This window comes from Acidovorax sp. sif0632, from assembly GCF_019218805.1.
GTDB lineage: Bacteria > Pseudomonadota > Gammaproteobacteria > Burkholderiales > Burkholderiaceae_C > Acidovorax > Acidovorax facilis.
The window spans coordinates 452233-507080 of sequence record NZ_JAHUWW010000002.1; the positions used below are offsets into that span (position 1 = coordinate 452233).

The 54848-nt window shown below is 62.6% G+C and carries 58 protein-coding genes and 1 pseudogene (2 of these 59 only partly in view); 39 read left to right on the forward strand and 20 right to left on the reverse strand.

The genetic code is table 11. The features are described 5' to 3' along the window. From KW832_RS07210 to KW832_RS07235, 6 genes are all read left to right on the forward strand, one after another. Window positions 1-467, forward strand: the final stretch of a protein-coding gene (locus KW832_RS07210) for a DUF4684 domain-containing protein (protein WP_218299383.1). Its footprint begins 1408 nt before the window's first position; the window shows 467 of its 1875 coding nt (coding positions 1409-1875); its start codon lies off the left edge, out of view; the stop codon is at window positions 465-467. Between the two features lie 5 nt (window positions 468-472). Continuing rightward, window positions 473-694 carry a hypothetical protein gene (locus KW832_RS07215; RefSeq protein ID WP_218299384.1) on the forward strand — a complete coding sequence of 74 codons (222 nt, stop codon included), beginning with the start codon at window positions 473-475 and terminating at the stop codon, window positions 692-694. Window positions 695-782: 88 nt separating this feature from the next. Next, window positions 783-1340: a glycoside hydrolase family 19 protein gene (locus KW832_RS07220; protein WP_218299385.1), complete on the forward strand. Its 558-nt coding sequence runs from the start codon at window positions 783-785 to the stop codon at window positions 1338-1340. Next, a complete protein-coding gene (locus KW832_RS07225; protein ID WP_218299386.1) occupies window positions 1337-1747 on the forward strand; it encodes a DUF1353 domain-containing protein in 411 nt (136 codons plus the stop codon). The genes KW832_RS07220 and KW832_RS07225 overlap by 4 nt, the downstream gene beginning before the upstream one ends. After that, a complete protein-coding gene (locus KW832_RS07230) occupies window positions 1744-1908 on the forward strand; it encodes a hypothetical protein (RefSeq protein WP_218299387.1) in 165 nt (54 codons plus the stop codon). The genes KW832_RS07225 and KW832_RS07230 overlap by 4 nt, the downstream gene beginning before the upstream one ends. Window positions 1909-2267: 359 nt before the next feature. Continuing rightward, on the forward strand, window positions 2268-2657 hold the full coding sequence (locus KW832_RS07235; RefSeq protein ID WP_218299388.1) for a hypothetical protein: 390 nt from the start codon (window positions 2268-2270) through the stop codon (window positions 2655-2657). Here the strand turns inward: KW832_RS07235 and KW832_RS25875 are convergent. The 3 genes and pseudogenes from KW832_RS25875 to KW832_RS07250 form a co-directional block, all read right to left on the reverse strand. Then, window positions 2575-2886, reverse strand: a pseudogene (locus KW832_RS25875) (Bro-N domain-containing protein); the annotation flags it as partial. The gene KW832_RS07235 and the pseudogene KW832_RS25875 sit on opposite strands and share 83 nt — an antisense overlap. 81 nt (window positions 2887-2967) lie before the next feature. Continuing rightward, entirely contained in the window at window positions 2968-4452 is a 1485-nt protein-coding gene (locus KW832_RS07245; protein ID WP_218299389.1) for a hypothetical protein, read from the reverse strand. Between the two features lie 196 nt (window positions 4453-4648). Beyond that, entirely contained in the window at window positions 4649-5050 is a 402-nt protein-coding gene (locus KW832_RS07250) for a hypothetical protein (RefSeq protein ID WP_218299390.1), read from the reverse strand. Between the two features lie 61 nt (window positions 5051-5111). On the opposite strand from KW832_RS07250, the gene KW832_RS07255 reads away from it, so the two are divergent. The 3 genes from KW832_RS07255 (at window position 5112) to KW832_RS07265 (ending at window position 7285) form a co-directional block, all read left to right on the forward strand. Beyond that, window positions 5112-5771: an SOS response-associated peptidase gene (locus KW832_RS07255; protein WP_218299391.1), complete on the forward strand. Its 660-nt coding sequence runs from the start codon at window positions 5112-5114 to the stop codon at window positions 5769-5771. Between the two features lie 175 nt (window positions 5772-5946). Then, window positions 5947-6585 (forward strand): DUF6806 family protein, encoded by a 639-nt coding sequence (locus KW832_RS07260; protein ID WP_055399525.1) that lies wholly within the window; start codon window positions 5947-5949, stop codon window positions 6583-6585. A gap of 163 nt (window positions 6586-6748) precedes the next feature. Then, entirely contained in the window at window positions 6749-7285 is a 537-nt protein-coding gene (locus KW832_RS07265) for a M48 family metallopeptidase (RefSeq protein ID WP_218299392.1), read from the forward strand. An 84-nt stretch (window positions 7286-7369) separates the two neighbouring features. Here the strand turns inward: KW832_RS07265 and murI are convergent, their stop codons facing one another. The 3 genes from murI to KW832_RS07280 form a co-directional block, all read right to left on the reverse strand. Continuing rightward, window positions 7370-8239 carry a glutamate racemase gene (murI, locus tag KW832_RS07270; protein ID WP_218299751.1) on the reverse strand — a complete coding sequence of 290 codons (870 nt, stop codon included), beginning with the start codon at window positions 8237-8239 and terminating at the stop codon, window positions 7370-7372. Between the two features lie 168 nt (window positions 8240-8407). Next, complete coding sequence (locus KW832_RS07275) at window positions 8408-9994, reverse strand: fumarate hydratase (RefSeq protein ID WP_218299393.1); 1587 nt, start codon at window positions 9992-9994, stop codon at window positions 8408-8410. 194 nt (window positions 9995-10188) lie between these two features. After that, window positions 10189-10548: a hypothetical protein gene (locus tag KW832_RS07280; RefSeq protein ID WP_255577561.1), complete on the reverse strand. Its 360-nt coding sequence runs from the start codon at window positions 10546-10548 to the stop codon at window positions 10189-10191. 337 nt (window positions 10549-10885) lie between these two features. On the opposite strand from KW832_RS07280, the gene fumC reads away from it, so the two are divergent. Continuing rightward, entirely contained in the window at window positions 10886-12271 is a 1386-nt protein-coding gene (gene fumC, locus KW832_RS07285) for a class II fumarate hydratase (protein ID WP_218299394.1), read from the forward strand. A 111-nt stretch (window positions 12272-12382) separates the two neighbouring features. Here the strand turns inward: fumC and KW832_RS07290 are convergent, their stop codons facing one another. The 7 genes from KW832_RS07290 to KW832_RS07320 form a co-directional block, all read right to left on the reverse strand. Further along, window positions 12383-13156 carry a Crp/Fnr family transcriptional regulator gene (locus KW832_RS07290; protein ID WP_121508750.1) on the reverse strand — a complete coding sequence of 258 codons (774 nt, stop codon included), beginning with the start codon at window positions 13154-13156 and terminating at the stop codon, window positions 12383-12385. Window positions 13157-13300: 144 nt separating this feature from the next. After that, window positions 13301-14473, reverse strand: a complete 1173-nt coding sequence (locus KW832_RS07295; protein WP_218299395.1) for a DNA topoisomerase IB — start codon at window positions 14471-14473, stop codon at window positions 13301-13303. Between the two features lie 213 nt (window positions 14474-14686). Further along, window positions 14687-15385: a response regulator gene (locus KW832_RS07300; RefSeq protein ID WP_121419604.1), complete on the reverse strand. Its 699-nt coding sequence runs from the start codon at window positions 15383-15385 to the stop codon at window positions 14687-14689. Beyond that, window positions 15382-16965 (reverse strand): ATP-binding protein, encoded by a 1584-nt coding sequence (locus tag KW832_RS07305; protein ID WP_218299396.1) that lies wholly within the window; start codon window positions 16963-16965, stop codon window positions 15382-15384. Before KW832_RS07305 ends, KW832_RS07300 begins: the two co-directional genes overlap by 4 nt. A 20-nt stretch (window positions 16966-16985) precedes the next feature. Further along, window positions 16986-17288, reverse strand: coding sequence for a hypothetical protein (locus KW832_RS07310; RefSeq protein ID WP_255577562.1), 303 nt, complete (start codon window positions 17286-17288; stop codon window positions 16986-16988). Between the two features lie 164 nt (window positions 17289-17452). Beyond that, window positions 17453-18313, reverse strand: a complete 861-nt coding sequence (locus KW832_RS07315) for an intradiol ring-cleavage dioxygenase (protein ID WP_218299397.1) — start codon at window positions 18311-18313, stop codon at window positions 17453-17455. Between the two features lie 201 nt (window positions 18314-18514). Beyond that, window positions 18515-19123: a TIGR00645 family protein gene (locus KW832_RS07320; protein WP_055400484.1), complete on the reverse strand. Its 609-nt coding sequence runs from the start codon at window positions 19121-19123 to the stop codon at window positions 18515-18517. A gap of 187 nt (window positions 19124-19310) precedes the next feature. Here KW832_RS07320 and acs point away from each other — a divergent pair, with 187 nt between their 5' ends. Beyond that, complete coding sequence (acs, locus tag KW832_RS07325; protein ID WP_218299398.1) at window positions 19311-21305, forward strand: acetate--CoA ligase; 1995 nt, start codon at window positions 19311-19313, stop codon at window positions 21303-21305. A 433-nt stretch (window positions 21306-21738) separates the two neighbouring features. After that, on the forward strand, window positions 21739-22221 hold the full coding sequence (locus KW832_RS07330) for a hypothetical protein (protein ID WP_055400488.1): 483 nt from the start codon (window positions 21739-21741) through the stop codon (window positions 22219-22221). A 156-nt stretch (window positions 22222-22377) separates the two neighbouring features. Here KW832_RS07330 and KW832_RS07335 read toward each other — a convergent pair whose 3' ends face one another. After that, window positions 22378-22683: a c-type cytochrome gene (locus KW832_RS07335; RefSeq protein WP_055400490.1), complete on the reverse strand. Its 306-nt coding sequence runs from the start codon at window positions 22681-22683 to the stop codon at window positions 22378-22380. 113 nt (window positions 22684-22796) lie between these two features. On the opposite strand from KW832_RS07335, the gene KW832_RS07340 reads away from it, so the two are divergent. From KW832_RS07340 to KW832_RS07365, 6 genes are read left to right on the forward strand one after another with little or no spacing between them, the layout of a single operon-like run. Next, window positions 22797-23039, forward strand: a complete 243-nt coding sequence (locus tag KW832_RS07340) for a TIGR04438 family Trp-rich protein (protein WP_055400492.1) — start codon at window positions 22797-22799, stop codon at window positions 23037-23039. A 48-nt stretch (window positions 23040-23087) separates the two neighbouring features. Then, window positions 23088-24164 (forward strand): GDP-mannose 4,6-dehydratase, encoded by a 1077-nt coding sequence (gene gmd / locus KW832_RS07345; RefSeq protein ID WP_218299399.1) that lies wholly within the window; start codon window positions 23088-23090, stop codon window positions 24162-24164. A gap of 49 nt (window positions 24165-24213) precedes the next feature. After that, the gene (locus tag KW832_RS07350) at window positions 24214-25335 is read left to right on the forward strand and encodes a glycosyltransferase family 1 protein (RefSeq protein WP_218299400.1); all 1122 of its coding nucleotides are present in this window, start codon (window positions 24214-24216) and stop codon (window positions 25333-25335) included. Window positions 25336-25372: 37 nt separating this feature from the next. Further along, window positions 25373-26176 carry an ABC transporter permease gene (locus KW832_RS07355; RefSeq protein ID WP_218299401.1) on the forward strand — a complete coding sequence of 268 codons (804 nt, stop codon included), beginning with the start codon at window positions 25373-25375 and terminating at the stop codon, window positions 26174-26176. A 26-nt stretch (window positions 26177-26202) separates the two neighbouring features. Continuing rightward, window positions 26203-26967: an ABC transporter ATP-binding protein gene (locus tag KW832_RS07360; protein ID WP_218299402.1), complete on the forward strand. Its 765-nt coding sequence runs from the start codon at window positions 26203-26205 to the stop codon at window positions 26965-26967. After that, window positions 26964-28175, forward strand: a complete 1212-nt coding sequence (locus tag KW832_RS07365) for a hypothetical protein (protein ID WP_218299403.1) — start codon at window positions 26964-26966, stop codon at window positions 28173-28175. The genes KW832_RS07360 and KW832_RS07365 overlap by 4 nt, the downstream gene beginning before the upstream one ends. 103 nt (window positions 28176-28278) lie before the next feature. Here KW832_RS07365 and ilvD read toward each other — a convergent pair whose 3' ends face one another. After that, window positions 28279-29985, reverse strand: coding sequence for a dihydroxy-acid dehydratase (gene ilvD, locus KW832_RS07370; protein WP_121419613.1), 1707 nt, complete (start codon window positions 29983-29985; stop codon window positions 28279-28281). Between the two features lie 121 nt (window positions 29986-30106). On the opposite strand from ilvD, the gene KW832_RS07375 reads away from it, so the two are divergent. Both KW832_RS07375 and lgt read left to right on the forward strand, forming a co-directional pair. Further along, window positions 30107-31033, forward strand: a complete 927-nt coding sequence (locus tag KW832_RS07375; RefSeq protein ID WP_218299404.1) for a LysR family transcriptional regulator — start codon at window positions 30107-30109, stop codon at window positions 31031-31033. Window positions 31034-31057: 24 nt separating this feature from the next. Beyond that, window positions 31058-31885 carry a prolipoprotein diacylglyceryl transferase gene (gene lgt / locus KW832_RS07380; protein WP_218299405.1) on the forward strand — a complete coding sequence of 276 codons (828 nt, stop codon included), beginning with the start codon at window positions 31058-31060 and terminating at the stop codon, window positions 31883-31885. A 106-nt stretch (window positions 31886-31991) separates the two neighbouring features. On the opposite strand, the gene KW832_RS07385 is transcribed toward lgt, so the two are convergent. Continuing rightward, window positions 31992-32831, reverse strand: coding sequence for an alpha/beta hydrolase (locus tag KW832_RS07385; protein WP_218299406.1), 840 nt, complete (start codon window positions 32829-32831; stop codon window positions 31992-31994). Between the two features lie 518 nt (window positions 32832-33349). On the opposite strand from KW832_RS07385, the gene KW832_RS07390 reads away from it, so the two are divergent. The 6 genes from KW832_RS07390 (at window position 33350) to KW832_RS07415 (ending at window position 40103) form a co-directional block, all read left to right on the forward strand. Beyond that, the gene (locus tag KW832_RS07390) at window positions 33350-34018 is read left to right on the forward strand and encodes a GntR family transcriptional regulator (protein WP_121508748.1); all 669 of its coding nucleotides are present in this window, start codon (window positions 33350-33352) and stop codon (window positions 34016-34018) included. Continuing rightward, window positions 34015-35538: a malonyl-CoA decarboxylase gene (locus KW832_RS07395; RefSeq protein WP_255577563.1), complete on the forward strand. Its 1524-nt coding sequence runs from the start codon at window positions 34015-34017 to the stop codon at window positions 35536-35538. Before KW832_RS07390 ends, KW832_RS07395 begins: the two co-directional genes overlap by 4 nt. A 173-nt stretch (window positions 35539-35711) precedes the next feature. Next, window positions 35712-36713, forward strand: a complete 1002-nt coding sequence (locus tag KW832_RS07400) for a tripartite tricarboxylate transporter substrate binding protein (protein WP_055401430.1) — start codon at window positions 35712-35714, stop codon at window positions 36711-36713. Window positions 36714-36855: 142 nt separating this feature from the next. Further along, a complete protein-coding gene (locus tag KW832_RS07405; RefSeq protein WP_218299407.1) occupies window positions 36856-37659 on the forward strand; it encodes an enoyl-CoA hydratase/isomerase family protein in 804 nt (267 codons plus the stop codon). Window positions 37660-37709: 50 nt separating this feature from the next. Continuing rightward, window positions 37710-39263 carry a malonyl-CoA synthase gene (locus tag KW832_RS07410; protein ID WP_218299408.1) on the forward strand — a complete coding sequence of 518 codons (1554 nt, stop codon included), beginning with the start codon at window positions 37710-37712 and terminating at the stop codon, window positions 39261-39263. A 411-nt stretch (window positions 39264-39674) separates the two neighbouring features. Beyond that, a complete protein-coding gene (locus KW832_RS07415) occupies window positions 39675-40103 on the forward strand; it encodes a hypothetical protein (RefSeq protein ID WP_218299409.1) in 429 nt (142 codons plus the stop codon). 227 nt (window positions 40104-40330) lie between these two features. Here the strand turns inward: KW832_RS07415 and KW832_RS07420 are convergent, their stop codons facing one another. Then, on the reverse strand, window positions 40331-41029 hold the full coding sequence (locus KW832_RS07420; RefSeq protein WP_370628645.1) for a LysR substrate-binding domain-containing protein: 699 nt from the start codon (window positions 41027-41029) through the stop codon (window positions 40331-40333). A 137-nt stretch (window positions 41030-41166) separates the two neighbouring features. Further along, window positions 41167-41610: a universal stress protein gene (locus KW832_RS07425; protein WP_055395188.1), complete on the reverse strand. Its 444-nt coding sequence runs from the start codon at window positions 41608-41610 to the stop codon at window positions 41167-41169. Between the two features lie 107 nt (window positions 41611-41717). On the opposite strand from KW832_RS07425, the gene KW832_RS07430 reads away from it, so the two are divergent. The 9 genes from KW832_RS07430 (at window position 41718) to KW832_RS07470 (ending at window position 49775) form a co-directional block, all read left to right on the forward strand. Further along, window positions 41718-44159: a cation-translocating P-type ATPase gene (locus KW832_RS07430; protein WP_255577627.1), complete on the forward strand. Its 2442-nt coding sequence runs from the start codon at window positions 41718-41720 to the stop codon at window positions 44157-44159. Beyond that, window positions 44159-44296, forward strand: a complete 138-nt coding sequence (ccoS, locus tag KW832_RS07435; protein ID WP_008906189.1) for a cbb3-type cytochrome oxidase assembly protein CcoS — start codon at window positions 44159-44161, stop codon at window positions 44294-44296. The genes KW832_RS07430 and ccoS overlap by 1 nt, the downstream gene beginning before the upstream one ends. Window positions 44297-44360: 64 nt before the next feature. Beyond that, a complete protein-coding gene (ccoN, locus tag KW832_RS07440) occupies window positions 44361-45800 on the forward strand; it encodes a cytochrome-c oxidase, cbb3-type subunit I (protein WP_055395190.1) in 1440 nt (479 codons plus the stop codon). A gap of 17 nt (window positions 45801-45817) precedes the next feature. Beyond that, window positions 45818-46450, forward strand: a complete 633-nt coding sequence (gene ccoO / locus KW832_RS07445; protein WP_055395192.1) for a cytochrome-c oxidase, cbb3-type subunit II — start codon at window positions 45818-45820, stop codon at window positions 46448-46450. A gap of 13 nt (window positions 46451-46463) precedes the next feature. Continuing rightward, on the forward strand, window positions 46464-46601 hold the full coding sequence (locus KW832_RS07450; protein ID WP_055395194.1) for a cbb3-type cytochrome c oxidase subunit 3: 138 nt from the start codon (window positions 46464-46466) through the stop codon (window positions 46599-46601). A 24-nt stretch (window positions 46602-46625) separates the two neighbouring features. Continuing rightward, a complete protein-coding gene (ccoP, locus tag KW832_RS07455; protein ID WP_055395196.1) occupies window positions 46626-47543 on the forward strand; it encodes a cytochrome-c oxidase, cbb3-type subunit III in 918 nt (305 codons plus the stop codon). Window positions 47544-47629: 86 nt separating this feature from the next. Then, window positions 47630-49075: a cytochrome c oxidase accessory protein CcoG gene (gene ccoG, locus KW832_RS07460; protein ID WP_055395199.1), complete on the forward strand. Its 1446-nt coding sequence runs from the start codon at window positions 47630-47632 to the stop codon at window positions 49073-49075. A 73-nt stretch (window positions 49076-49148) separates the two neighbouring features. Then, a complete protein-coding gene (locus KW832_RS07465) occupies window positions 49149-49430 on the forward strand; it encodes a FixH family protein (RefSeq protein WP_055395201.1) in 282 nt (93 codons plus the stop codon). A gap of 51 nt (window positions 49431-49481) precedes the next feature. Then, window positions 49482-49775, forward strand: a complete 294-nt coding sequence (locus KW832_RS07470; protein WP_055395203.1) for a hypothetical protein — start codon at window positions 49482-49484, stop codon at window positions 49773-49775. 68 nt (window positions 49776-49843) lie between these two features. On the opposite strand, the gene fnr is transcribed toward KW832_RS07470, so the two are convergent. After that, complete coding sequence (gene fnr / locus KW832_RS07475; protein WP_218299410.1) at window positions 49844-50566, reverse strand: fumarate/nitrate reduction transcriptional regulator Fnr; 723 nt, start codon at window positions 50564-50566, stop codon at window positions 49844-49846. A 187-nt stretch (window positions 50567-50753) separates the two neighbouring features. Between fnr and hemN the strand changes: the two genes are divergently transcribed. Both hemN and KW832_RS07485 read left to right on the forward strand, forming a co-directional pair. Beyond that, window positions 50754-52136 carry an oxygen-independent coproporphyrinogen III oxidase gene (gene hemN / locus KW832_RS07480; RefSeq protein ID WP_055395207.1) on the forward strand — a complete coding sequence of 461 codons (1383 nt, stop codon included), beginning with the start codon at window positions 50754-50756 and terminating at the stop codon, window positions 52134-52136. A gap of 5 nt (window positions 52137-52141) precedes the next feature. Beyond that, entirely contained in the window at window positions 52142-52900 is a 759-nt protein-coding gene (locus KW832_RS07485) for a sulfite exporter TauE/SafE family protein (protein ID WP_218299411.1), read from the forward strand. Between the two features lie 78 nt (window positions 52901-52978). Here the strand turns inward: KW832_RS07485 and KW832_RS25615 are convergent, their stop codons facing one another. After that, a complete protein-coding gene (locus KW832_RS25615) occupies window positions 52979-53110 on the reverse strand; it encodes a hypothetical protein (protein ID WP_255577649.1) in 132 nt (43 codons plus the stop codon). A 10-nt stretch (window positions 53111-53120) separates the two neighbouring features. On the opposite strand from KW832_RS25615, the gene KW832_RS07490 reads away from it, so the two are divergent. Next, window positions 53121-54419, forward strand: a complete 1299-nt coding sequence (locus tag KW832_RS07490; RefSeq protein ID WP_121506922.1) for an HD-GYP domain-containing protein — start codon at window positions 53121-53123, stop codon at window positions 54417-54419. Then, window positions 54416-54848 carry the beginning of a bifunctional diguanylate cyclase/phosphodiesterase gene (locus tag KW832_RS07495; RefSeq protein ID WP_218299412.1) on the forward strand. It continues 2012 nt past the right edge of the window, so 433 of the gene's 2445 nt are visible here — the first part of the coding sequence; the start codon lies at window positions 54416-54418; its stop codon lies off the right edge, out of view. The genes KW832_RS07490 and KW832_RS07495 overlap by 4 nt, the downstream gene beginning before the upstream one ends.

A 54848-nucleotide genomic window follows, 5' to 3' on the forward strand; every position in this document is an offset into this window, starting at 1 on the left:
CGGTGGTTGCGTTGCCGCGCTACCCCGCAGCGCCGTGGGACTGGAGCGGCCTGACACCCGCCTTTGAACTGCCCAGCTCAGCGGTGAGCGTTGAGGGCATCGAGTGGTTGCGCCGCCCGGTATATGACCGGGTTTTTGTGACGGGCGTGTCTGATGGCATCGAGGGCCGTGTGAAGCGCGCTGGCACAGCCGGGACGCTTGTTGCGCCTGGTGTCACGCACCCGCTGATCACAGACATGGAAGCGGCCCGGCAGCGCGGCATTGCAGAGCTGGGCAACACCGGTGTGCAGGCCCACATCAGCCTGCGCCTGCCGGTGCTGGAGACCACCGGCATCATCAAGCCGGGCGCTTTGGTGCGCTACGTGGACGGTTCCACTACGCACCTGGGCTTTGTGCGGGCCACCTCCCTGGAGTGGTCTTCACCCACGCTGCGCCAGGTGCTTTCTGTGGAGACCCACCCGGAGTAGAGACCATGAAGAACCCCATTGCGCTTTTTAAAGAGATCTTTCCCGATGCCCCGCTGCTGGTCGGCGATGTGATCGCCACCGAGGGCGGCATAGCGACCGTCGAACTGCAAGGCGGCGGCATCGCGCAGGTGCGCGGCGATGCCACCCCAGGCCAGCGCGTGTTTGTGCGCGACGGCGTGATCGAGAGCACCGCTCCCGTGCTCCCCGTCGTGGAGATCGAGATCTAGCAACACCTCAGCCCAGATCCACCCGAGCCCGCCCGTGGCAACACAGGCGGGCTTTTTGTTGTCCGTTGATTCCTGAAAGGAGTTCCCCATGCACCTCATCACCGTCGAGGCGCTGCGCGCTATCGGCGCATCACCCGCCCGCGCGCAGCGATGGCTGGAGCCCTTGCGGGCCACGTGCCAAGCGTACGACATCAGCACGCCCAAACGCATCTGCGTGTTCCTGGCCCAGATCGGCCATGAGTCGGAGGGCCTGCTGTACACCACCGAGATCTGGGGACCAACGGACGCGCAGCGGCGGTACGAAGGCCGCGCCGACTTGGGCAACGTGAACCCGGGCGACGGCCTTCGGTACCGGGGGCATGGCCTGATCCAGATCACCGGCCGCAGCAATCATGCGCAGATGCGCGACCGCTTGCGCGAGCGCCTGGGTACTCATGTGCCGGACTTCGAGGACTCCCCCGAGCTGCTCGCCCACGAGCCATGGGCAGCGCTGTGCGCGGGGGACTACTGGGATTCCCGCAGCATCAACCCGCTGGCCGATGCCGACGACTTCAAGGCCGTCACGCGCAAGGTCAATGGCGGCCTGAATGGGTACGAAGACCGCTTGCGGCGGTGGCGCGCTGTGCGCAAGGAGATGGGCCTGTGATTACCGTCACCTTCCTGATCGACCCCTTGCTCAAGCCCCTGGGCAACAGCAACGAATGGGAGCTGGTGGACAACTTCACGGTGCGCATCGAGGAAGACGGCAAGCCCGCCGAAATCGTCACGGTGCCCCGTGGGTTCACCACCGACCTGGCCAGCGTTCCCCGCTTGCCCGGCGCGTACCTGTTGTTTGCCAACCGTGCCCGGCGCAGCGCCATCTTGCACGACTACCTGTATTCACAGCACCGGCCGCGCAAGTGGGCCGATGCCGTGTTTAACGCCGCAATGAAAAACGAGGTGTCCTTTCTGCCGCGCTTCTTTATGTGGCTCGGCGTACGCATCGGCGGCGGTGCGTACTACGAAGACGTCACTTCACAACCTCTCGTCAACCCTGAAGGAAACGCACCATGAAGCACTCCACCACCCTCGCCTTGGCCTTGGCCGCTGCAGTCATGCTGTCCGGCTGTTCCAGCTTCAAGCTGGGGGCCTTCTGCTACGCGCCGGCCGTCGGTGGGCAGTGCACCGCGGCTGCTGTGCCAGTTGTCGATGCGCAGACGGCGAAGACGGAATAACGCGCCTATGATCACCGCCACCTGCCCGTGTTTTCTATTTCACTCTTGGCCTAATCGGGGCGGGTGGCGGAACAGTTAATGTAGATGTGATGGCATTTCACGATCCACAAAAGTGGCGTAGGCGTGCAATCATGCTGAAAGCAGTGGGACCACGGCGATTCTTCTATACGCTGGCACCGCTGGTGCTGGCATTTGCAGTTGTTTGGGGGTGCGGTGCTAGCGATGCATCCATCCGATGGAGTGAGATGGCCATGTAAATTCTCGGAGTGCTTACGGTGGTGCGCGGCCTGAACGATACGCGCCGAGAGTTCGGGTTGCCTGCGGTCCACTCTGATATAGCAAGCTGGTTAACCCGGTTTATGAAAGCCGAACCGCACGTGATCAACGTTGTCGGCATCACGGCGAGCGCTTTTTTGATGCGTGGGCGAATGTCCTCTGTGATGCCGCCGTTACCGGAGCACGCGACGTTGGAACTACGAATCGTCCGACTAGAGCGCGGTCTAGAGGTGGTATTGAGCGAAGCAGAGCGGATGAATCAAGCTCGCGACAAAGAGATTAGCCAATTGGAAGCTCAAGTAAAGGAAGAGCGTAACTTTCGTGCCAGTGCCATCGAAAGAGTTGAGAGGCAACTTCAGCAGGTGAGCACAGGGGGCGTATGGATATCGCTTATTGGCACCGTATGGTTACCGGTAGGAGTCGTTCTTGGCTCGATCGCACCGGAAGTGAACGGCTGGTTTGGCAAGGGCTAGGGCCGCTCAAACTAAGCCCGCGCGAGGCCGCCGCGATGCAGTCGGCAGGCTGGGGCAGGCGCACCGCCGCGCCCAGGTCGGGGCAGCGGCACCTCGTAGTGCCCCGTTCTATGGATGCTGGCAGCACTTTCTCGAACACCCAGCGGTTGAAGCGCTCGGCGGCGGGCAACTTGCTGCCGACGATCAGTCGCAGCATGTCAGGCTCGCTGATGATTCGGGTGTCCTGGGTGCCGTCTAGGGTTTGAAGGGGGGATTTTTTTAGTTACCCCCTTGCAGTAGCCATAAATCTACAGAACATTTCGAAGTCTTTTCAACGATCTGCATTCCAATAATCAAAACTAATGAGAAGACTCTTCGGAGCCGCATCAAAAGGAGAGGAAAACTTCTGGACGCGATCATTTCGGACGACTACAGGAACGCCATTTATTAGCTGCCATTGATTTGCTGCAATTTGCTCTTTCAATTTTTTTAGTATTGCAGATGATATTTTTTGCTCAAGAATGCCATTCATCACTCTTTCGCCAATAAATTTCACTATCCAATCAATCCCAAAACTCACAGCATTATATACGGTGACGCCTATTAGCCAAAAATCCAGATCGTCAATAGCAACAAGTGTACCGCGCAAGGTCACGCCTCCTGCGTTGTCAGTTTTTGGATAGAAGCCGAGCCGCATGTTTGGAGGCTCGCCTGGTCCCAATACGGCAAAACCCCCGCCAATAGGAATCCTGGCAAAGCAGAGGTCCTGATTAATTACGACCCTGGCCACCATACTGATAGTCTGATCCACAAACAAACCGCCGCCTGCAGTATCGATGCTGGTTTGAGCCTCGCCAAAAGAGACCTCGACATCAGCGGTAAAGCCAATATGCCCATTGTCGGATACGCTGATATTAATGTTTTGTGCGGCCCGATCTATTCGGGTTATTGCCGAGGCGGTATTCTGCGATAAATAAACGCCAACAACCCCAGATCCGCCACGCCGCCGATTGCCAAAATCCAGATTAGGGTCTTTATTATCAGGAGTTGGTGTGCTTAAACCGCCTTTGCCAACGCCATCTGAACGCCCATCACGATGGGACGGATCAAAATCAGGCGCTGGCTTCAACCCTAAATCAGGTGTGTTACACAAGCAAGGTTTGTTTGCCTCATTCATCTTTGCATCGGAAATAATGCCTAGCGATCGGCCTTTATTAATCGCGTGCAAATTGACTTTGGATCCAAAGCTAAATGCTGGGAAAATTTCTTCGAGGTTGTATTCATATCTTTTTCCCAGAATTTCCGATATTGATTTCGGAACTATCGAATACGCAATAACGCCCTCTAGTCGCGCGAGTTCAATATCTGTTTCATTTTTATCTGTGCGTTCAATTGTTGTTAAATTGAGCTGGTAAATCGGGTCTGTGAGGATGATTTTTTCGCCAATGCATTCTATCGAAATGGCGATATTGGAAAGGTTGTAATTGATTCGAGAAAGTGCAATTTTTTTGTCTGTCGCGCGGAATATCTCAATCTCAATGGTGGCGGTTGCATTAAAGAAGACGCATACCTCGCTGCCCTTGAAAGGATGGGCTCCAATTGAAGTCTGTGCTCTGTCTTCGGTGAGGTTGTTCCATGTGAAATTAATGAGAGATATTGCAAATTTCCCTGTGGGTTCGATTATAAATTCCCCAATCAATTGGTTCGCACGCTCATAGATGACATTTGAAACTACCCAGCCAAGAGCCTCATTGTCGATGTAAGCAGCAAAGCGATCTTCGGCAAGGGCTTGCAATTCACGATGAATTGTTTGCATTAGTAATTCCTCGGTTGGGTTGATGGCAGGTCCTGCTGTCCGAATACCATGCGAGCACGGCCCTGACGCGAGCAGAAATTCATCGTCATGCCAACTCTCTTTCTAGTCAAGCTCCGTCTTAAGTACCAGTGTCCAACTGAGCATTCTTGAATCGCACGAGACCCGGGGCAGCATCGGGCCCCATCGCCCGTCGTGCTCACGCAGGCTCCACCGACACAGGGCCGCGCCCTTGATACACCACCCGGTGCGGGCTGCTGGCCGTGGATGTCACGGTCCACACCTCCCCCTGGGCGCTTACGTGGTACAGCACAGCGGCGAGGGGCAGCGGCACATAGTCGGCCTCTTGCGGCAAGGTCTTGGGGCGATGCAGTCGGGATAGGCGCACCGGGTTGCTGGCGAGACTCCGGGCCATCAGATTGAGGTTGGCCTGGTCGATCTCGCATGGCTGGTCCATCACGGCCACCTCCTCCCGCGTGCCGTCCAGGCGCACAGCCTCGGGGTTCTCCCTGCGGGCTTGCTCTTCAGTCATCTTCACCCTGGACACCGCCGTGCGCCCGCCCCACTTGTACCGCCACGAGTAGCGAACCTCGATTTTCATGATGGACTCCAGACACTGGGAAAGCATACAGTGTTTCTAAAAATCGGTGTACAGTGCTGCCATGTGCAACCGCTACATACCGCCAGCAATGGCTGAGATGGAACGCGAGTGGGCCATCGGCAGCCGCAACCCTGTTCGTTGGTGGGACACAACGCTGGTTCCACGCGAGCAAGGCCCTTTCATTCGCCGGGCTAAGGACGATGCTGGCTACAGCCGCGAGCTGGTGGTGGGGCAGTGGGGTCTGATTCCCTGGTTTGCCAAAGAACCCAAGCTCAAATACCCGACCAACAATGCGCGCTCCGAGGAACAGGCAGACAAGGCCAGCTACAAGCACCCTTGGGCGCGCGGCCAGCGTTGCATCATTCCTGCTGCAGACTTTGACGAACCTAATTGGGAGAGCGGCAAAAACGTGTGGTGGCGCTTCCGCCGCGCCGATGGCCGTCCCTGGGGACTTGCGGGCTTGTGGAACACGTGGACGGACAAGGCCACGGGCGAGGTGCACGAGAGCTATACGATGTTGACCATCAACGCTGATTCACACCCGTTGATGTCGCGCATGCACAAGCCTGACCCTAAGCTGGCCGCTGACAAGCAGGACAAGCGCAGCGTGATCCCGTTGGAACCGAGTGATTACGACCAGTGGTTAGAGGGCACTCAAGTGGATGCAGCTGCACTGCTGCGTGTGCCAGCGGCAGACTTGTTTGATGCAGGGCCTGCCTAGCGGGTCTCCGATCTCGGTATGGACCGTTTGGAGCCGTGAGAAAATCCGGGTATCGTGGCGCTGCAAGGTAGCGCTTTAAGAAAAAGGTCCCCCCAATTTCCCCCCGGAATCGGTGCCAAAGCCAATAGGCATGCGGCAATCCGACCCCGGCTCGGGGCACCACTACGATTCAATCATGTCAAGTTACAACGCTCCCTTCGAAATCCACGTCCACGGACAAGTCCAGCTGCGCGCTGATGTGAGCTTTGACCAACTCCAAGAGGCGCTCAAACCCCTGTGGAAGTACGCCGGAGCCCGCTCGCTGGCTGATGGCGCAGCCAGCGCCTACGAAGAAGAGCCCGGCATCAAATACGACGCGCAGGAACACTTGCTGCAGATGTGCTGGACGGTGCGGGGGGATGAAGACTTTCGCCAAGTTCTGGACGAAATGTGCATGAGCCTCAATGAGCTTGCCGAGCAAGGTGCTGCCATCGAAGTCACGTTCTACGACGCAGATTTCGACGAGGACGAGGAAGAGCAGGGTGCGGAGTCGCGCGACGATTTCGTCATGCTATTCGTCGGCCCCACGCCCGCCGCCATCATGCAGGTGCAGCGTGATTTGCTGGTGCAGGACGTTGTCAACATGATGGAGCGCCACTTTGATGGTGCCGAACTGGGTGGCGTGGTGGCCGAGATCGACAAGCTGTTCAGCCAGCGCTTTGATGCACTGGTGAACTCGCTGGAGATTGGAAAACCGCCGCGTGGCCCTGGTGGGGGCGGCTCCGGCAGTGGTCATGGTGGCGGTGGCGGTCGCCGTCCGCGCCACCTGCACTGATTCTTTCATGCAACCCCACACTGGTGTCCCCGTGTGGGGTTGCCTTGCATGTGCTGGTGGCGAAAGTTGATCGACAGGCTGTGGCAATGACTTGTGCCCGTGTGCGCTGGATTCAAGGCGGTCCTGCGCAGTTCTGTGATCTCTTCGAGCTGTCGTGCTTTACATGACCTCCGATCTACAGTATCTGCGTTCCTATCCGGTGTCTTTGCAGGACCAGGCGCGTGATCTGCTTGCTCAGGGGCGGCTGGGGGTCATGTTGCAGCGCAAGTATCCCCAGGCCCATGCGGTGCGCAGCGACAAGGCGCTGTATGACTACGCGCAGGAACTCAAGGCGCGGTACCTGCGCAATGCGGGCACGGTCAACAAGGTCCTTTTCGACAACAAGATCCACGTGGTGCGCCATGCCTTGGGGTTGCACACGGCGGTCTCGCGTGTGCAGGGCAACCGGCTGGCGGCCAAGCATGAGATCCGCATTGCGTCGATGTTCAAACAGGCACCCGACGAGTTTCTGCGCATGATTGTGGTCCACGAGCTGGCCCACCTGCGTGAGAAGGACCACGGCAAGGCTTTTTACCAACTGTGTACCCACATGGAGCCGCAGTACCACCAATACGAGTTCGACCTGCGCCTGTACCTCACCCATGTGGAGCATGCGGGTGAACGGCTGTGGAGCGCTGCTGCTGAAACTAGTTCTGGGTAGAAGAAAAGTTGAACGCCACTTTGTTGATGGCACTTTGCAATTTGCGCTTGCTGGCAAAGCGCCAGGCCCTAACACAGCGGTTGGTCAAGGCACAGACACCGTTTCACAGCAGTCTGCTGGCAAACCCAGCCAGCGCTCTGCAGCCGCCTGAAGCATGGCCACCGGCCCGGTGGTCAACAGGCGGGTGCGTGGTGCATCCGTGGCCACGGCACCATCGGGCGCGGCCTTTAGCCCCGCAGTCTCCAGCAAGCGCCGCGTCTGGCGGGCGACGGGCTCACCCGTCTCGATGAACTGCACGCCCGGCCCGATCAGTGCGCGCAGCTCGTGCGCCACAAAGATGTAGTGCGTGCAGCCCAGAACCAGCGTGTCCATCTGCCCCGGGGCGGTGCCAAAACTGCCCATGGCTTGGACATAACGCGCGCACAGCGCCCCGGTCTCCGTGGCATGGACGGGGCTGCCTTGGTCGGCCACTGGCAGCGCCACGCTGCGCTCGATGGCATGGGCCAGGCCGTCACAGGGTTGCACCACAAAATGCGCCTGATCAGCCAGCGAGGCCAAGAGCTTGCCGAACTTCGCACTGGTCAGCGTGCCCCGGGTGCCGATCACGCCCACGTGGCCTGTCTTTGTCACCGCGAGGGCGGGCTTGATGGCGGGCTCCAGGCCCACGAGGGGTAATTCTGGGTGGCTGCTGCGCACTTCGTGGATGGCCGCTGCTGTGGCGGTATTGCAGGCTACCACCAGCGCCTTGATGTGGTGCTGCTCGCGCAGGTACTCGGTGATGGCGTGGGTGCGGGCGGCCACAAAGGCATCGCCGCGCTCGCCATAGGGGGCGTTGGCGCTGTCTGCCAGGTACACGAAACGTTCGTGGGGCATGGCGGCCAGCAGGGCGCGCAGTACGCTCAGCCCACCGACGCCACTGTCAAAAACACCGATGGGAGAAGAGGCCTGCGGCATCGAGGAACCAAGCTCTGGCATTTGGAGGAAAGCGTGGATTGTAGGAAAGACGCAGCCTTCGTGCCGGATTGGGCGAGCCCCAAGAAAAAACCGCCCGAAGGCGGTTGGGAGAGCGATTGCCCTGGTACCAGCGTCGAGTCTGCCGCCAGGGCGACGCCGAGCGGGGCCTCAGGCCGCAGCGACCCCGATGCCCTTGAATTCGCCCGAGGCAATGCGCTTTTGCCATTCGGCCGGGCCGGTGATGTGGGCGCTGGTGCCGCCGGCATCCACGGCCACGGTCACGGGCATGTCCACCACGTCAAATTCGTAGATGGCTTCCATGCCCAGGTCTTCAAAACCCACAACCTTGGCGGCCTTGATGGCCTTGGAGACCAAGTAGGCGGCGCCGCCCACGGCCATCAGGTAGGCGCTTTGGTGCTTCTTGATGGCCTCGATGGCGACCGGGCCGCGCTCGGCCTTGCCCACCATGGCGATCAGGCCGGTCTGGGCCAGCATCATCTCAGTGAAGCCGTCCATGCGCGTGGCGGTGGTGGGGCCGGCAGGGCCCACGGCCTCGCCCTTCACGGGGTCCACCGGGCCCACGTAGTAGATGACGCGGTTGGTGAAGTCCACAGGCAGCTTCTCGCCCTTGGCCAGCATGTCCTGGATACGCTTGTGTGCGGCATCGCGGCCCGTCAGCATCTTGCCGTTGAGCAGCAGCGTGTCGCCGGGCTTCCAGCTGGCCACTTCTTCCTTGGTCAGCGTGTCGAGGTTGACCTTCTTGCTCTTGTTGTAGTCGGGCGCCCAGTTCACGTTGGGCCACAGGTCCAGGCTCGGGGGCGTGAGGTACACCGGGCCCGAGCCGTCCATCACGAAGTGCGCGTGGCGCGTGGCTGCGCAGTTGGGGATCATCGCAATCGGCTTGCTGGCCGCGTGCGTGGGGTACATCTTGATCTTGACGTCCAGCACCGTGGTCAGGCCGCCCAGGCCTTGTGCGCCAATGCCCAGGGCGTTGACCTTTTCAAACAGCTCCAGGCGCAGCTCCTCGACCTTGTCGAGCGCGGGGCCGCCGGTCTTGGCGGCTTCGGCCTTTGCCTGCAGTTCATACATGTCCAGGTCGTCCATCAGGCTTTCCTTGGCCATGAGCACGGCCTTTTCGGCCGTACCGCCAATGCCGATGCCCAGCATGCCAGGCGGGCACCAGCCAGCGCCCATGGTGGGTACGGTCTTGAGCACCCAGTCCACCACGTTGTCGCCGGGGTTGAGCATGTACATCTTGGACTTGTTCTCCGAGCCGCCGCCCTTGGCTGCCACGGTGATGTCCACGGTGTTGCCGGGCACGATCTCGGTGAAGATCACCGCGGGCGTGTTGTCCTTGGTGTTCTTGCGGGCGAACTGCGGGTCGGCCACGACCGAGGCGCGCAGTGTGTTGTCGGGGTGGTTGTAGCCCCGGCGCACGCCTTCGTTGATGGCGTCGTCCAGGCTGCGGGCCTTGCCATCGATGCCAGCATCGAAGCCATCCCAGCGCACGTCCATGCCCACTTTCAGGAACACGTTGACGATGCCGGTGTCCTGGCAGATGGGGCGCTGGCCGGTGGCACTCATCTTGCTGTTGGTCAGGATCTGGGCTATCGCGTCCTTGGCTGCCGGGCTCTGCTCGCGCTCGTAGGCACGGGCCAAGTGGGCGATGTAGTCGGTGGGGTGGTAGTAGCTGATGTACTGCAGCGCGGCAGCAATGGACTCGACGAGGTCGTCGTATTGGATTGTGGTGGTCATCGTGGTTCTGTCGTGAGGCGGGAACGAACGCATGCCGGGGCACGCAGCCCGCAATTATCCCACCCCCCTGCTGACACGGCGCTGGCGCGGCCTTGGCGCAGACTACCTGTGGACAACGCGGCTATCGCAGTCTGGCCCGCCTCTCAAAGCTCAGCAGCCCCAACGGCAGACTGGCTGGAGGCCACGGCTTGCTTTTACGCTTCGGCACCGTCGCCGGAGTCCGGATCCAGCTCCGGGTCGTCCGCCGGGTCATCGGCCGGATACTGGTCGGCTCCCGCCCGCACATCGCCGTTTTCATCGGCGTCGTCGGTGTCCATCGATTCCAGATGGTCGGGCAGGATGTCGCGCGACTCCAACTGCAGTTCGGGCTCCACGCTCGCGCGTTCGCCGGTTCCGTAGCGGTCGGTGTCGTTGTCGGGGTCGGTGCCATACAGCCCGGTGCTGTCGCTGCCCGAGTCGGACGCGTCGCTGGGGCCCAGGCTGTCGTTGCCCTTGGCGCTGTGAAGGGGAGAAAGGTTGTCGGCATCGATGCCAAGCAGGCTGCTTTTGGCCATGGTGGTCTCCGTGGATTCGCGGCGAGGAAAGTTGCTGCACCGCCATGGTGTGCCCGCTGGCGCCCGTGCGGTGTAAGAACAAGCCGACGATTGAGCGCGAGAAGGTGTGGGGCCTTGTCAAGACCTCACAGCGGGCCGGAGCGAAGCCCCCACCGGCAGTGATGACGGCACCGCTTTTCTGCGCTCTGCAGCGGGGCTTGCCACACACTGACGAGCGCATGCTTGCGCACCAGCAGTGCAGTGTATTAAATGAGAATGGTTATTTTTTGCATTATTCTGCCGGGCGCGGCCCCGTTGCCAGGTCGCACCTGTTGTTTCACTTGGAGAACCGCTGTCCATGACCACCCGCACCGAACGCGACACCTTTGGCCCCATCGAAGTCCCGGCCGACAAACTCTGGGGCGCGCAGACGCAGCGCTCGCTGCAGAACTTCGACATCTCTGGCGAGCAGCAGCCGCGCGAGATCATCAAGGCGCTGGCCCAGGTCAAGCGCGCCTCGGCCGTGGTCAACCAGGCGCTGGGCCTGCAGGACGCGCAGAAGACCGAGGCCATCGTGGCCGCTGCTGACGAGGTGATTGCTGGCAAACATCCCGGTGAGTTTCCGCTGGTGGTCTGGCAGACGGGCTCGGGCACGCAGACCAACATGAACGTCAATGAAGTGCTGGCCAACCGCGCGAGCGAACTCCTGGGCGGCGAGCGCGGCGAAGGCCGCTTGGTGCACCCCAACGACGACGTGAACCGCAGCCAGTCGAGCAACGACGTGTTCCCCACCGCCATGCACGTGGCCGCCGTGGAAGCCCTCACGCACCGCCTGCTGCCCGCTATTGCCAAGCTGCGCGCCACGCTGGCGAAGAAGGCGCAGGACTTCGACGGCATCGTCAAGATCGGCCGCACCCATCTGCAGGACGCCACCCCGCTCACGCTGGGCCAGGAGTTCTCGGGCTACGTGGCCCAGCTCGACCATGGCGAGCGCCATGTGCGCGCGGCGCTGCCCCACCTGTACGAGCTGGCGCTGGGCGGCACCGCCGTAGGTACGGGGCTGAACGCGCCCAAGGGCTATGCCGAGCAGGCTGCCGCCGAGCTGGCGCGCCTCACGGGTCTGCCCTTCGTCACCGCGCCGAACAAGTTCGAAGCCCTGGCGTCTGTGGATGCGCTGGTGCATGCCCACGGCGCGCTCAAGACCCTCGCCGCCAGCATGATGAAGATCGCCAACGACGTGCGCTGGCTCGCCAGCGGCCCGCGCAGCGGCATTGGCGAACTCAGCATCCCCGAGAACGAACCTGGCTCCTCGATCATGCCCGGCAAGGTCAATCCCACCCAGAGCGAGGCGGTGACGATGCTGGCCGCCCAGGTGTTCGGCAACGACGTGGCCATCAACTTCGGCGGCGCCTCGGGCAACTTCGAGCTCAACGTGTTCCGCCCCATGGTGGCCCACAACTTTCTGCAGAGCGTGCGCCTGCTGGCCGACGGCATGGTGAGCTTCAACGACCAGTGCGCCGTGGGTATCGAGCCCAACCGCGAGCGCATCACCGAACTGGTGGATCGCTCGCTGATGCTGGTGACCGCGCTCAACACCCACATCGGCTACGACAAGGCCGCTTTCATCGCCAAGAAGGCGCACAAGGAAGGCACCAGCCTGCGCGAAGCGGCCGTGGCCTCGGGCCATGTGACGGGCGAGCAGTTCGACCAGTGGGTGGTGCCGGGCAATATGGTGGGGCGCTGAGGGTCAGCGCGGTGTGGCGTGGTTAAAAGTTCAAGAAAAAATGACCGCCAGCGCTTGTCCAATAAGCGCAAGGTGCTATTGTTTTTGATTGGCTGGTCGCAAGGCGGCGCGCTATTCCTGCTGCGCCAGCGCTTCGAGTTGGTCTTGCTGGTAGACGACGATGCTGCGCTGGTGGATGCCGATGATGCCTTCGCGCTCCATCCACTTGAGCTCCACATTGATGCGCTGGCGTGAGCCGCCCAGCAGTTGTGCCAGCTCGTCCTGCACCAGTGCCAGCCCGATGGCCCCGCGCTGGCCGGGCACGGCCGCACGCTCGCCAAAACGGCGCAGCACGTGCAGCAGCTGCTTGGCCAGCCGCGCGCGCAGGGGCAGGGTGGCCATGTCTTCCATCATCCAGTACAGGTAGCGCATGCGGCGTGCCTGCAGCGTGAGCAGGGCCTCGCCGAACTCGGGGTGTTCGCGCAGCAACTGGCGGAACACGCCCTCGGCCACGCTCAGCACCGTGGTGGGGCCGTGGGCGTGCGCGTCGTAGGTGTTGGGCCCCCGGTGCAGCACCTCGGCCTCGCCCACCCAGATGCCGGGCTCCACATAGGCCAGCGTCACCTGCTTGCCCGACGGCGTGGTGCGCCGAAACCGGATGGCACCACTGGCACAGGCAAACCAGTCCTGCGCCAGATCACCCTGCTCCACGATCATCTGGCCGTGTGTGTAGCGCGTGATGCGGCCCAGCCGGAAGATGTCATGCCGCAGCGACGGCGTAAGTGCCGCGAACCAGCGGCCTCGGTTGATGGCTTCACGCTCCGTCTGGCTGAGGAACGGGCGTTGCAGGTGGTGGTCGGCCAGGGAATGGGCGGACTCTGGCAAGGCAATGGTGGCGGTGGGCATGGCGGCAGGCTGGAGTTGGGGGCCGGCCTGTGCGCGGGGCCGGGCTGAAAGACGGTGACAAGGCGCAGCATGCCAGTTTAGCGAGACAGCGCTCACTGCGATGGCCCTGCACGGCACTTGTGCGACACCCCAGCGGCACCATGCTTACGCTTTGGTGGTGGGGCGCGCCTTGTGCAGCTTTTGCGGCTTGCGCAGAAACGCCAGCAGTCGGCGCTCCGCCGCGCTCAAGCCCCGTGGCGATGTGGTGCCGCCAATGTGATTCCACACCGCCTGCAGGCCGGGCCCCGCGTCAGATGCCAATCGTGTGCCCAGCTCCAACACAGCCGGGTGCACGTACGACTTCTTGCACACGGCGGGCGTGTTGCCCAGCTGGCGCGCCACCTCGGCCAGGATGGCCTTGGCGTTGTAGCGCACGTTTTTATCGGCGGCGGTGGCTACTGGTTGCGTACAGGCCAGGCGCGTCAGCTCCAGCGCCTGCGTGGTGCCGTGCCAGGTGCGAAAGTCCTTGGCAGTGAAATGATCACCTTCTGAGTTTGCCGCGCCGTCCGTGATCTCGCGCAGATAGTCGTTCACGTCGCCCGAGCCTACGGTGCGCAAGCTACCGTCTTCGTCCTCGTATTGAAAGAGTTCCTGCCCCGGCAGTTGTTGGCAGCGTCGCACCACGCGGGCCACGCGCGGGTCGTCCAGCTCGACCTCTTGCAACACGCCGCTCTTGCCGCGAAATCGCAGCTTGAGCTGACTGCCTTTGAGTTGCACATGCCGCGTGCGCAGCGTGGTCAGGCCATACGAGCGGTTGGTGGCGGCGTATTCCTCATTGCCCACGCGCAGGTAGGTGGTGTCCAGCAGGCGCACCAGCGTGGCCAGCACCAGCGTGCGAGTCAGAGGCTGGCCGTTGCGGTGCGCTGCAAGGTCGCGCGCCACGCGGCTGCGCAGGCGCGGGAGCACGCGGCCAAACGCCTGCATGTGTTCGAACTTGCCCTCGTCGCGCTGCACGCGCCACTGCGGGTGGTAACGGTATTGGCGCCGTCCGCGCGCGTCCAGCCCCGTGGCCTGCAGGTGCCCGTGGGGCAGGGGACAAATCCACACATCGGTATATGCCGGTGGGATAGCCAGGCGTTTGATGCGGGCGACCTCGTCCGGGTCTTGCAGCCACTGGCCATCGGGCAAACGGTAGCGGAAAGCCTTGGCACCGCTGCGCACGCGGGTAAGGCCGGGCATGGCGGGTGTGACGTACACCAGGCCTCCAGGGAGCTTCTGGGGGCGGCTGGTGGGCCGGGGTGGCGCAGGTGCGCGGGGCGATGGGGGCGGGGCGGGCATCGGGGCGAACAGGTGAAAGTGGCCAGGGTGTGGCCCCGATCACACCCGTGCCCGGGCGGAGGTGGTGTAGGTGCGCTGCGTGCGTTGGGGTGAGACAGGGGCGGAATAGGCGGCCCGCCACACCACTATCTCGTGGTTAAAAATGGCCCCTGCGCATATTGGATAAGCGTCAATAGCTATTAAAAATGTAGCAATCTGCCCATCGGGCCAGGCTCACTCGGCCGCCGTCGGGTCCAGCGCAAAACCCACGCCGTACACCGAACGAATCCAGTCGCTGCCGTCTGCGCTGGCGGCCTTGAGTTTTTTGCGCAGATTCTTGATATGGCTGTCGATCGCGCGCTCGTTCACATCGAGGGTGTCTTCATAGGCCTGGTCCAGAAGCTGCGCGCGCGAGAAGATGCGCCCCTGCTGGCGTGCCAGCACTTGCAGCAGGCGGAACTCGCGCCGCGTCAGGCCCAGCGGCGTGCCGTGCAACGTGGCTTGCCAGTGCGATTCGTCCAGCATCAGCGCTGCCACCGTAGTGGTGGCTGCCGGTAGCTCCTGCGCGGCGGCGGTGCGGCGCAGCACGGCCTTGACGCGGGCCACCACCTCGCGCGGCGAAAACGGCTTGCAGATGTAGTCGTCCGCGCCCAGCTCCAGGCCGATGAGGCGGTCTACCTCTTCCACGCGGGCGGTCAGCATGATGATGGGGTGCTGGGTGTGGCGGCGCGCCTGGCGCAGGATTTCAAGCCCATCCAGGCCGGGCAGCATGATGTCCAGCAGCGTGAGGTCCGGCGGCGCGGCCAGCATGCTGGCGAGCGCCGCGCGGCCCTCGGCCTGGTGTTCCACGGTGTAGCCCGCGTGGCGCAGGTAGTCCACCACGATGGCGGCGATGTCGGGTTCGTCTTCGATGACGAGGATGCGGTGGCTCATGAGGGGTTGTCCAGCAGTGGCAGTTGCAGCGTGATGCGCAGGCCGCCCAGGGGTGAGGTGTCGGCCGTCAGCGTGCCGCCGTGCGCGAGCACGATGGCGTGGCAAATCGCCAGGCCCAGGCCGGAGCCGCCATGGTCGCGGTTGCGCGAGGTTTCTGCGCGGTACAGGCGGTCAAAGATGCGTGGCAGCTCGTGCGCGGGCACGCCGGGCGCGCTGTCGTCCAGCTGCACCTGCAGTTGGGCGGCTCCATCGGCCGGTGGCAACAGGCGTGCCGAGAGGCGCAGCAGGCCGCCCGCGTCGGTGTAACGCAGGCTGTTTTCCAGCAAGTTCAAGAACACCTGGTGCAGTTGCTGCGCATCGCCCCGCACCAGGGGTGCAGGCTGCGCCGGAACCTGCGTGGTCAGGGCGTCCAGGCCGGTGGTGTCCACGTCGATGCCCGCCTGCGCCAAGCGCGGGCGCATGGATGCGAGCGCCTCGTTCAGCAGCGACAGCGGGTGCACGGGCACCTGGGCCGATGGCGCGCTGGTGCCCGCCGCGTCCAGGCTGGCGCGCAGGTCGCCCACCAGCTGGATCAGGCGCATCACCTGCCGGTGCAGGCGCAGCGCGGTCTTGTCGTCAAACGGGCGGATGCCGTCCTGCACGGCCTCGATTTCGGCGCGCATGGCGGCCAGGGGGGTGCGCAGCTCGTGGGCTACGTCGCCCAGCCACTGGCGGCGGCTGGCCTCGATGCTGCTCAGTTGTTCGGCCATGGTGTTGAAGGTGCGTGCCAGCTGGGCCAGTTCGTCGTTGCCGTGCACGGGCACGCGGGTGTGCAGGTGGCCCTGCGCAATGCCGCGCGCGCCGGTGGCCAGGGCCTCGACGGGGGCCAGCCAGCGCCGTGCAAGCCAGCCCGACAGCAGCAGTGCCAGTGCCAGCCCGGCCAGGCCTGTCCATGCCACAAAGCCCAGGTGTTGCGCCAGAAAGGCCTGGTCGGCTTCGCTGCGCACACCCTGTGGAGGTGCCAGCACCAGCTGGCCGATGGTCTTGCCGTCGGCTCCGGTCAGTGCCAGGCGCGCGCCACCCGGCTGGGGCGCCGTGCCAGCCACCAGGTGTTGCTGTGCGTCCACCAGACCCAGGCGGGGGAACAGGTCGTCGGGGTGACGTTGTGGGCCACCCGCGCCGCGCTCGCCCTGGGGCGGGGCGCCATCGGGGGGTGGTGGTGGGGGCTGCTGCATGCTGCGGTCCGCTGCCGGGTTGCCGTTCGCCAGTTCGGGGGGCATGCCGGGCGAACCGCTTCGGTCGGTGGGCGGGGTGCCTTCTGCGCCTTGGGTGTTTGATCGGCGCAGGCCGCTGCCAGGGTGGCTGAGCTGGCCCCAGAGGCGGGGCTGGTTGCGCAGGGTCTCCCAACCGCCCGTCTGCGTGTGGTGGGCCTGCAGGCGCTCGGCCAGCCAGTCCATGCGGGCCAGTTCGATCTCTGCCACGTACGGCCCCAGGCCTCGCTGCAAGCCCAGTCGCGAAAAGCCTGCAAAGATCAGCAACAAGGCCACCAGAAGGGCGGCCAGGGCGATGAAGGCTTTGCGGTGCAGGGTCAGGTGGGGCATCGATGGGGCAGCAGGAGTCGTCAGCGGGCAGGGGGCGGGCCGCCTGCACCGCCGGGGCCGCCAGGCCCGCCAGCGGGCATGGCCACCAGGGTGCCACCCATTGTGCGGCATGTGCCTGCGAGCGATTTGCCGTCGGGCATGGTCAGCGTCACGCTGGCGCCTTCGGTCTTGCCCTTGCAGGCGGCATAGGCTTCGGGCGGCGGAGCGGGCGGCTCTTGCCGGGCCTGCGATTGCGCCAGCACAGGGGCGGCCGATGTTGCTGCCAGTACGGTCGCGAGGGTCATGCGGGCCAGCAAGTGGAGGCGAAGAGAGTGCAAAGTCATGGTTTTTTCCGTAGGTGTAGTGAAGAAATGCGTTCAATGAGTGGATTCGCCGCCAGAAACCGGCGCGGCCCAGGCCAGTGCACCCGTAGAGCCGGCTTTGGCGGGCCACCGGGTGCGTCCCCCTCCGGGGGATGGCGCCGAAGGCGACTCAAGGGGGCTTTCAGTCAAGCCGCAATCGAGATCGTGATGCTGGCCGAGTACCCGCCGCCGCTGTTGGCCTGCATCGTGGTCATCTCCAGCGTGGTGCCATCGCTGAAGACGTTGTCGGTGGCAAAGGTGATGGAAGCCAGGTTGCGCACGCTGGCGCTGTAGCCGGAATTGGCGCTGTAGATGCTGCTGAGCAGCTCGGTGGGGAAGGCCAGCTGCGTGGTCTTGACCTTGTTGCGCGCATTGTTGGCCGATGCGAGTGTGGGGTAGATCTCCAGGTGCATGTGCGGCATGCGGCCCGCATAACAGCCGGGCACGACGGTGGTGAAGGTCACGGTGCCGCTGGCATCCGTGGCCTGCACGCCGCGCAGGTAGTTGTCGGCAATGTTGTTCGAGCTGTAGACCGAGTAGTTGCCGTCCTGCGTGCAGTGCCACAGGTAGATCGCGTAGCCTGATAGCGCTGCGCAGCTGGCGCTGGTATTCGTCAGCGTGATGGTGATCGTCAGCGGCACCCCACTGACCTGCGTGGACGAGCCGATGGAGCTGCGGATGTCCGAGCGCACGATGCCGCTGAGCGCCAGCACGTTGTAGGTGTTGTTGCTGGCCGTGGAGCCATCGGCGGGGTAGGGGCCTGCGGTTTCTTCGGGGACAACCGAGCAGGTGGTTGTGGTGCCTGTACCCGTGCCTGTCCCCGTTCCGGTGCCTGTACCTGTGGTGTCGGTCGTGTCCGTGGTTTCGGTGTCTCCGCCCCCGCAGCCGAACAGGGTGGCCATGCCCAGGGAACCCAGGGCGTTCAGGGCAAAACGGCGGTTGGTGGGTGCCTGCGTGGCGGTGGCGAGGGGTGCGACGATGGCTTGGGCGGCGGTGCTGCGGTCCATGGATTTCTCCTGCAAGTGGGTATGGCCTGCACTGTGCCGCCCGATTGGGGAGAAATTTGGGAGTAGATGTCGATCTAATTTGCTACATTTTTTGTAGCTATAAATTAATGCCAGTTAAGCGATGGAACTATTTTCACTCAAGAAAAAGCAAAGAGGCCGCAATGGGCAGCCTCTTTCGGGTGCAGAGGGGGGAGGGCGCCGTCAGTGGCGCGCGGGCGGTGTGGAATGCGCCATCAGGCGGTCTGTCAGGGCAATGGCCAACGCGCTGAGGAGGAACACCACATGGATGATGGTCTGCCACATCAGCACCTTGATGTCGTAGTTGGCGGCGTTGATGAAGGTCTTGAGCAGGTGAATCGAGCTGATGCCGATGATGGCGGTGGCCAGCTTGACCTTGAGTACCGAGGCGTTCACATGGCTCAGCCACTCGGGCTGGTCGGGGTGGTCTTCCAGGTGCAGGCGCGAGACGAAGGTTTCATAGCCCCCCACGATCACCATGATCAGCAGGTTCGAGATCATCACCACGTCGATCAGCGCCAGCACCACCAGCATGATGATGGTTTCGTTGAGCGAGGTCACCTCGAAGTCGCTCTTGTAGCCAATGCTGGAGACTAGGCTCTTGAGCGCGGTGGTGTTGCCAAAAGCGGCCTCGATCAGATGCACCAGCTCCACCCAGAAGTGGAAAACGTACACCGCCTGGGCCAGGATCAGGCCCAGGTACAGGGGCAGCTGCAGCCACCGGCTGGCAAAAATCAGCGAGGGCAGGGGACGCATGGGCGCCGGGGGGACGGGTTTTTTGGGGAGGGACATGAAATGAAGGGTGGATCTTGGGTCGCGCGATTTTAGGGGTGCCGCGTGACACCCCTCATCCGCAAGCGCTCTTCCGCCTGGTTGCAGGTGGCCTATTCTGTAAGCTTCGTGCCAGTCAGTGGCTTGTAAGTGCCACGGCCGACAGTACCGCCCAATTCCAATTCCATCAGACCCAGGAGACAACACCATGAGTGCGCCCACATCCGCCATCGAGTCCGTATTGGTTGAGAACCGCGTGTTCCCTCCCTCCGATGCGATCGTCAAAGCCGCCCGCGTGTCAGGCATGGCGGGCTACGATGCGCTGTGTGCCGAAGCCGACAAGGACTTCGAAGGCTTCTGGGCGCGCCTGGCGCGCGAGAACGTGCAGTGGTCCAAGCCGTTCACGCGCACGCTGGATGAATCCAACGCACCGTTTTACCAGTGGTTTGCCGACGGCGAACTCAATGCCTCGGCCAACTGCCTGGACCGCCACATCGGCACGCCCACCGAGAACAAGACCGCCATCCTCTTTGAGGCCGACGATGGCGCGGTCACCAAGATCACCTACAAAGAGTTGCTGGCCCGTGTGAGCCAGTTTGCCAACGCCCTGAAGGCCCATGGCGTGAGCAAGGGCGACCGGGTGCTGATCTATATGCCGATGACCATCGAAGGTGTGGTGGCGATGCAGGCCTGTGCCCGCATTGGCGCCACGCACAGCGTGGTGTTTGGCGGCTTCAGCGCCAAGGCGGTGCACGAGCGCATCATTGACGCGGGTGCCGTGGCCGTGATCACCGCCAATTACCAGATGCGGGGCGGCAAAGAGCTGCCGCTCAAGGCCATCATCGACGAAGCCCTGGCCATGGGCGGCTGCGACACCCTCCGCAATGTGTTTGTCTACCAGCGTACGGCCACGGCCTGCAACATGGTGGCCGGGCGCGACAAGACCTTTGCCGAAGCACTGGCAGGGCAAAGCACCGAATGCGCGCCGGTGGCTGTGGGTGCCGAGCATCCGCTGTTCATCCTCTACACCAGCGGCTCTACCGGCAAGCCCAAAGGCGTGCAGCACAGCACCGGCGGCTACCTGCTGTGGGCCAAGATGACCATGGACTGGACGTTCGATCTGCGCGCCGACGATGTGTTCTGGTGCACGGCCGACATCGGCTGGATCACGGGCCACACCTACGTCGCCTATGGCCCGCTGGCTGCAGGCGCCACGCAGATCATCTTTGAAGGCATTCCCACCTTCCCGAATGCCGGCCGCTTCTGGCAGATGATCGAGCGCCACAAGTGCACCATCTTCTACACAGCACCTACGGCCATCCGTTCGCTCATCAAGGCTGCGGAAGCTGACGAGGCGGTACACCCTGCACGCTCGGACCTGTCGAGCCTGCGTATCCTGGGCAGCGTGGGCGAGCCCATCAACCCCGAAGCCTGGATGTGGTACCACAAGAACGTGGGCGGCGAGCGTTGCCCCATCGTGGACACTTTCTGGCAGACCGAAACGGGCGGCCATGTCATCACGCCGCTGCCTGGCGCCACGCCGCTGGTGCCCGGCAGCTGCACGCTGCCCCTGCCCGGCATTACCGCTGCCATCGTGGACGAAATGGGCAACGATGTGCCCAACGGCTCGGGTGGCATCCTCGTCATCAAGCGCCCCTGGCCCAGCATGATCCGCACCATCTGGAACGACCCCGAGCGTTTCAAGAAGAGCTACTTCCCCGAAGAACTCAAGGGCTACTATCTGGCGGGGGATGGGGCGGTGCGCAGCGCCGATCGGGGCTACTTCCGCATCACTGGCCGCATCGATGACGTGCTGAACGTCTCGGGCCACCGCATGGGCACGATGGAGATCGAATCGGCCCTGGTGTCCAAGACCGACCTCGTCGCCGAGGCCGCTGTGGTGGGCCGCCCCGACGATGTGACCGGTGAAGCCATCTGCGCCTTCGTGGTGCTCAAGCGTTCCCGCCCCACGGGCGAAGAAGCCAAGCAGATTGCCAACGAACTGCGCAACTGGGTCGCCAAGGAAATCGGCCCTATCGCCAAGCCCAAGGACATCCGCTTTGGCGATAACCTGCCCAAGACCCGCAGCGGCAAGATCATGCGCCGGTTGCTGCGCAGCATCGCGAAGGGCGAGGCCATCACGCAGGACACCAGCACGTTGGAAAACCCCGCAATCCTGGATCAGCTGGCTCAGACCAACTGATCCAGAAGGCGCCGTGTAACGGCGCCAGCGCGCAGCGCTTGCGGGGTTTGGGGACACTCACGTCGCGTAGCGATGTGATGGGGCCACACAATCCCGTCGCTGGTCCTCCGCACTTGTGAGGCGCTCTCGGGCTCCTCTGCACGAATCGGCGCGCCGTGTGCATCTGCGGTCTCGGGCGGTCTGCGGCGTTGCAAAACCTCGCAATAGCTGCGGCTATTGCTGCGTTTTGCGCCTTGCAGTCCATCCCGATCCGCAGCGCACGCTTTCCGCTCGATTCGTGCAGAGAATCCCTAGGGCTCCGCGCCTCCCTAGTTCTCTTTGTAGGACACCGCCTGAAATCTCCCGCCTGCGGTCGGTGACGGCCCGTGCATGCGTTACAACGGCGCATGGCGCTTGCGGATCTTCGCCTGGGCGCTGCCTACAGGAGGTTTTCATGCATCTGCGTTCCATCGTTCTTTGGGTGACGGTTTTGGCCATTGCTGCACTCGCCGCCCTCAATTGGCCCGCTCTGGCCGCACCGTCCCTGGTATCGCTCGGCATTGTGGTCTTTGAGGCTCCGCTGGGGCTCATCATGCTGGGCCTTACGGGCTTGCTGGGCATCTTTTTTATCGTCTATGTCTTGTCGCTCCAGGGTTCGGTATTGATGGAGACGCGACGTCATACCAAGGAAATGCAGGTCCAGCGCGAACTGGCGGACAAGGCGGAAGCCTCGCGTTTTACGGAGTTGCGGGCTTTTCTGGATGCTCAGCACCAGCAGGCGCACGCCACTGTGTTGGCGCGGCTGGATGAACTGGAAGCGCACCTGGCAGCGCGTGCCACTGAGTCCGACAATTCCACCGCAGCGTATGTGGGGCAGCTTGAGCACCAGCTGCGAACGCGCGGGCTGGAGGCGGTGCCGGTCGTTTCTCGGGTGTGATCAGAGGGGCTCGCAGTTTTTCGTTGCTGTGTCCTGCAATTTGCCCGCGCCCTGAAAAGCAAAACAGGTTCTAGAAACTATAAAGGCCGCGTCACAGTGCGTGGCGCGGCCTTTCACCAAGGGGCTATGCCGCCCCCGGGGTGAGTTTGAGGCGATTTACTTCTGCGTCAGCACCCACGCAGCCAGCTTCTTGGCTTCTGCATCGTTGACCTGTGCGTTGGCAGGCATCGGAACTGGACCCCACACTCCCGCGCCGCCCTTGACGATCTTGGCGGCCAGCTTGTCCACAGCATCTTTCTGACCGGAGTATTTAGCAGCCACATCCTTGTACGAAGGGCCCACCAGCTTTTTGTCCACAGCGTGGCAAGCCATGCAGTTCTTCGAGGTTGCCAAGGCCAGATCGGCCATGGCGGGTGCCGCAACCGACAGCGTCATGGCAAGGGTGATCAGGGTACGCTTCATGGTGGGAATTCCTGTGGTTGAGTTACAGTTCTTTAATGGAATTGTAGTGGCTTGGGTTGACAGGGATTTGTCCGGGGTCAACCGGGCGGTTTCGGCCTTTTCTGGAGATCGCGATGTACCTGCTGGGTCTTTCACTGTTGCTTCTGGCATTGAAGTATTTCGAGGTTGGACCCGTGGCCGCCTGGTCCTGGTGGTGGGTGCTGGCGCCTTTTGGTGCCACGGCCTTATGGTGGGCCTGGGCTGATTCCACGGGATATACGAAACGTAAAGCCATGGAAAAGATGGAGCAACGCAAGCAGGATCGGATCAACAAGAACAAGGAAGCCCTGGGCATGCGCCCGCGCAAGCCTCGTTGACTCCAAGACTCTGCAGCCGCCGGTCTTCGCTCCGATCCTCGGGCGGGTATGGCAAGGTTGTGTTACAGAAAAGAGCCCATCATCGCTGCACGTGGCAAGACGGCCATCATTACGGGTGTCACCGGGCAGGATGGCGCCTATCTGGCAGCGTTTCTGCTGAACAAGGGTTACCAGGTCATAGGCACCCATCGACGCACCAGCAGTGTGAATACCTGGCGCCTTCACGAACTGGGCGTGGTGGGCCATCCCCATTTGCTGCTGGTTGATTTTGATCTGACGGACCCCGGCTCTGCCATTGCACTTCTGCAAAAATTCCGTCCGGACGAGTTGTACAACCTGGCGGCACAGAGCTTTGTGGGAGCGAGTTTTGACGCTCCGACCACTACGGCGCTGGTCAATGGCCAAGGTGCATTGAATCTGCTGGAAGCTGTCCGGCTGGTGGACCCCCACATACGCTACTACCAGGCCAGTTCCTCAGAGATGTTCGGTGGGGTGGGTCAAACGCCGCAGTGCGAGTCCACCCCCTTTTGTCCGCGCAGCCCTTATGCGGTGTCCAAGCTGTTTGCCCACTGGATGACCATCAACTACCGGGAAGCTTATGGCATGTATGCCGTCAGCGGCATTCTGTTCAACCATGAAAGCCCCCTTCGGGGAAGTGAATTTGTGACACGCAAGATATCGAATGCGGTGGCCCGCATGGCCCATGGCGAAAGGGGGGTGCTCGAATTGGGCAACCTGGATGCGCGTCGCGACTGGGGTTTTGCGGCCGAGTACGTCGAAGGCATGTGGCAGATGATGCAGGCAGACAGGCCTGGTACCTACGTGCTGGCAACCGGCCGCCAGCAGACCGTGCGCGACTTTGTGCGTATGGCGTTCTCGGTTACTGGCATATCCCTGGAGTTTGCGGGTGCCGCTGCTTCGGAAGTGGCCGTGGATGTGGGGACGGGGCGCGTTGTGGCGAGCGTGGATCCCAGTTTCTTTCGCCCTGCAGAGGTGGATATCCTGGTGGGCGACGCCTCCCGGGCCCGGGCCGAACTGGGTTGGGAGGCGCGCACCTCCGTAGAGCAGATCTGTCGAATGATGGTGGAAGCAGACTTGCGGCGCACTTATCCCGGGGCCCGATGATGGTGAACCACTACTGTGCGCCCTGCTGGCTGCTGTGTGAGGTGGCCCGATGAGGGTAGCTTTTGGCGTCAGCGTGCTGGCACGTACTGTCCAGCAGGGTGGTGTGGATGGCATTGGTACCTACACCCGGGAGCTGATGGCTGCCATGCCGCCGTCAGCGCAACTGCAGCCGTATCTGTTCGATGCTCCGGCGAGCCTCTGGCAGGGCGCGACACCTGCGATGTCCTTTGGACCTTTTGCGCGGCAGGCCCTGGCCGCCACGCTGCCGGGGGTGGACTTTGGCAGGGTGCGCCGCGCGCTCTGCTCGGGGATTGATGTCATCCATGCCACCGACCATCTGGTCCCGCGCTTGCGTGGAACGCCGGTGGTGGCGACGATTTTTGATGCGATCCCGCTCTCTCACCCCGAGTGGGTCCGATACCGGTTCAAGGGCCTGAAAAACGAATTGTGGCGGCGTACTGCGTTCTGGGCGCAGCAGGTCATCACGATTTCCAATTACTCCCGCCAGGAGATCGCTACGCACTTCCGCCTGCCCGAAGAGCGGATCACTGCCATTCCTCTGGGTGTAGGTCCGCAGTGGTTTGCTCCGGTCGATGAGTCCGTGGAAAAAGCCGTGCGGGATCGGCATGCATTGCCAGACCGCTATTTTGTGAGCGTCGGTACCCTGCAGCCGCGCAAGAACATCAGCCGCCTGCTTTTGGCACACGCCAGCCTGCCCGAGCCTCTGCAGCGGGAGTTTCCGTTGGTGGTGGTCGGCAAACCGGGCTGGGGGTGCGAAGACGTTGTCGCCCAATTCACCGGGGGCGCGCTCAAACATGTCCGCTGGCTGCAGCACTTGCCGGATGCTGATCTTCAGGTGGTTATCAAGCGTGCGACGGCCTTGGTGTTCCCGTCGCTCCACGAGGGATTCGGACTGCCGGTTCTGGAAGCCTTTGCGGCGGGGGTGCCGGTGGTGGCGTCCAACACGACCTCCATCCCGGAGGTTGCGGGGGATGCGGCCTTGCTGATTGATCCTCTGCGCATCGACGAACTTGCGGATGCGATGCGCCGAGTTGCCGAGAACTCAGAACTGGCGGGCCAACTGGTTGCGCGCGGGCGTGATCGCGTGCGCGCTTTCACCTGGCAAGCGTGCGCAGAAAAAACCCTGCGCGTCTACGAGTCGATGGCTTGATATTGCTGTGATGGCTCATTCAACCGCCAATCCCCCCGTGTCTGCGCGTCAGAGGCAAGTTCAATTGTTGGGGTTTGACATCTGGAGCGCCATGGTGGCGTGGCGCTTCTGGTGTTTTATGGGCTGGAACGATGTCGCCAAGCAGTATCGGCGGACCTTTCTGGGGCCTGTCTGGATCACGCTGCACACGGCCATTTTCATCGTTGCTTTTGGCTTGATCGGCGCCCAACTGTTCAAGTACCCGGCCGAGTGGTACCTGCCGTATTTTTGTGCTGGGCATGTGCTGTTCGGGTATTTCAGCGCGCTGATCAACGAGGGCTGCTTGACCTATATCGGCTCGGACGCGTTTTTGAAGCAGACGCCTTACCCCAAGATGGCGTTTGTGTTCCGCACCGTGTTTCGATGCTCCATCCTGATGCTGCACAGCGCTGTTATTGTGTTGGCCGTCTTGTGGTGGGCGGGGCGGCTGGGGGCTGTGCAGTGGGGGGCGCTGCTTGGCGCCACCGCCCTGACTTTGCTGGCTGCCAGTTTTGTGGTTGCCATTCTGGGGGGGCTTGCGGCCCGATTTCGTGACGTGACGGTGGCCCTGGGCAGCCTGATGCAGGTCAGTTTTTTTGTGACCCCCGTGCTTTGGGTGCCTGACCAGCTGACCGAACGTGCACAGTGGGTGGTGCGCCTGAATCCATTGGCGCTTTTCCTGGACCTGACGCGCAGCCCCTTGATGGGAGAGGTCCCCGCCCTGCAGACCTGGGGTGCCGCAGTGGGGGTGGTCTTGCTGTTGGGTTTGATTTTCTTTTGGCAGTACGTCGCGATTCGGCGGCGGATTGTGTACTGGCTGTAGGCGCCGCCACCCTTCGGTATCCCAAGATGGCCCATATCCAGTTGTCCAACGTATCCATCGACTTTCCCGTGTTCACTACGCGGTCACGGGGCCTGCTCAATACGGTGCTGGGGCTTCCTATGCGTGACAAGGCCCGTGTGGAGGCCAGCGGTTTGCGGCAGGTCAGCGTGCATGCGTTGCGTGATGTGAGCCTGTTGCTGCGTCAGGGGGATCGGGTTGGCCTGATTGGTTCGAACGGCGCTGGCAAAACCACGCTGCTGCGAGTGCTCTCGGGCGTCTATGAGCCCATGCAAGGCGAGCTGTCCTTCAGTGGCCGGATTGCAGCGCTCACAGACATCATGCTGGGCATGGATGTCGATGCCACTGGGTACGACAACATCATCATGCGGGGCATCGTGATGGGTCTGACGCGCAAGCAGGCGATGGGCCTCATACCCTCGGTAGAGGCATTCACACAGCTGGGCGAGCATCTTCAGTTGCCGGTCAGGACGTACTCACAGGGCATGCTGCTGCGCCTGGCGTTTGCCGTTTCCACGAGCGTGGTTCCCGATATTCTGCTCATGGACGAGATGATTGGTGCTGGTGATGCGAAGTTTTTCAGCCAGGCCAAGGAGCGCATCAACGGGCTGATCGAGCAGGTCTCCATTCTGGTGCTGGCATCCCATAACGAGGTCATTCTCAAGAGCTTTTGCAACCGAGCGTTGGTCCTTAAAGATGGATGCGTGGTGATGGATGGCAGTGTGGACGATGCCTTGGCGTTTCACAACATCCAGCAAGGAGTTTCGCCATGAGACTGGCATGCATTGGCCCCGCAGAGGTGTTGGACGCCATTTCGTCCATGGGGCGAACCGAAGATGTGAGCTGGTCGCCCGACGGACGTCGTGTGGCGCTTGCTGCCATCACCCTCGACAGGGTGCTGGTCGTGGGGATGGACTGCCAGTTTGAAAACGGGCAGAAGGTGCTCTACCTGACGGATGCCGTGGAGGTCGCGTCCACCAGCCTCCAGCGCCCTCATGGCCTGTGCTGGATCAGCAACAGCATCATCGCGGTCGCGAGCCGGGAGGGCAATGTATCGCTGTTCGACATTCCCCCGGCGGATGGTCTGACCGCGTTGCACACGTTGGAGCCCCTGTCCGTGATCGGCAAGCAGGAGACGGAGCTCCTGAGCACCCCAGGAAGCCTGTGCGCACGGGATCTGGGCGCAGGCTTGCACGAGCTGTGGGTGTGCAACGGCTTTTCCCATTACGTGACCCATCACCTGCTGAACGCTGCTGCCGGTTTTTCCCATCTGGATGCGCAGCTTCTCATGCAGCACGGGCTGGAGGTTCCGGATGGTGTGGCGCTGGACCTCAATGCTGAATGGGTGGCGGTCAGCAACCACGACCGCCACATTGTCGCGCTCTACCGCAACGATGAGTTTCTTGCGCCTGGCAACGCGCCTGCTGCACAACTGCGTGGCGTCAGCTACCCCCATGGGCTGTGTTTCCTGGCGGGCGGGCGCATTCTTCTGGTGGCGGATGCTGGCGCCCCCCATGTGGCCGTGTTTCACCGAGATCCTTCCGGGTGGTGCAGCCTGGCCGAACCGAATGCCGTGTTCCGCGTGCTGGATGACGCTGTGTTTGAGCGGGGGCACCACAACCCGCGCGAGGGTGGCCCCAAGGGCATCGATGTGCATGAGCCCTGGGGCCTGATGGTGACCACCTGTGCAGAGCAGCCTCTGGCCTTTTTCGACATCCTCGACATCGCGGCTGGTGTGGAAGCCTCGGCGCCAGAAGATGCGGTGAACCCAGGCTCGCCCAGTGCCTCACCTGCAGACCGTACACGGGTGACCTTACTTCGGCTGGTGCGGGATGTAGCGGCCCGTGAGGCCGCCGTGACGGCGGCCGTGCGAAAGGACGTGGGATTGATGCGCGCAAGCTGGTCCTGGCGTTTGACCGCACCATTGAGAGCTTTGGCGGGCGGCTGGATCCGGTGGCGGTCGAGGCGGCGCGGGTTTTAAGACGCAAGTCACGCGGGGGCACACAACGCGGATGCCATGGTCTTTGCAGCAAAAAAAAGCCCGCCGGGAGCGGCGGGCTTTTGCTTTTTGAAAGCGCTGGACTTCAATACGCGTCGAGCACCGCACCCTTGCTGGCGCTCGATGCATTGAACGCGAACTTGGCCTGCACCCCGCGCGTGTAACGCGGTGCGGGGGCCGTCCAGGCTGCGCGGCGCTTGGCGATCTCTTCTTCGCTCACGTTCAGCTCCAGCAGCAGTTGGCGTGCGTCGATGGTGATGCTGTCGCCTTCGTTCACGAAGGCGATGGTGCCACCGGCTGCCGCTTCGGGCGCCACGTGGCCGACCACCATGCCCCAGGTGCCGCCCGAGAAGCGGCCGTCGGTGATCAGGCCCACGCTTTCACCCAGGCCAGCACCAATCAGCGCGCCAGTGGGGGCCAGCATTTCGGGCATGCCGGGGCCGCCCTTGGGGCCCAAATAGCGCAGCACCATCACGTCCCCCGCCTTGATCTTGCCGGCCAGGATGGCTTCCAGTGCCGATTGTTCGTCGTCAAACACGCGGGCCGGTCCGGTGATCACGGGGTTCTTCAGGCCCGTGATCTTGGCCACAGCGCCCTCGGGGCTGAGGTTGCCTTTGAGGATGGCCAGGTGGCCTTGGGCGTACATCGGGTTGCTGATGGGGCGGATCACGTCCTGGTCGGCGCGCGGCTCGTCCGGCACATCCTTGAGCACTTCGGCAATCGTCTTGCCTTCGATGGTGATGCAGTCGCCATGCAGCAGGCCTGCGTTCAGCAAGATCTTCATGACCTGCGGGATGCCGCCTGCGCGGTGCAGGTCCACAGCCAGGTATTTGCCGCTGGGCTTGAGGTCGCACAGCACGGGGGTCTTCACGCGCACGCGTTCGAAGTCGTCAATGGTCCATTCCACGCCCGCTGCGTGGGCAATGGCCAGGAAGTGCAGCACCGCGTTGGTGGAGCCACCCGTGGCCATGATGACGGCCACGGCGTTCTCGATGGACTTCTTGGTCACGATGTCGCGCGGCTTCAGGTCCATCTTGATGGCCTCGATCAGCACCTTGGCCGATTCCTTGGCCGAGTTCATCTTTTCGTCGTGCGGGTTGGCCATGGTGGACGAGTAGGGCAGGCTGATGCCCAGGGCCTCGAAGGCGCTGGACATGGTGTTGGCGGTGTACATGCCGCCGCACGAGCCCGTGCCGGGGATGGCGCGCTTTTCGATCTCCTTCAGGTCAAAGTCGCTCATCTTGCCGGCGGCGTTCTCGCCCACGGCCTCGAACACGCTGACGATGTTCAGGTCCTTGCCCTGGTAGTGGCCAGGCAGGATGGTGCCGCCATACACGTAGATGGCGGGCACATTGGCGCGCAGCATGCCCATCAGGCCGCCTGGCATGTTCTTGTCGCAGCCGCCTACGACCAGCACGCCGTCCATCCATTGGCCGCCCACGCAGGTCTCGATGCAGTCGCTGATGACTTCGCGGCTGACCAGGCTGTACTTCATGCCTTCGGTGCCCATGGCCATGCCGTCGCTGATGGTGGGTGTGCCGAACACCTGGGCGTTGCCGCCCGCTTCCTCAATGCCAGCGATGGCCGCATCGGCCAGCTTTTGCAGGCCGCTGTTGCAGGGCGTGATGGTGCTGTGGCCGTTGGCCACGCCCACCATGGGTTTCACGAAGTCGCCTTCCTCGTAGCCCATGGCGTAGTACATGGAGCGGTTGGGTGCGCGCGACTTGCCCTGGGTGATGTTGGCGCTGCGGCGGTTGATGGGCTGGATCGGGATGACTTTGTTGTCTGCCATGGTGTGTTTTCCTTCGTGGAGCGAATCTTGTGGGTGGAGAAACTTTTCGCAGCCGCGAGTATGCGGCGATTGGTGGGCGCCATCCAATCCATTTGTACAGGGCGATTAATATGTACAGCATATGAAAGAGCCATTCATTGATATGCGTTTGTGGCGGCAGTTTGCCGCAGTGGCTGAGGAGCTGCACTTTGGCCGCGCGGCGCAGCGCCTGCACATGACACAACCGCCGCTCACGCAGGCCATCGCCGGGCTGGAGCGCACGCTGGGCCTTCAACTGTTCGACCGCACCAAACGCAGCGTGCAGCTCACTCCGGCCGGGGCTGCCCTGTTGCCGCAGGTGCTGGATTTGCTCGACCGCGCCCAGGCACTCCCTGCACAGGCGCGCGCGGCGGCAGCGGGCGAGGTGGGGCGGCTGCGTCTGGCGTTTGTCTCGACCGTGGGTTTTGGGATGCTGCCGCAGTGGGTGCGAGCCTTCCGGGCCCAGTGGCCCGGGGTGCGGCTTGAATTGATCGAGGCGACGGGCGACGTGCAACTTCAGGCGCTGGAGCGGGGGGAGATTGATGCCGGGCTGCTTTTGCACACGCCCGGCCAGGCGCCACCTGCCCTGCAAAGCCTGTGTGTGGCGCAAGAGCCGCTGGTGCTTGCGCTGCCTGAGCTTCACCCGCTGGCGCGCACGCCCACCGTCCGGTTCTCTGACCTGCTGCGGGAGCCTCTGGTGATTTTCCCCCGCCCGATCCTGCCATCGCTGTACGACGCGATCGTGGCGCTGTACCACGCAGCGGGGCAGGTGCCGCAGGTGGCCCAGGAGGCCATCCAGATGCAGACCATCGTCAACCTGGTGTCGGCCGACCTGGGGTTGGCCTGGGTGCCTGCCAGCGTGCAGCAGTTTCAGCGGCCGGGCGTTGTCTACCGGCAGCTGGGCGGCAAGTCTCCCCTGGCGCCTGTATGCGAAACCAGCCTGGTCTGGGGCGCCACTGTGCCGCCCGCACTGGCCCGGTGGATCGACTTTGTGGCCCATGAGGTGCAGGCCAGCGCCCTGAAAGGGTAGTGCTGCGCGTGCACAATCGCCCCCATGCTGACTTATCCCCACATCGACCCTGTCGCCCTGCAGATCGGCCCGCTGGCCATCCACTGGTACGGCCTGACCTATCTTGCGGCTTTTGGCCTGTTCATGCTGCTGGGCATCCGGCGCCTGCGGCACGAACCGTTTGCCTCCATCACCGGCCCTGGCGCATGGTCGCGCAAGGACGTGGAAGACATCCTGTTCCTGGGGGTGGCGGGTGTGGTGGTGGGGGGGCGCCTGGGGTATTGCCTGTTCTACAAACCTGCGTATTACCTGAGTCACCCCCTGGAAATTTTTGCCGTGTGGCAAGGGGGCATGGCCTTTCACGGTGGCTTGTTGGGCGTGATCGTGGCCATGTTGTGGTTCGCACATTCGCGCAAGCGCCCCTGGCTGCAGGTGGCCGACTTTGTGGCGCCCTGCGTGCCCACGGGTTTGGCCGCAGGGCGGGTGGGAAATTTCATCAACGGCGAACTGTGGGGCCGTTTTGCCAGCCCGGACCTGCCGTGGGGCATGGTGTTTGCACACAGCGGTTCCCTGCAGCCACGCCATCCGTCGCAGGTTTACCAGTTCCTCTTGGAGGGCTTGCTGCTGTTCATCCTGCTGTGGCTGTATGCGCGCAAAGAACGTCGCCAGGGCCAGGTGGCCGCCGCATTCCTGGTGGGTTATGGCACCTTCCGCTTTATTGCCGAATACTTTCGCGAGCCCGATGCGTTCCTCGGCATCCTGTCCTTGGGTATGAGCATGGGCCAGTGGCTGTGCGTGCCGATGATTGCAGCGGGCGTCCTGCTGTGGGTCTGGGCGCAGCGCCAGCCCGTGGTAAGGCAAAAAATCAAGTAAAAATGGCCTCTAGCGCTTGATGGATAAGCGTACGTAGCTATAAAAAATGTAGCATATTGGCCTTTGCGCCCGGTGCCTTGCCAGGGGGGGGGGGGGGCCGCTTGATCTACGGGAAAAACCGCGTCAGCGCCTCTTCGAACGCCGGCACATCGGCGCCCACGTGGGTGGTTTCGTACTCGGCCTTCAGCAAGGTCAGTCCTGGGTTGGTCTGTGCGGCCATCTGTGTGTACAAGGGCGTGACAACAACGGACCCATTGCTGCTGCGGGCGCCAGCGAGGAACAGCGTGGCAGGCAGGGCCTTGCCATCGAGCTGCTTTTCAAACGCTCGGTAGGCGGCGGGGTCCGCGTGTGCCCCGAAGCTGGACTCGGTAGAGAGGTAGTGCGAGAAGCTCAGCGCCCCCGCAGTGCCCTCCAGCACCAGGGCCGCAACAACGAAGTAGCCGCCATGGGAGAGGCCCGAGAGCGCCCTGCGCTTGGGATCGGCGCGGTACTGGCGTTCAATCGCAGGCGCGAGTTCCTTGGTGATGAAGTTCAGGTAGCGCGTGGCGCCGGGCAGCAGAAAGTCCGTGCCGCGCTGGGATGTGCCGCCGATGCCTACCAGGATGGCTTGGGTGCCTCGCCGCTGCATCACCTGCTTGAAGGATTCAAATCGCGAGACTGCCGTACCCCCGGGTCCACCTGCGCCGTAGGGTGCGTCGCCTTCAGTGGCGTAGATGACGGGCAGCATGGTAGTGCCCGTGGCGTACGACTGGGGCAGGAAAACCTGGATGGCGTAGGTAAAGCCGTTTGATTCGGACCGCAGCGTGGAGTTGATGACCTGCCCGCTGGGTTCGACAGGCGGGTCGCTGCTGGACGAACCCCCGCCGCATGCAGACAGCGCCGCAACCAATACCAGCAGCGCTGTGCGCCGCACCATGCTGTCGTTCGAGTGCATTGTTCCTGGCATTCTGGCGCCTCCTTTCGGGCCATTGTAGGGAGAGGTGCGCGAACGGATGTGTCACCGCCAATCGACAGGTCTGAGCGCGGTGAACGTGTCTGGCACGGCGGTTGGCCGAGCCATGTTTTTGGCTGGGATGGGGTGTTTTCAGCGGGTGTGCTGCCATAACGAATAGGCCGGAATGGGCCGTAGGAGGAGTCGCAGAACGGCACGCCGCGTGTGCGCCTGATCCCTTGCCTTTGTCCGCTTGGCCCTGGGGCCGTACCCAAGGCGCGCCAGCGGGCCAAGCGCGCATGCCCTTGCCTTCGCCTACTGGATGTTGCGCAACCGCCGCAAGACACTGTTTTTTGCCCAACGGCACCCGGATTCGGGTATTTGCCTCTTGTCATTTTGCGTAATTATGAGAAATTACAGTCTTCCGCAAGAAAATCATCTATTTACAGGCACTTGGAAGCACGTTGGCGGCAAAAGCTGCAAGTCTGCTGCCCGCCCGCCGTTGAAGATCACTCTGGAGTTTCACCCGCACCATGCGCCCGGTTCCCAACTCACTGCACGACGAAGCCGCGTCGCGCCTGCGCGAGCAAATCTTTGCGGGCGCCTTGCCCCCCGGGAGTTTTCTGGACGAAGCGGCCTTGTGTGAGCGGCTCGCTATTTCGCGCACGCCGCTGCGCGAGGCGCTCAAAGTGCTGGTGGCTGAGGGCTTGCTGCGCCACGAGCCACGCCGGGGATGTTTTGTGGCCGAGATCACCGAACGCGACCTGGATGACCTTTTCCCGGTGATCGCACTGCTTGAAGGCCGCGCAGCGCATGAGGCCACACGCAAGGCGGTGGCGGCAGACATTGCCGCGCTCGACGTGTTGCACCAGCGGCTGCAGCAATTTGCGTCCGAAGGCCTGATCGCCGACTACTACGAAGCCAACTACGCCATCCACGAGGCCTTCATCACACTGGCGGACAACCGCTGGCTGGCCCAGGTGATTGGCGACCTGCGAAAGATCCTGCGCCTGGCCCGGGCGCAAACGCTGCATGTGCCCGGCCGCCTGCAGCAAAGCCTGGCCGAGCACCTGGCAGTGTTCGCCGCGCTCAAGGCGCGCGACTGCGATGCCGCTGAAGAGGCCATGCGCAACCATCTGTTGCGCCAGCGCGATGCGCTGCGCGACGTAGCCCGCAACCAGCAATCGAGGCTCACCCCATGATTAACAGCACCCCCGAATGGATCACCCGCAGTGTGTCGCGCCTGCGCACGGCAGCGCCCGCCGCAGACAAGCCCGCTGACAAAACCGGCGACAAGGCAAGCGAGAAGGCGGCCGACAAACCGGCCCGCGCCGGGCTCGACAAATCGGTGACCGATGTGGTGGCCAAGGTCGCCGTGCCACGTTCCACCAACGAGCGGCTGCAGGCCACGCTGCGGCGCGGGCAGGAGGCTCTGTCGCCCCGCGCGCTGCGCCGCCTGCTGGCCGACCTGCAGGAGGTGGTGGCCCCGCAGGTGAGCGAGATCGAAGGTGGCCGCCGCGCCCAGGCCGTGGCCGAGTGGTATGCCAAGGCCGAGCCCGAAGAGCGCCGCGATATGTGGCTGCTGATGTGCGAGCAGTTCGCCCCCGACGCCACGCGCTTCAAATCGGCCCGCCAACGCTACGAAGCGGCGGCTGGCACGGCCGAAGAAGGCCAGGCCGAGATCAGCCTGCGCCGCGCACTGGTGTCGCCGCGCACGCGGCTGCTGCAGCGTTTTTCTGCGTTCCCTGAAGGCATGCGGTTCTTGCTGGACATGCGTGCCGAGCTGCTGCCCCTGCTCAAGTCCGACAAGCGCCTGTTGGCGCTGGATGCCGAGCTGGAGCACCTGTTCTCGACCTGGTTTGACGTGGCCTTTCTGGAGCTACGCCGCCTGTCGTGGGACTCGCCCGCTTCGCTGATCGAAAAGCTCATCAAGTACGAGGCCGTGCATGACATCCGCAGCTGGGCCGATCTGAAAAACCGGCTCGACAGCGACCGCCGCTGCTACGGCTTCTTTCATCCGCGTTTGCCCAACGAGCCGCTGATCTTTGTGGAGGTGGCGCTGGTGGACAAAATCTCGTCCAGCATCACGCCTTTGCTCGACGAAGCGGCGGCACCCGCTGACATCGGGCGGGCCACCACGGCGATTTTCTATTCGATCAGCAACACCCAGACCGGGCTGCGTGGTGTGAGCTTTGGCGATTCACTCATCAAGCATGTGGTGGAGACCCTCACGGCCGAATTTCCCCGGTTGCGCACCTTTGCCACGTTGTCGCCGATTCCGGGTTTCCGCGCTTGGCTGGGCAAGCATGCCGGTGCGATGCTGGAGCGCCTGGATGACAAGCGCCGCACCGAGCTGGGCCGGGCCGTGGGCTTCGAACCCCCGCAGGCCACCCATCTGCTGGCTGCGCTCGACAAGGCCACCGACCTCGATGCCCGATCGCCCGTGCGCCAGATGCTGATGGAGTGCGCCGCACGCTACCTGGCCCGTGAGCTGCAGGACGGAAAGCCAGTGGACCCGGTGGCCCGCTTCCACCTGGGCAACGGAGCGCGGGTGGAACGCCTGAACTGGGCGGGAGACCCGTCCAGCAAAGGACTGAAACAATCGTACGGGCTGATGGTGAATTACCTGTACGACCTCAAGCGCATCGACAAGCACCGCAGCTTGCTCGCGCAAGGCAAGGTGCCGGTGTCGGGGGACATCGACAGCCTGTGCCGTGACTAACCGCAGGCCCCGGTGCCGCGCAATGCCATCATCGTCACCATCGGCGCAGACAATGGCCGATGGACCCCCTCAGAGGGGAGCCAGCCGATGGTGGCAAGTGCCTGGCACGGTTTTGAACGGTGGGGCACCGTAGGCCTGCTTTCCTTTTTTACAACGACGACAGGAGACAAGGAATGAAAGACATGCGAATTCAGCGCCGCGAGGTGCTGCTGGGGGCTGCTGCCACAGGTTTGGGGCTGGCCACGGGCACGGTGCCTGCATGGGCCCAGGCATCGGCCTGGCCCACCAAACCGGTGAACCTGGTGGTGCCGTTCCCTGCGGGCGGCGGCACCGATGCCTTTGCGCGCCCCTTGGCAGCGCAGTTCTCCAAGGCCACCGGCAAGACGCTGGTGATCGACAACCGAGGGGGCGCGGGCGGCACCGTGGGGGCCAGCTTTGCCTCCAAGGCCGCACCAGACGGCTACACGCTCTTCATGGGGGCCGTGCACCACGCGATCGCCCCGTCGATGTACCCCAAGCTCGACTACGACCTGGAGAAGGACTTCATTCCGCTGTTCTTGCTGGCCAACGTGCCCCAGGTGGTGGTGGTCAACCCCAAGAACGTGCCGGTCAACAACTTCCAGCAGTTCATGGACTATGTGAAGCGCAACCCCGCCAAGCTCAATTACGGGTCTGCGGGCGCTGGCACGTCGCACCACCTGGCGGGCGAGCTGTTCAAGCAGCAGACGGGCACCTTCATCACCCACATCCCCTACCGGGGTGCCGGCCCCGCGCTGCAGGACCTGATTGGTGGGCAGGTGGACATGATGTTTGACGGGCTGGGTTCCTCGGCGTCCCACATCAAAGGTGGGCGTATCAAGGCGCTCATGGTGTCGGGCCCCAAGCGCAATGCCGCGTTTCCAGACGTACCCTGCGCCGCCGAAGTTGGCCTGCCCGACTACACCGTCACCACTTGGTACGGCCTGTGGGCACCCAAGGGCACCCCCGCCGATGTGCAGGCGCGCATCGTGGACGAGGTGCGCAAGCTGGGCAGCGCCGACGAACTCAAAACGATCTGGGCCAACAACGGCGCCGAATACGGCGGCATGACCCAGCAGCAGTTTGCGGGCATGGTCAGCAGCGAGGTCAAGCGCTGGGCGGCGGTGGTGAAGGCCTCTGGCGCAAAGCTAGATTAACCCCCCTGAGGCGCTTCGCGCCTTCCCCCTGAAGGGGGACGCCACCCGTGGCCTGGCAAAGCCAGTTCCACGGTGGCACTGGCGATGGCGCGGCGCCAGTTGTTGCGGGCAGTGGACTTTGCAAACGTGATGGGCAACGAATATGTCGGGTGAAGTGTTGATGGAATCGGGTGAGCGTGGTGTGGTGCATGTCATGCTGCGCCACACCGGGCGGCTGAACGCCATGTCGCGTGGCATGTGGCGGCAGCTGCGTGTGGTGTTTGAAGACATCCAGCAGCGCAGCGATGTGCGCTGCGTGCTCATTGCGGGGGAGGGCGATGCCTTCTGTGCGGGCGGTGACATTTCGGAGTACCCCGGCTTTCGGTTTGACGCCGCTGCCTTGCGGGACTTTCATGAGAACGACGTCTGGGGTGGGCTCAACGCCATGCTCCAGTGCGACGTGCCCATCGTGGCGCAGATCCGTGGCGCCTGCATGGGTGCCGGGGTGGAGATTGCCAGCTGCTGCGACATCCGCGTGGCGGGCAGTGGTGCGCGTTTTGGCGCGCCGATTGCCAAGCTCGGTTTCCCGATGGCCCCGCGCGAGGCGCAGCTGGTGGCGGGTGCTGTGGGTGACGTGACCGCACGCCAGATGCTGCTGGAGGCCGCCACCTTCAGCGCCCCTGACATGCTGGCACGCGGCTTTCTGAGCCGTGTGGTGGCCGACGACATGGTGGCCACCGAGGCCCTGGGCAGCGCACAGCGCATCGCCGCACTGGCGCCGCAGGCCGCCCGCATGAACAAGCAGACATTTCGGGCATTAAAAATGCCTCTGGCGCTTGATGGTAAAGCGCAAATAGCTATGAAAAATATAGTAAACGGGGCGCCTGACCCCTATGTCTACGCGGACAGCGCCGAGCACCGCGAAGGCATCACCGCGTTCCTAGAAAAACGCGCGCCGTTGTTTTGACGGGCCCCGCCCGCCTTGTTGATCCAAACCTTTAAAACCGTCCAACTGCCATGAGCCAAAACAACCTCTTCAGCGCCCTGCGCGCAGCCTTCCCGTCTGACCTGGACAGCACCGCCGTCGAGACCATGGCGGCAGACGGCACCCCGCTGTTCTACACCTGGCGCGACCTGGACCGCGCCAGCGCCCGCATCGCCAACCTGCTCGCATCGCTCAAGCTGCCCCAAGGCAGCCGCGTGGCCGTGCAGGTGGAAAAGTCCGTCGAAGCCATGGCCCTGTACCTGGCAACGCTGCGCGCGGGCTACGTGTTCCTGCCACTCAACACCGCCTACCAAAGCGCCGAGATCGAATACTTCATCGGCAACGCCGAGCCCGCGGTGGTGGTGTGCTCGCCCGGCAACTTCGGCTGGGTCAGCAAGATTGCCTTCACGCTGGGCACGCAGCATGTGTTCACCCTGGGCGACGACCGCGCCGGCAGCCTGCTCGAGCGCGCCACCCACCACAGCGATGAGCACCAGGCCGTGGCCCGCAGTGCAGATGACCTCGCCGCCATCCTCTACACCAGCGGCACCACCGGCCGCAGCAAGGGCGCCATGCTCACGCACGGCAACATGCTCAGCAACGCGGTCATGCTCAAAGACTACTGGGGCTGGAAGAAGGGCGATGTATTGATTCACGCCTTGCCCATCTTCCACGTGCACGGCCTGTTCGTCGCCATCCACGGTGCGCTCATCAACGGCAGCAAGATGATCTGGATGGCCAAGTTCGACCCCAAGGCCGTCATCGGCGCCATGCCCCGCGCCACAGTGTTCATGGGCGTGCCCACGCTGTACGTGCGCATGCTGGCCGAGCCCGGCTTGACCAAAGAGGCCGTGAAGAACATGCGCCTGTTCATTGCAGGCTCTGCACCGCTGCTCATCGAAACCTTCAAGGAATGGCAGCAACGCACCGGCCACACCATTCTGGAGCGTTACGGCATGAGCGAAACCATCATGCTCACCAGCAACCCCTACAGCGCCGACAAGCGATACAAAGGCGAGGATGAGCGCCGTGGTGGCACCGTCGGCTTCCCCCTGCCGGGCGTGAGCCTGCGCGTGCAGGGCGACGACGGCAAAGACCTGCCCGTGGGCGAGATCGGCGGCATCCAGGTCAAGGGCCCCAACGTGTTCAAGGGCTACTGGCGCATGCCCGAGAAGACGGCCGAAGAGTTCACGAAGGACGGCTACTTCAAAACCGGCGACGTGGGCAAGGTCGATGAACGCGGCTACGTCCACATCGTGGGCCGCAGCAAAGACCTCATCATCAGCGGCGGCTACAACGTCTACCCCGCAGAGATAGAGGGCTACATCAACGACATGCCCGGCGTGGCCGAGAGCGCCCTGGTCGGCGTGCCGCACCCCGACTTTGGCGAAGTGGGCGTGGCCGTGGTGATTGCCAAGCCCGGCGCCAGCCTGAACGCTGACGCCATCGTGGCCCAGCTCAAGTCCCAGCTCGCGAACTTCAAGATCCCCAAGAAGTGCTTTGTGGTGGCTGAATTGCCTCGCAACACCATGGGCAAGGTTCAGAAGAACCTGCTGCGGGAGCAGTACAAGGGGTTGTTTGTGTGATGCGTTGAGGCGGGTCTTGTGGCCGCCTTTGCATGCCCGCCATCGTGCGGGCCTGATTGGCTCTTATGGGCTCTTGTGGTCTTGGCATGCTGGTATTGGGTGGCGCACTTCAGACTTCAGATGTGAGACCGATTTTTTCGCTTGATCCGCGATGTCTGGGGCGTGCTTCTGTTTAAACATGCGCTCCTGTAGAGCGTAAAGCGCTGAGATGTTCAGGAAGTGCTTGAGAAGTTCGATATGGAAATGCCTTGTCAGCTTCGACTGGTTCGAGCGTTGTCCTCTAAATTTTGTCAGCCCGCGTCAGAGTCCATGGCCATAGCCCACAACCTTTGTCGGTACGCCTGATGTTCATATGACGCTTTGTGGCCTTGGGCCTCCAAGCGCCTCTCGTGTCACCTTTGGGCCACACAGTTGAATCGCCGCATCCTCTCCATCCCCCTCGGAATCGCCCTGATCGCGATCATCGGAGCATCACTCGCCCCTCTTTTTCTGACTCCGAAAGTTTCACCGTGCGCCTACCTCAGCGCACCGGTGCGGTTTCTCAAAATTGATAGCCGCCCGGTGAAAGTAAGTCGAGGCACTCGCCCGTTCCCAGTGGTGGAATACAGCTACGTCGTTTCCGGCACGAGCTATACCAGCACCAGGATGTTTTGCTCAGAAAGCGATGGGTTCAAAGCGAATTGGTCCAAGGTCGACCGCTTCTTTCACGTTGCCAAAAATGGGGGTGAAATTGTGGCGTGGTTTCCACCGTTGTCCCCCGAGTCGGCGTGCATCTCCATCGATGCGGAGTTCGACTACTTCGTGGTGTCAAGCACCTCTTCTCAGTGCCGGGCGGATTGAGGCCTGTCCTTGGCTGGGTGAGCGGGCTTCCCGGCATCGGGTGGAGATGCTGCCGACTCCTTCGTGTTGGAGTTTGGTGACGCAAGAAGTGTTTGCTATGTAATTGATAGCTTGTTGCGCTTTATCTATAAGCGCTAGAGCCTGGTTTTTGCGAAGCAGACTGTTCGCACAAAAACCGGCGGTGCCAGCACACGCAGGTTCACCAACGCACAGGCCTCATCACCCCGCTACGGCAGCGGCAGTAGTGACGGTGTTGGCTTCACCACACCTTGCTGTGGCGCACAAAAGATGCATTCCGGCCCCGCCTCTGTAGTCGCAGGCGCAGCAGCCCCTTCCGCATGGTTGCAGCAGTGCTCCAGCCACCCGGCCACCAGCCGGTACACCGAAATTTTGGTGCGGGCCGTGGGCGCGCAGAGGTAGTAGCCCAGCGGACTGTCAAAGCGGTCTTTCAGGGGCTCGACCAGCGTACCTGCCTGTAGTTCGTCCTCCACCAAACATGTGGGCACAATGCCCACGCCAAAGCCTGAGACTGCTGCCCGGATGATGAGCGAGTAAAGGTTGAAGCCCGGTCCGAAGCGGCTGGCGCTGGTGTCCAGGCCATGGGCTTCCATCCAGTCCTGCCAGGCCAGGGGCACCTCGATGTGTTGCAGCAGCGTGGCGCGCACCATGTCTTCCGGAGTGTGCAGGGGCAGGGCATCGCGCAGTTGGGGATTGCAGACGATGCAGGTCTCTTTGCCGATCAGATAGCGCGCATTGGCGCTGGGCCAGTTGCCGTAGCTGTACTGGATGGCAGCGTCGAACTCGTGCGGCGTCGCAAAGTCGTGCGCGTGCTGGTAGCGCACAAAGTTCAGCGACACCTGCGGCAGCCTGCGCTTGAAGTGGCCCAGGCGCGGAAACAGCCACGGCACCCCAAATTGGGCAAGCACGAGGCGCCGAACATTTGGACGGGAATGAAAAAACACCGAGCGGGCGTCTAGCCTTCTCGGTGTTTTGCTATGTATTTAATAGCTTTTAGCGCTTTATGGACAAGCGCTAGAGCCTGTTTTGATGCTTGAATTTATGCTTAACGCAGCACAAGCACAGGGATGTGCGAGTGCGTCAGCACATGCTGCGTCTCACTGCCCAGCAGCAGGCGCTTGAGGCCCTTGCGGCCGTGCGATGCCATCACGATCAGGTCGCACTTGTGCTTCTTGGCGGCCGAGATGATGGCTTCGGCCACGAGGTCGGACTTGGCGATGACGGCCTTGACTGCCACGCCTTGGGCGTCGCCCTGGGCCTTCACGCCATCGACCATGGCCTGTGCCGCATCGCCCCATTGGGTTTCGATGCGCTTGACGTCGTTGGTATCGACGGGCATGCCGCCCTCGAAGTAACTGCGGGGGTAGCGGGGCACCACCTTGAGGGCCACGGCAGAGGCGCCGGTGAGCGCGGCCAGCGACAGTCCGTGTTCCACGGCCTTGTCGGAAAGGGGTGAGCCGTCCGTTGCGATCAGGATGCGTTTGTACATAAAGGTCTCCTCAAAGTGATGGAACAAGCTTAGGATGAATCATGTTCTGGGACTTGATGCAGGTCAATGTACCTGTCATGTCCGAACGATAGGCTTGAACCATGTCAATGTTTCGACCCGGTGCGCCGGCCTCCTCCCCGGCACATCCGCCCGATGCTGTTTCCAATGCGGAGCCTGCCGCGCACGCCGTGCTGCTGGACGACCCGCAGGAGTGGTCGGCGTTCGGTCGGCCTGTGGGGCCAGCGGGCCAGGCTGCCGAAGATCCCGCCAGCTGTGCCTGGGACTCCCAGGTGGTGCTGGAAGGCATGCACTGCGCGGCCTGTGCCCTCACCATCGAAGATGCCCTGCGCAGCGTACCCGGCGTGCTGCAGGCGGATGTGAGCGCTGCCACGCGCCGTGCGCGCGTGGTGTGGCAGCCCTCCCAGGTGCAGCCCTCGCAGTGGATGGACGCCGTGCACAAGGCAGGCTACCGCGCCATGCCCGCCATGGATGCCTTTGCGCGCGAGCAGCGCCAGCGTGAGAACCGCCGTGCCCTGTGGCGCTGGCTGGTGGCAGGCTTTTGCATGATGCAGGTGATGATGTACGCGTGGCCCGCGTACGTGGCGCAACCTGGCGACCTGACGGGCGAGATGGAGCAACTGCTGCGCTGGGCCTCGTGGGTCATCACGCTGCCCATGGTGGTGTTCTCGTGTGGGCCGTTCTTCAGCAGTGCGCTGCGCGATATTCGCCTGCGCCGCGTCAGCATGGACCTGCCCGTGGCGCTGGGCATGGCCATCACCTTTGTGGTGAGCACGGCGGGCACCTTCGACCCTGTAGGCCTCTTTGGCAAGGAGGTGTACTACGACTCGCTGACGATGTTTGTTTTCTTCCTGCTCACGGGCCGCTGGCTGGAGCTGCGCCTGCGCGACCGCACCGCCGGTGCGCTGGAAGCTGTGATGAATCGCCTGCCCGACAGCGTAGAGCGGCGCACGGCCGATGGCAGCTTTGTACGCGTGGCCACGCGCCGTGTGGTGGTGGGAGACACCATCCGTGTGCTGCCGGGTGAGGCGTTTCCGGCCGATGGGCGCATCACGCTGGGCAGCACGCACGCCGATGAATCCCTGCTGACGGGCGAGTCCACCCCCGTGGCGCGCCCCGTGGGCAGCACGGTCACGGCGGGCAGCTACAACCTGCAGGCGCCGGTGGAGGTGCATGTGGAAGGCACGGGCGGGCAGACCCGCTTCGCCCAGATCGTCGCGCTGATGGAAAGCGCGTCGCTGCAAAAGCCACGCCTTGCCCAATTGGCGGATCGCATTGCGCGGCCGTTTCTGGTGGCGGTGCTCGTGGCAGCGGGCCTGGCTGCGGTGTACTGGTGGCCGTCCGACCCGGGGCATGCCTTGATGGTGGCGGTGGCTGTGCTCATCGTCACCTGCCCCTGCGCGCTGTCGCTGGCCACGCCGGTGGCCATGCTCACCGCAGCTGGCACGCTGGCGCGCCATGGTGTGCTGGTGCGCAACCTGCAGGGGCTGGAGGCACTGGCCCATGTGGACACCGTGGTGTTCGACAAGACCGGCACGCTCACGCGGGACGGCATGGCCTTGCAGGCCGTACACACGGCCCATGGGTGGAGCACGGAAGAGGTGTTGGCTCTGGCGGCGTCTCTGGCGCGCCACTCGATGCATCCTGCATCGCGCGCCGTGGTGGCTGCGGCTGCTGCGCTGGACGATGGTCGCTGGGCGGTGACCGATCTGCAGGAAGAAGCCGGGCAGGGCCTGGTGGCCAGGGTGCACGACAGATTGGGGGCCGGACTGCCCGCGCGCCAGGTCCGGCTGGGGTCTGCGCACCATGCAGGCGTGGCGCCTGAAGAAGCGGGGTCGGCGCTGCAGGTGGTGCTGTCGGAGCAGCATGTCAGCGGCGCAGTGTCCGAGCTGGCCCGTTTCGATCTGGTGGAGGACCTGCGCACAGAGGCACCCGCTGTAGTGGCTGCGTTGGAGCAGGGCGGCGTGGCGGTGCAACTGCTGTCGGGCGACCGCGTGGGCGCGGTGCAACGTGTGGCGGCGCAAGCGGGCATTGCCCAGGCGGCGGGCGAGTGCACGCCCCAGGGCAAGCTGGCTGCGTTGCAGTCCTTGCAGGCCGGTGGCCACCAAGTGGCCATGGTGGGCGATGGGCTGAACGATGGCCCGGTGCTGGCAGGGGCCCATGTTTCGTTTGCATTTGGCCGTGCGGTGCCGCTGGCGCAGTCGCAGGCCGATTTTGTGGTGCTGGGCGACAGCTTGGCACTGGTGCCCCAGACCGTGCTGCTGGCGCGCCGTACCTTGCGTGTGGTGCGCCAGAACCTGTGGTGGGCTGCCGGCTACAACGCGTTGTGTGTTCCGCTGGCGGTGGTGGGCTGGATGCCAGCCTGGTTGGCCGGGCTGGGCATGGCGCTCAGCTCGCTGCTGGTGGTGCTCAATGCCGCGCGCCTTGCGCGCGACCTGCCGGCTTTGCCTGCGCAAGGCGAAGACCTGCGGCCACAACAGGGCGCTGTGCCGATTGATATCTCAAAAACAAGCTGGCTGGAGGCTGCCTGATGGACATTCTTTATCTGCTGATTCCACTGTCCGTGGTGCTGGTGCTGATGATTCTGGCGGGCCTGTGGTGGGCGGTCTACCACGGCCAGTTCGAGAGTGTCGAGCAAGAGGGAGAGCGGATTCTCCGAGACGGTTGACTTGTGTCAATGCCCAAAAAAGCTGACTGCAACAAACTCTTACTGCATTACAAAGAGGTGCCCGATGGATTCTCCAAAAACAAATGCTGCGCACTACAACGATACAGTGGTGCGGCAGTTTTCTATCCTGGCCGTGGTTGTGGGGGTGGTTGGCATGCTGGTGGGCGTCATCATCGCCGCCCAGCTTGCCTGGCCTGAACTCAACTTTGGCATTCCGTGGCTCAGTTATGGCCGCTTGCGACCCTTGCACACCAATGCGGTGATCTTTGGGTTTGGTGGCAGTGCGCTGTTCGCCACCAGTTACTACGTGGTGCAGCGCACCTGCCAGGTTCGCCTGTTTGCCGGGCCCCTGGCGGCCTTCACCTTCTGGGGATGGGTGCTGGTCATTGCCGGGGCCGTCATCAGCCTGCCAATGGGCTACACCCAGGGCAAGGAATACGCTGAACTCGAATGGCCGATTGACATCCTGATCACGCTGGTATGGGTGTCCTATGCCATCGTGTTCTTTGGCACCATCGGTGTGCGCAAGGTCAAGCACATCTATGTGGCCAACTGGTTCTTTGGCGCGTTCATCCTGGCTGTGGCATTGCTGCACGTGGTCAACAGCGCTGCGATCCCGGCTGACCTCATGAAGAGCTACTCGGCCTACGCCGGTGTGCAGGATGCCATGGTGCAGTGGTGGTATGGCCACAACGCCGTGGGCTTCTTCCTGACCGCAGGCTTCCTGGGCATGATGTACTACTTCATCCCCAAGCAGGCGGGACGACCCGTGTATTCGTATCGCCTGTCGATCGTGCACTTCTGGGCCTTGATCTTCACCTACATGTGGGCCGGCCCTCACCACCTGCACTACACCGCGCTGCCTGACTGGACGCAATCGGTGGGCATGGTGTTCTCGCTGATCCTGCTGGCACCCAGCTGGGGCGGGATGATCAACGGCATCATGACCCTGTCGGGCGCATGGCACAAGCTGCGTGACGACCCCATCCTGCGTTTCCTGATCGTGTCGCTGTCGTTCTACGGCATGTCCACGTTCGAAGGTCCGATGATGTCCATCAAGACCGTCAACGCCCTGAGCCACTACACCGACTGGACCGTGGGCCACGTGCACTCTGGCGCATTGGGCTGGGTGGGTCTGATCTCGATGGGCTCGCTGTACTACCTGGTGCCCCGACTGTTTGGCCGCGAAAAGATGCACTCCATCAAGGCCATTGAGCTGCACTTCTGGATGGCCACCATCGGCATCGTGCTGTACATCGCCGCGATGTGGATTGCCGGTGTGATGCAAGGCCTGATGTGGCGCGCCATCAACCCCGACGGCACGCTGACCTACACCTTTGTGGAAAGCGTGAAGGCGACCTATCCGTTCTATGTGATCCGCGTGGCCGGTGGCCTGCTGTATCTGGGTGGCATGTTGGTCATGGCCTGGAATGTGTGGATGACAGCGATCTCGGGCCGTTCGGTCAAGGTGGCGATTCCTGCCGTGAATGCGGCCCACGCCTGAGCCGAAGGAGATAACTCATGTCTAACAACAACCCATCGAATTCGACCGGCTTCTCCCATGAAAAGGTGGAAACCAACAACTTCCTGATGATCGTGCTGATCCTCCTGGTCATCGCCATCGGCGGCCTGGTAGAGATCGTGCCACTGTTCTTCCAGAAGTCCACAACCGAGGCGGTCAAGGGCGTGGAGCCTTACAACGCCATGCAACTGGTGGGCCGCGACGTCTACATCCGTGAAGGTTGCTACAACTGCCACTCGCAGATGATCCGCCCCTTCCGCGCTGAAACCCTGCGCTATGGGCACTATTCGGTGGCGGGTGAGTTTGTGTACGACCACCCCTTCCAGTGGGGCAGCAAGCGCACAGGCCCCGACCTGCACCGCGTGGGAGGCAAGTACAGCGACGAATGGCACCGCATCCACCTGAACAACCCGCGTGATGTGGTGCCCGAATCGAATATGCCTGCCTACCCTTGGCTGGAGAAGAACGCCGTGGACCCCGCCAGCGTGGCGCCGCGCATGAAGGCCCTGCGCACTGTGGGTGTGCCGTACACCGACGAACAGATCGCTGCGTCTGCCGCTGATGTCAAGGGCAAGACGGAGATGGAAGCGCTGATTGCGTACCTGCAAGTCATGGGCCGCGCGCTCAAGTAAAGGAGATATCCCCATGGACATCACCACCATGCGCATTGTGGCCACGCTGGCTTCAATGGCCTGTTTCATTGGCATCTGGGTCTGGGCCTACCGAGGCCGCAACAAGGCCCGGTTCGACGAGGCCGCCCAGCTGCCTTTCGAGCAAGATTGACCTTCACCAGAACGAGAACACCCCATGAGTGACTTCACCAGCAATTTCTGGTCGGTCTTTGTGACCACGCTGACCCTGGTCGGCATCATCGCCTGCGGCATTCTGCTTTGGATGGCAGGCCGCAAGAAGGTGATGGCCACGTCCGACAACACTACCGGCCACGTCTGGGACGAAGACCTGGTCGAGATGAACAACCCCCTGCCACGCTGGTGGGTGTGGCTGTTTGTCATCACCATCATCTTCGGCCTGGGCTACCTGGCCGCCTATCCAGGCCTGGGCAGCTTTTCCGGCAAGCTCAACTGGACACAGAAGGGCGAATACGAGGCTGAGATGGCCAAGGCCAAGGCCGAGCTGGAGCCGCTGTATGCCCGGTTTGCCTCGATGAAGCCGGAAGACATTGCCAAGGATCCTCAGGCCCAGGCCATTGGCGAGCGCCTGTTCATGAACAACTGCGCGCAGTGCCATGGCTCGGACGCCCGGGGTAGCAAGGGTTTCCCCAATCTGGCTGATGGCGATTGGTTGCATGGCGGTGCACCCGAGAAGATCCGTGAAACCATCGAGAAGGGCCGTATCGGCAACATGCCTCCCATGGCTGCCGCAGTGGGCTCCCCCGAAGATGTGCGCAATCTTTCGCACTATGTGCTGAGTCTTTCGGGCAGCCCGCATGACTCGCTGCGTGCTTCGTTGGGCAAGTCCAAGTTCACGGCGTGTGCAGCCTGCCACGGAATGGACGGCAAGGGTAATCAGGCACTGGGTGCCCCCAACCTGACCGACGACATCTGGCTGCATGGCTGGGGCGAGGCGGCCATCACTGCCATGGTCAACAACGGCAAGGTTAACCAGATGCCCGCCCAGGCGGACAAGCTGACGGAAGCGCAGATCGGTGTGCTGTCGGCCTATGTCTGGGGCTTGTCGAACGGCACCCAGGCCGCTGCACGCTGAGCCTTGGCCACTTGGAGCAGTGCCTAGGCACTGCTCCAGGGGGCAGCGCAAACTGAGAACCACGAAGCAAACGGACCGATACCATCATGAACCCACCCAGCGAGCCTGCTCGCAAGGTCATCCCGATAGCGCCGGTTGCGTCCGATGCCTCATCGCAGGGCGAGATTGTTTCCCTGTACGAAGCGCAAAAGAAGATCTACCCGCGTTCCATCAGTGGCCTGTTCGCGCGTTGGCGCTGGGGTATGGTGTTCCTCACGCAGATCGTTTTCTACGGGCTGCCCTGGTTTGAATGGGGGCAGCGCCAGATGGTGCTGTTTGACCTGGGGGCTCGGCGGTTCTACATCTTCGGCCTGGTTCTGTACCCCCAGGATTTCATCTATCTCACGGGCCTGCTCATCATCTCGGCGTTATCGCTGTTCCTGTTTACGGCGGTGGCGGGGCGGCTTTGGTGTGGATTTGCGTGCCCGCAAACGGTCTACACCGAAATGTTCATGTGGATCGAGCACAAGATCGAAGGTGATCGCAGTGCGCGGCTTCGGCTGGACAATGGGCCCTGGACCTTCGAGAAGGTTCGCAAGAAGTTTTTCAAGCAGGTCATCTGGATTGCCGTGGCGTTGTGGACGGGGTTCACGTTCGTGGGCTACTTCGTGCCCATCCGCGAACTCGGGGCAGAGCTGCTGGCGGTGCAGGGTGGCTGGCAGATTTTCTGGGTACTGTTCTATGGCTTTGCCACCTATGGCAATGCCGGCTATATGCGCGAACAGGTGTGCAAATACATGTGTCCCTATGCGCGCTTTCAGAGCGCCATGTTCGACAAGGACACGCTGATCGTTACCTACGACCCAGAACGCGGCGAGCAGCGTGGGCCGCGCAAGAAGAACATCGACTACAAGGCCCAGGGGTTGGGCGATTGCATTGACTGCTCGCTGTGTGTGCAGGTGTGCCCTGTGGGCATCGACATTCGCAAAGGCTTGCAGTACGAATGCATCGGCTGTGGCCTGTGCGTGGACGCCTGCAATACCGTGATGGACAAGATGCAGTATCCGCGCGGGCTCATCCGGTTTTCTACGCAGAACGGCGTGGCCAAACGGTGGAGTCAGTCGCAGATCCTGCGCCGTGTGCTGCGGCCACGAGTGCTGATATACAGCGCGGTTCTGGTGGCCCTGTGCGTAGGCATGATGGCCAGCCTTGTCACACGCACGCCTTTGAAGGTGGATGTGGTGCGTGATCGGGCGGCGCTGTCGCGCATCGTGGCGGGTGGAAAGCTGGAGAACATCTACCGCCTGCAGATCATGAACGCCACTGAAGGCCCCCAGCGCTATCGCATCAGTGTGCGTGGCCTTGAAGGGCTGGAAGTCGCTTCTGATGCCGAGGTGGACATCGGTGCGGCGGAGTCCCGGTGGGTGGCCGTCCGTCTGCAGATACCGTATGGATCAGCCCCTTCAGGATCACATGCCGTGCAGTTCGATGTGCAGGCCTTGGGCGCGGACGCCCATGTGAGCGAAAAATCCGTGTTTCTGGTGCCGCGATAACGCAGCGAGCGACCCGGTGCAAGACCTTCGCGGGTCTCGTTTTGAGCAAGATAATTTTTGAGGAGTAAGCACCATGCCATCCAGTTCCGCCCTCGGCACTGCCCCTTCTGCCGCTGCACCCTGGTGGAGGTTTGGCCATGTTTGGCTGATCATCGCCGGTCCCGTGATCGTGATCATTGCAGGGTTTGTGACCCTGTGGCTCGCGATATCGCGCCCCGACCCCGTGGTCGCGGAAGATTATTACCGCCAGGGCATCGAGATCAACAAGACACTGGCCACCCCAGAAAAAAGCCTGTTGCCAGCCATGAAGGGCCGCAACCACGCTGCCACCCCGGTCCAGGACCAGCCGCGCTGAACCCACCTGGCCGGGCGGCATGCCTGCACGGCCTTACCAGGAGACAAACCAATGTGGATGCAACGCGTGATGTGGATTGCCTGGCCGGCCTTTTTGATGGCCGGTGTGATGGAAATGCTGGTTTTTGCGATGGTGGACCCGCAAGACCTGCACTGGTTTGGGCAGCCGTTGGCATTGTCACGGCAGGGCGTGTACACGCTTGCCTTTTTTGCGTTCTGGATGATCACGATGGCATCCAGCGCGTTGACCACGCTGCTGGCCATGTCACCGTTTGAACTTAACCGTTGCCCGGTTCCCGAAGGCGAGCGTCCCGATGACTGCCGCAAGACATCATCGTGCCCTTGAGCGGTAGTGCCACCTATTGGCTAAGGTCAATGTGGTAAGGACTGCCAGGATGGCAGACGACAGCAGGTTCAGTGGCAGGCTTGCTGGTTGTTCACGATGCGCTTGAGGGCCTCGGTCTCCAGGATGCGCACATGGCGCTGCTTGACCTCGACAATGCCTTCTTCCACGAACTTGGAGAAGGTGCGGCTCACGGTTTCGAGCTTGAGGCCCAGGTAGCTACCGATCTCTTCGCGGGTCATGCGCAGCACGAGCTCGGACTGCGAGAACCCCCGGGCGTGCAGGCGCTGAACCAGGTTGAGCAGGAACGCGGCCAGGCGCTCCTCAGCGCGCATGCTGCCCAGGAGCAGCATCACGCCATGCTCGCGGACAATCTCGCGGCTCATGATCTTGTGCACATGGTGCTGCAATGCGGTGACTTCGCGGGACAGTTCTTCGATGCGGTCAAACGGCATGACGCAGACTTCCGCGTCTTCCAGGGCCACCGCATCGCAGGTGTGGTGGTCATTCACGATGCCATCAAGGCCGATGATCTCGCCTGCCATCTGAAAACCCGTGACCTGGTCACGCCCGTCTTCGGTGGCTACACATGTTTTGAAGAAGCCGGTGCGAATGGCATAGAGCGAGGTGAAGGATTCGCCGTTGCGGAAAAGGGTTCCACCGCGTTTGATCTTGCGGCGAACGGCAACGACCTCGTCAATGCGTTGCAGCTGTTCCTCGCTCAGCCCCACCGGCATGCACAGCTCGCGCAGGTTGCAGTTGGAGCAGGCGACTTTGATGGTGAGCGGGTTCATAGGAACAGAGGCTGGGTAAGGTTTGAGCATATCGCCCCATATGCCTAACAGGCTGGGCCTTTGGGTGCGGGTGGGCGACTGATGTGCATCAAATTGTCGCTGTTCGTCCCGGCCCATCACTTGATGCAGGTCAAGGACATGGAGTGCAGCTTACGGCACAGTCGAAGTGTACGCAAGGAATTTGCCCATGACCGCTGTTTCGCCCGAGCTGCTGCGCCGTTTCGACGTGCCAGGGCCCCGTTATACCTCTTACCCAACAGCTGACCGTTTCGTCGAGGCCTTTGGGCAGGACGACTACGCGCTTGCCTTGGAGCAGCGCAGGCTGGGCTCCATGACGAAGGCCTTGCCGCTGTCTTTGTACGTGCACATCCCCTTTTGCGAGTCCCTTTGTTACTACTGCGCCTGCAACAAGATCATCACCAAACACCATGATCGGGCAGAGGTGTATTTGCGGTATTTGAGCCGCGAGATTGACTTGCACACAGCACACTGCGGCACGGGGCAGGTGGTGAGTCAGCTTCACCTGGGTGGTGGCACGCCCACTTTTCTATCGGACGAGGGCTTGCGGGAGCTGATGGGCATGCTCAAACGCAGCTTTTCGTTGGCGCCGGGCGGGGAGTATTCGATTGAGGTGGACCCTCGCACCGTCAATGCGGACCGCCTTGCAGTGCTGGCGGAACTGGGATTCAACCGACTGAGCTTTGGGGTGCAGGATTTCGATCCTGAGGTTCAAAAGGCCGTTCACCGCATACAGCCTGCCGAGCAGGTGTTTTCGCTGGTGGAGTCCGCACGTTCGCTGGGTTTTGAATCCATCAATGTGGATTTGATCTACGGCCTGCCTCGGCAGACGCCAGAGTCGTTTGACCGCACGCTGGCCCAGGTTACGCAGCTGCGGCCTGACCGTATCGCGTTGTACGCGTATGCCCATCTGCCAGAACGTTTCAAGCCTCAGCGCCGTATTGTTTCGGCCGAGTTGCCAGCGGCTGCAGGCAAGGTGTCGATGCTCTCCCGTTCGCTGGACGCCTTCATGGATGCTGGGTACGTGTATGTGGGCATGGACCACTTTGCATTGCCTGAGGATGCATTGGCAGTCGCCAAGCGCCAGGGGCGTCTGCACCGCAACTTCCAGGGCTACAGTACGCAACCTGATTGCGACCTGATCGGCTTGGGGGTGTCTGCGATTGGCCGGGTCGGAGCCACCTACAGCCAAAATGCCAAGACCCTGGATGAGTATTACGATTTTCTGAATCAGGGGCGCCTGCCCGTCGTTCGTGGGTTGGCCCTGACGCGCGACGATCTTGTGCGCCGCGCCGTCATCATGGCCTTGATGTGCCAAGGCGAGCTGTTGTTTGAGCCCATGGAGCAAGCGTGGTTGATCGACTTTCGCCACTACTTCTCTGCGGAGCTGGCGCAACTGGAAACCATGGCCGAGCAGGGGCTTGTGGTGGTGCGGCCCGATGGGGTCGAGGTCACTGCCATGGGCTGGTTCTTTGTGCGTGGCATTGCCATGGTCTTTGACCGTTACCTGCAGGCTGACCGCAACCGCGCCCGTTTTTCGCGCATCATCTGATCCTCATGATTGCTACGGTCGCCTCAACCGCCTTGCTGATGGGGCTCGTTGGCGGGTCCCATTGTTTGGTCATGTGTTCTGCGCCTTGTGGGGCATTGATCGGGCAGGGCGGTGTGGGCATGGCGTCCACAGCCGGTGGCGATGCGCAGCCACAGGCAACTCCCCCGACGGTGCAGACAGTGCAGTGGGTGCCCCGTGGCGGTGTCATTCGGCGCGCCGTCGCTTTTCATGCTGGCCGCTTGGCCGGGTACGCTGTGGCGGGTGGCTTGGCTGCATGGGCCATGGACAGTCTGGCATGGTTGACCCAGCAGACCGTGGCACTTCGCCCTGCGTGGACCCTGATGCATGTTGCGGTGATGGCGTGGGGTTTGATGATGGTGATCCAGGCGCGCCAGCCCCTGTGGGTAGAGCAGGCGGGCCGTACCGTATGGGCGCGTGTGCGGCCTCTGGTCAGTGCACCAGGCGGGGTTCTGGTTGCTGGTGGGCTTTGGGCCTTGATGCCCTGTGGCCTGCTCTATTCCGCGCTGCTCGTGGCTGCGTTGAGCGGAGGGCCTCTGGAAGGGGCGCTCAGCATGGCGCTTTTTGGCCTGGGCAGTGGTGTGTGGCTGGTGGGCGGGCCCTTGGTGTGGATTCGGTTGAAAGCAGGGGTCAATGCGAAACGTGCGGACTGGGGAACGCGCATCGCAGGAGGTTTGCTGTGCGCCGTGGCCAGTTGGGCACTCTGGATGGACCTGATCTACAAACCGTCGTTGTGGTGCCGCTAGCCAGCAGTTCTCCGATTCGCAAGCTGCGGTGCGACGGGGTTCGGGAGGCCTCGTAAATCCATGTCTATACAAGGGTGATCAACGCTTGCCCTTGGTGAGAAAGGCAAGTGTTGCCATGCCGCTGCGGCGCAGGCGCACTCCTTCGACAAGACCCTCGATCTGGCGATAATCTGTGTAACTATTGGTGGCATTGACGTCGCCATGTTTCACACGCCTTGAAGTGAACTCCTCCATCCTCATCGACATCAGCCAACTGCGTGTCGGCATGTACATCCAGCTCGACGTGGGTTGGTTGCACCATCCGTTCCCGGTGAGCAGCTTTCGTGTGGCGGCGGCGGAGCAGATTGCCACCTTGCGTGAGCTGGGGCTCACCGAGGTGCGGTACTTTCCCAAAAAGAGCGATCCAGAACTGAGGGAACTCGTGCCTGCAGCCTGGAGCGTGCCGGAAATGAAGGCATCGTCTTCGAGTGCACCTGAGGCTGCGACAGCTACTGCCACGGTGGACCCAGAGGCGCAGCGCAGGCGTGAATTGCTGGAGGCCCAGAACCGGACGCTGGCGGCCTGCAATCAGCGGTTTGGGGAGGCCACGCGGCAATACCAGGCGCTGGAGCGTGTCGTCTCGGAGCACCCCGACCAGGCCCGTACCAAAGGCGAAACGCTGGTGTCAGGTTGCGTGGCCGAACTCCTGGAAAACGGTGATTCTGTCATCCGGCTGTTGTCGGAAGGGGTGGGCGAGCGCAATGCCCTGCACCCGATCAACGTGATGGTGATCTCTTTGCTGCTGGGCCGTGCGTTGGGCATGAAAAGTGCCGAGCTGCACGACCTTGGCATTGCCGCGCTGATTCATGATCTGGGCAAGCTCAAGCTGCCGCCGAATCTCAGGCAACCTACGCCCTCCATGATTCCGATGGAGCGTACGCGTTACGAGACCCATGTGGCTGAGTCCGTGACACTGGCCACGCGCATGGGGCTGCCCGAACCTGTGATTACCGCCGTTGCTCGGCACCATGAGATGGCCGATGGCAGTGGGTTTCCACTGCGGTTGTCGGGGTCCGATCTGGGGCGCGCGAGCCAGGTGCTCGCCCTCGTCAATCGCTACGATCGCATGTGCAATCCCGCCAATGGAGTGGATGCGCTCACACCCCACGAGGCTTTGTCGGTCATCTTTGCACAGCTCAAGGCGCGCTTCGATTCCGTGGTGCTCGGGGCGTTCATCCGCATGATGGGGGTGTACCCGCCGGGCTCCATCGTCCAGCTGGTGAACGACCGCTATGCGATTGTTGCCTCGGTCAACTCTTCGCGCCCGCTGCGGCCCAAGGTCATCGTCCATGACTCCCGGGTGCCCAAGGATGAGGCTCCTATTCTGGACCTGGAAACTGTGCCCGAGCTGGGTATCCGGCGCAGCCTCAAGCCTGCGCAACTGCCGCGCGATGCGCTGGACTACCTCTCTCCGCGGCAGCGTATCTGTTACTTTTTCGAGCGTGCGGTCAGCCCCGGTCCCGAAGAGGCAGGGTCGTGACCGTTTCGCAGTCCCACGGCTGGCTCGACGGATTACAGGAGGCCGTCTGGCTGGTCGATGAGACCAGTCTGCTCATCCTTCACGCGAATGCCGCCGCGCAGCGGCTGGTGGGCTTGCCTGTGGCCGAGATGGTGGGTACGCCCGTGTTGCGTCTGGCCTCCACACCGCAGGACATGGCGTTCTGGGGGGAGTCGGCCCAGGTGGTTGCAGATGGCATTCATTCCCACACCAGCCTTTTGCGCGCTGACGGCACCCTGGTTCCGGTCAATCGTCAGGTGACGCGCGTTCCTGCAGAGGTCGCTTCTGGCACGGTCTTCATGCTGACCATGCTGGATCGCAGTGTCCAGGAATCGACCGAGCGCGAGCTGGAAACTTTGCTGTCTGAGCTGCGCGCCACGCTGGATTCTGCCGCTGACGGCATGCTCGTGT

What these genes read in the sequence shown, in the direction of transcription:
- KW832_RS07215 (WP_218299384.1), top strand. Translation starts at nt 473, where the DNA reads ATGAAGAACCCCATTGCGCTTTTTAAAGAGATCTTTCCCGATGCCCCG.
- KW832_RS07220 (WP_218299385.1), top strand. Translation starts at nt 783, where the DNA reads ATGCACCTCATCACCGTCGAGGCGCTGCGCGCTATCGGCGCATCACCC.
- KW832_RS07230 (WP_218299387.1), top strand. Translation starts at nt 1,744, where the DNA reads ATGAAGCACTCCACCACCCTCGCCTTGGCCTTGGCCGCTGCAGTCATG.
- KW832_RS07235 (WP_218299388.1), top strand. Translation starts at nt 2,268, where the DNA reads ATGAAAGCCGAACCGCACGTGATCAACGTTGTCGGCATCACGGCGAGC.
- KW832_RS07245 (WP_218299389.1), bottom strand. Translation starts at nt 4,452, where the DNA reads ATGCAAACAATTCATCGTGAATTGCAAGCCCTTGCCGAAGATCGCTTT.
- KW832_RS07250 (WP_218299390.1), bottom strand. Translation starts at nt 5,050, where the DNA reads ATGAAAATCGAGGTTCGCTACTCGTGGCGGTACAAGTGGGGCGGGCGC.
- KW832_RS07255 (WP_218299391.1), top strand. Translation starts at nt 5,112, where the DNA reads ATGTGCAACCGCTACATACCGCCAGCAATGGCTGAGATGGAACGCGAG.
- KW832_RS07260 (WP_055399525.1), top strand. Translation starts at nt 5,947, where the DNA reads ATGTCAAGTTACAACGCTCCCTTCGAAATCCACGTCCACGGACAAGTC.
- KW832_RS07265 (WP_218299392.1), top strand. Translation starts at nt 6,749, where the DNA reads ATGACCTCCGATCTACAGTATCTGCGTTCCTATCCGGTGTCTTTGCAG.
- murI (WP_218299751.1), bottom strand. Translation starts at nt 8,239, where the DNA reads ATGCCGCAGGCCTCTTCTCCCATCGGTGTTTTTGACAGTGGCGTCGGT.
- KW832_RS07275 (WP_218299393.1), bottom strand. Translation starts at nt 9,994, where the DNA reads ATGACCACCACAATCCAATACGACGACCTCGTCGAGTCCATTGCTGCC.
- KW832_RS07280 (WP_255577561.1), bottom strand. Translation starts at nt 10,548, where the DNA reads ATGGCCAAAAGCAGCCTGCTTGGCATCGATGCCGACAACCTTTCTCCC.
- fumC (WP_218299394.1), top strand. Translation starts at nt 10,886, where the DNA reads ATGACCACCCGCACCGAACGCGACACCTTTGGCCCCATCGAAGTCCCG.
- KW832_RS07290 (WP_121508750.1), bottom strand. Translation starts at nt 13,156, where the DNA reads ATGCCCACCGCCACCATTGCCTTGCCAGAGTCCGCCCATTCCCTGGCC.
- KW832_RS07295 (WP_218299395.1), bottom strand. Translation starts at nt 14,473, where the DNA reads ATGCCCGCCCCGCCCCCATCGCCCCGCGCACCTGCGCCACCCCGGCCC.
- KW832_RS07300 (WP_121419604.1), bottom strand. Translation starts at nt 15,385, where the DNA reads ATGAGCCACCGCATCCTCGTCATCGAAGACGAACCCGACATCGCCGCC.
- KW832_RS07305 (WP_218299396.1), bottom strand. Translation starts at nt 16,965, where the DNA reads ATGCCCCACCTGACCCTGCACCGCAAAGCCTTCATCGCCCTGGCCGCC.
- KW832_RS07310 (WP_255577562.1), bottom strand. Translation starts at nt 17,288, where the DNA reads ATGACTTTGCACTCTCTTCGCCTCCACTTGCTGGCCCGCATGACCCTC.
- KW832_RS07315 (WP_218299397.1), bottom strand. Translation starts at nt 18,313, where the DNA reads ATGGACCGCAGCACCGCCGCCCAAGCCATCGTCGCACCCCTCGCCACC.
- KW832_RS07320 (WP_055400484.1), bottom strand. Translation starts at nt 19,123, where the DNA reads ATGTCCCTCCCCAAAAAACCCGTCCCCCCGGCGCCCATGCGTCCCCTG.
- acs (WP_218299398.1), top strand. Translation starts at nt 19,311, where the DNA reads ATGAGTGCGCCCACATCCGCCATCGAGTCCGTATTGGTTGAGAACCGC.
- KW832_RS07330 (WP_055400488.1), top strand. Translation starts at nt 21,739, where the DNA reads ATGCATCTGCGTTCCATCGTTCTTTGGGTGACGGTTTTGGCCATTGCT.
- KW832_RS07335 (WP_055400490.1), bottom strand. Translation starts at nt 22,683, where the DNA reads ATGAAGCGTACCCTGATCACCCTTGCCATGACGCTGTCGGTTGCGGCA.
- KW832_RS07340 (WP_055400492.1), top strand. Translation starts at nt 22,797, where the DNA reads ATGTACCTGCTGGGTCTTTCACTGTTGCTTCTGGCATTGAAGTATTTC.
- gmd (WP_218299399.1), top strand. Translation starts at nt 23,088, where the DNA reads ATGGCAAGGTTGTGTTACAGAAAAGAGCCCATCATCGCTGCACGTGGC.
- KW832_RS07350 (WP_218299400.1), top strand. Translation starts at nt 24,214, where the DNA reads ATGAGGGTAGCTTTTGGCGTCAGCGTGCTGGCACGTACTGTCCAGCAG.
- KW832_RS07360 (WP_218299402.1), top strand. Translation starts at nt 26,203, where the DNA reads ATGGCCCATATCCAGTTGTCCAACGTATCCATCGACTTTCCCGTGTTC.
- KW832_RS07365 (WP_218299403.1), top strand. Translation starts at nt 26,964, where the DNA reads ATGAGACTGGCATGCATTGGCCCCGCAGAGGTGTTGGACGCCATTTCG.
- ilvD (WP_121419613.1), bottom strand. Translation starts at nt 29,985, where the DNA reads ATGGCAGACAACAAAGTCATCCCGATCCAGCCCATCAACCGCCGCAGC.
- KW832_RS07375 (WP_218299404.1), top strand. Translation starts at nt 30,107, where the DNA reads ATGAAAGAGCCATTCATTGATATGCGTTTGTGGCGGCAGTTTGCCGCA.
- lgt (WP_218299405.1), top strand. Translation starts at nt 31,058, where the DNA reads ATGCTGACTTATCCCCACATCGACCCTGTCGCCCTGCAGATCGGCCCG.
- KW832_RS07385 (WP_218299406.1), bottom strand. Translation starts at nt 32,831, where the DNA reads ATGCCAGGAACAATGCACTCGAACGACAGCATGGTGCGGCGCACAGCG.
- KW832_RS07390 (WP_121508748.1), top strand. Translation starts at nt 33,350, where the DNA reads ATGCGCCCGGTTCCCAACTCACTGCACGACGAAGCCGCGTCGCGCCTG.
- KW832_RS07395 (WP_255577563.1), top strand. Translation starts at nt 34,015, where the DNA reads ATGATTAACAGCACCCCCGAATGGATCACCCGCAGTGTGTCGCGCCTG.
- KW832_RS07400 (WP_055401430.1), top strand. Translation starts at nt 35,712, where the DNA reads ATGAAAGACATGCGAATTCAGCGCCGCGAGGTGCTGCTGGGGGCTGCT.
- KW832_RS07405 (WP_218299407.1), top strand. Translation starts at nt 36,856, where the DNA reads ATGTCGGGTGAAGTGTTGATGGAATCGGGTGAGCGTGGTGTGGTGCAT.
- KW832_RS07410 (WP_218299408.1), top strand. Translation starts at nt 37,710, where the DNA reads ATGAGCCAAAACAACCTCTTCAGCGCCCTGCGCGCAGCCTTCCCGTCT.
- KW832_RS07425 (WP_055395188.1), bottom strand. Translation starts at nt 41,610, where the DNA reads ATGTACAAACGCATCCTGATCGCAACGGACGGCTCACCCCTTTCCGAC.
- KW832_RS07430 (WP_255577627.1), top strand. Translation starts at nt 41,718, where the DNA reads ATGTTTCGACCCGGTGCGCCGGCCTCCTCCCCGGCACATCCGCCCGAT.
- ccoS (WP_008906189.1), top strand. Translation starts at nt 44,159, where the DNA reads ATGGACATTCTTTATCTGCTGATTCCACTGTCCGTGGTGCTGGTGCTG.
- ccoN (WP_055395190.1), top strand. Translation starts at nt 44,361, where the DNA reads ATGGATTCTCCAAAAACAAATGCTGCGCACTACAACGATACAGTGGTG.
- ccoO (WP_055395192.1), top strand. Translation starts at nt 45,818, where the DNA reads ATGTCTAACAACAACCCATCGAATTCGACCGGCTTCTCCCATGAAAAG.
- KW832_RS07450 (WP_055395194.1), top strand. Translation starts at nt 46,464, where the DNA reads ATGGACATCACCACCATGCGCATTGTGGCCACGCTGGCTTCAATGGCC.
- ccoP (WP_055395196.1), top strand. Translation starts at nt 46,626, where the DNA reads ATGAGTGACTTCACCAGCAATTTCTGGTCGGTCTTTGTGACCACGCTG.
- ccoG (WP_055395199.1), top strand. Translation starts at nt 47,630, where the DNA reads ATGAACCCACCCAGCGAGCCTGCTCGCAAGGTCATCCCGATAGCGCCG.
- KW832_RS07465 (WP_055395201.1), top strand. Translation starts at nt 49,149, where the DNA reads ATGCCATCCAGTTCCGCCCTCGGCACTGCCCCTTCTGCCGCTGCACCC.
- KW832_RS07470 (WP_055395203.1), top strand. Translation starts at nt 49,482, where the DNA reads ATGTGGATGCAACGCGTGATGTGGATTGCCTGGCCGGCCTTTTTGATG.
- fnr (WP_218299410.1), bottom strand. Translation starts at nt 50,566, where the DNA reads ATGAACCCGCTCACCATCAAAGTCGCCTGCTCCAACTGCAACCTGCGC.
- hemN (WP_055395207.1), top strand. Translation starts at nt 50,754, where the DNA reads ATGACCGCTGTTTCGCCCGAGCTGCTGCGCCGTTTCGACGTGCCAGGG.
- KW832_RS07485 (WP_218299411.1), top strand. Translation starts at nt 52,142, where the DNA reads ATGATTGCTACGGTCGCCTCAACCGCCTTGCTGATGGGGCTCGTTGGC.